Here is a 54,972-nt window from a genome sequence, read left to right as displayed (position 1 = left end):
CGAGCCGCTGGAACCCGTCGTTATCCAGCCCGAGGCCTTTACCGGCAGGCTGGCGAAGGAAAAGATCGCCTCGCTGGCGGAGACGGTCTCGGCAAAGGGCGCGGATGCCCTGTTGGTTACCGATCCGTCGTCCATCGCCTGGATTTTCAATCTTCGCGGCAACGACGTGCCGCATACGCCGCATCCGCTCGCCCGCGCCATCATCTACGCCGATGGCAGGGCGGATATTTTTCTCGACAAGCGTAAGACCGGCATCGAGACCGAGGCCTATCTGGCGCAGCTCGCGACACAATTGCCGCCGTCGAAGATCGCAGATCGTCTGCATGCCATTGCCAGCGCCAAGGGTCGGGTGATGGTCGATGCCGATCTGACCCCGGTGGCGCTGACCGGCGCAATCACGGCGGCGGGCGGCTCGCTGATAGAGGAGGCCGATCCCGTTCGCCTGCCGCGCGCGCGCAAGAACAAGGCGGAGCTGGCCGGCTCGGCAGCCGCCCATGTGCAGGATGGCGCGGCCATGGTCGAATATCTCTGCTGGCTGGATCGCCAGCAACCGGGCAGCGTCACCGAAATCGTCGCCGTCAAGGCGCTGGAGGCCGCTCGGGTCAAGGTGGGGCAGGGGTTGCAAAACCCGCTCAAGGACGTGTCTTTCGATACGATTTCAGGTGCCGGCGAACATGCCGCCATCATCCATTACCGCGTCACCACCGATACCGACCGCACACTTGCGGACGGCGAGATGTTCCTCGTCGATTCCGGCGCGCAATATGTCAACGGCACTACTGACATCACCCGTACCATCGCAATCGGCACGGTGCCGGAGGAGCAGAGGCGTTTCTTCACGCTGGTGCTGAAGGGCGTGATTGCCATCAGTGCGGCACGGTTTCCGAAGGGAACGCGCGGTTGCGACCTTGATCCACTGGCGCGCATCGCACTGTGGAAGGCGGGGGCAGATTATGCCCATGGCACCGGCCACGGTGTTGGCTCCTATCTCTCCGTGCATGAGGGGCCGCAACGTATTGCAAGGCTTTCGACGCAGGAGCTTCTGCCCGGCATGATCCTGTCGAACGAGCCGGGTTATTATCGTCCCGGCGCTTTCGGCATCCGCATCGAGAACCTGATCTATGTGCGCGAGGCGGAGGAGGTGGCCGGCGGCGATCAGCCGATGTTCTCCTTCGAAACGCTGACCTGGTGCCCCATCGACAACAGGCTCGTCATCGTGTCCCTGCTGACCGACGAGGAACTCGATTGGCTTAACGCCTACCATGCCAGCGTTCTGGAGAAGCTTTCTCCACTCATCACCGACGAAGAGGTGAAGGCTTGGCTCGTTGCGGCGACTAAGCCATTGGCACGGGCGGCTTAAAGCAGCCCGAAATGTCTGATGGCGATGACGACGGCCCAACCTATGGCTAGCATCGTCAGGCCAGGAAAGCGCAGGCAGACCAGAAGGGCGGCCACCATGCCGATCTTCACCTCGTATCCGCCTTCGAAAAAGGCGGGTGCGACGAGCGTGGTCAGAACCGCAACCGGCACGGCGTTCAGTCCGGCCTCCATGCGCGGTGGAATGGATTTCATCCGCGTCATCAGCACATAACCGCCGATGCGGGTGAGATAAGTGGCGATGGCGGCGAGTGCGATCAGCATCAGCGTATCGGCGTGCAGCATGTCGCTCATGGCGTGTCGGCCCCGCTATCAGAATTCGCCGCGCCATTCGGCTTCGGCGGATAAAGGACCGCGACGAGAATTCCGGCGACGGCGCCGAGGCTTACATGCCATGGCGAACCGACGATGTGATAGGCGACCGTTGCGCCAACCGCGCTTGCCAGCATGACAGGGTAGAAATTCTCCCGCTGGCGGAAGCTCAAGACCATGCCCATGAAATAGATCGGCAGCAGCACATCGAGACCGATGGCTTTGGGATCGCCGACCATATTGCCGAGCGATGCGCCGAGAATGGTCATGGCCAGCCACAGCACGTAGACCGGCGCTGCAAAGCCCATGTACCAGGAAAAGCCGACCGTGCCGGTATTTTCGTATTTCCTGACCGATTCGGCGAATTGCGGATCGACCAGCACGAAGAAGCCCGCGGCCTTCTGGAGGAAAGACCAGTTCGAGATCATCCGGGCAATGGCGGCCGAATAGAGGATATGGCGGAAATTGACGGCGAAGACGGATAAAACGATCAGCCAGGGGGCAACCTTCTGGCCGAACAATTCGATACCCACGAGCTGGCTCGCGCCCGCATAGACGGTTCCGCTCATGATCGTGGCCTCGGTGACGCTGAGCCCGTTATCGACTGCGACCGCGCCGAACAGCGCACCGAAGGGGGCGGCGGAGAGGGCGATCGGGAAACCGCTCTTCAATCCCTCGCGAAAATCTGCATTGAACATTTCTGGAAACTCCTTGCCCGCCGCTCTATCGCCGTCCCGCCCGGCTGGCAAACGAATTGCATGAATGGATCGATTGATTCCCTTGAAGCTTCCGTTACGGTAACGCCCCATATGGCCGGTGTCGGACGGACGGTTTCACCGCCTTCCTCCCGTATTCCTCAACAGTCAAACGTTGGAAGATCGATGCTGGAAAAGCAGGAAAAGGCCGCCCTGGCCGCACGTATCAGAGATTATCTTGCGCGGGAGACCGAAGCCGAGATCGGCCATCTGCAGGCGGAAATCTTCGTGGATTTTCTGGCCGAGGAGCTGGGGCATGTTTTTTACAATGAGGGGCTCAGGGATGCGCATGCCGCGATCCTGAGACGCCTTGAGGATGCAGCAGGCGATATCGACGTGCTGGAGAAGCCGAAGCCGCGCTAAACTAGTCCCGCAAAATGTCGCGGCTTTTGAGAATGGCCGCGCCTTTTTCCCGCATCGTCGAAATCGCGGCCTTGATGCCCTGTGGATCGATGCCGCGGCTGGCATCTTCGATGAAACGGACATTCACACCGGGCAGCATGTCGAGGGCATCGAGCACCGAAAAACTGACGCAATAATCCGTGGCAAGGCCGCAGATGTCGAGTTGCGTGACACCCTGACGGCTCAGATAATCAGCCAGTCCCGTCGTCGCACCCTGGTCATTGTCGCGAAAGGCGGAATAGCTGTCGACGGCCGGGTTTTCGCCCTTCTGCTGAATATAGTCGAAGGCGTCCGTCTTGAGGTCGGGATGAAATTCCGCATCCGGCGTGCCCTGCACGCAATGGTCCGGCCACATCATCTGCGGTTTGCCGGAGAGTTCGCCCATGTCGAAGGGTTTCTTGCCGGGATGCTGGGAGGCGAAGCTGCCGTGATTTTCCGGGTGCCAGTCCTGCGAGGCGACGATGAGATCGTAGCCGCCATTGTCGATCAGGGCATTGGCGATGGGCACGACCCTGTCGCCATCGGCAACGGCCAGGTTGCCGCCCGGGCAAAAACCGTTCTGGATATCGATGAGCAGCAGCGCCTTCATGATGTGCCTCCCTTTTCAGGGCAGGATGCCAAGCCGGCTTTAACGGATCAAGCCCCTTTCGACCTCTCCGGCAGGCACGGGTGTTTCGGGCAGGGGGCTTGCCCTGTCGCAGTGCTGCCGCAATTGCAGCAAATTTCCGGCCAAGTCGGAATTTACCTGACAATGCGGCGACGGAAATTTTTAGGCCGATGACGACCCTTTGAGGGGCATTTCCCGGGACAATGCAGTGCGGACGCACGCAGTCTCGGCGCAAGTCATTGTTTTGCCTTCGCCTTACAATGCGCAGACCTTAACGAATTATTTTTGCAGGGACTCGTAAACACTTTGGTTACCATAATTCGTCATGCTTCGAACCAGTCAGTTCCGAAACCGGCGTGGTGTTTGCCCGCCCTTCGGATGTCCCAAAATCCCTCCGGCGTCGGCCGGGTGTGCGTGAACGGTTCGAGTAACGAGTATCATGGCGTTTTCTGCTGCGGCCTATAATGGCGCCGGTCTTGCCGGTTCGTCTTCCGTCAAGAGAGGCAAATCCTTTGCGTTCGGCCGAATGTCCGCCCTTCTCGGCGGCGGTGCCTTTGCCGGCCTTTTCGCCTTGGCCGCCTTTGCCTCGCTGCACAGCATGGCCGCCGCTTCGCATGGTGTCGGGCAGTTTGAAAAGACGCTGGTGACGCGATTCGCTTCCACTGAGACGGCAATTGCCCACGCGGCTGCGCGGGATATTCACGTGCGCAAGTTTTCCCGCCTGAGCGACCACAGCCATGGCCAGCAGAAGGCGGTTCGCCTCGCCGGCATCATGCCCGAGATCGGCGCGAAGGAATTCAGTGAGCGCTTCGGCGCGGCTGCCAATGCCAAGGGGCAGGCGACCGTGAAGCAGCTTGCCGCGCTCAAGCCGTCGGCGATCGTCGATTCGGCGCTGGGTCGCACCTCCGAGGTTGCCTATCAGAGCGCCGTTCCGCAGCACCCGGCATTTGAAGTGGCGCTGGCGCGGCCGCAGATCGAGGAAGAGGCAAGCAGCCTGCTGCCCGATGATGTCCCGCTGCCGAGCTTCCGTCCCGAGGTTGCGATGGCTGAGACAGTCGAGCCGTCACCGCGTCCCGCGACATCGTCCAAGACCGAGGAACATGTTCCGGCCGTCGCTTCGGCACCGGCTTTCGATGCGCCGGTTCCCCTGAGGGCGCCTGCGCCGCCGAAGCAGAGCACCGGCGCCATGCTCGCCTTTGCAAAACCTGACAATCCGATGCGTGAGCCGAGCAAGATGGATGCGGTTCCGTGGCCGGATCGCGGTAACGGCACGGCGATCTACGATATTTCCTCCGGCGTGGTGCACATGCCGAATGGCGAGAAGCTCGAAGCGCATTCCGGCATCGGCAAGATGCGCGACAACCCCGATTACGTGCATGTGAGAATGCGCGGTTCGACGCCGCCTTCCAGCTATCGTCTGACGATGCGCGAGGCGCGGTTCCATGGCGTCGAGGCCATTCGCCTGACGCCCGAAAACGGCGTCAACCCGCACGGTCGCGACGGTCTTCTGGCGCATACGTACATGCTGGCGAAACGCGGTGAATCGAATGGCTGCGTGGTGTTCCGGGATTACCCGCGCTTCCTTGCGGCCTTCAAGCGCGGCGAAGTCAAGCGCATGGTGGTGGTGCCGAAGTTGAACGGCAACCGGCCGACACTTGCGAGCAGCGGCGGTAAAAGCGGCGGCAAGACCCTGCTCGGCATGTTTTCGCGCGGCAGCGATTCCTGAGCTTTCCGCATTTTCCTGACTGGAAATGCTCTAGCGACCGCGCCGCTGTGTCAGCACCATGCCGGCCAAGATGAGCAGGATGCCGAGTGCGCTAGCCCAGAGTTTCGGCGGATGATCGCCGAAAAGATCGAGAACCACGCCTGAAACCATCTGCCCGCTGATGACCAGAAGGGCGGTATTGACCGCACCGATGCGCGGAATGAGCCAGCTTCCCGAAGCGATGAAGACGACGCCGATCGGCCCGCCGATAAACGCAAGCCAGGGCGCGTCGGCCGCGCCCGGCGGAATGAGGCCGCCGACGATGAGGCCGATGACCGTCAGTACGGCAAAACCGACAATGTGGTTCCAGAACGATGCGATGAGCGGTGAGTTGGACAGGCTGAGGCGACCGTTGATCTGGCGGCTCAGCGCCACGAAGACGCCGCCGGTAAAGGCCATGGCGATCCAGACGATCATGCCGTTCTCCCGACAAGGATGATGAGGGCGCTGCCGCACAGGATCAGCGCCACCGCCGCCATGTCCCGCAGGTCCGGCTTTCTTCTGGGCAGGCCGAAGAGGCCGAAAAGATCCGCCAGAAGGCTGAAGATCACCTGTCCGCCAAGCCCGAGCGCAATGGTGCCGGAAAGCGCCAGCGGCGAATTGACGGCAGTGGAGGTGAGGACGACGATGGCCGCACCCACGACCCCGCCGCAATAGGCCCATAACGGCGCTCTCGGTTTTTCCGCTGCGCCCACTTCTTTCTTCGGGCGCATGATGGCGAGATAGATCAGCGCCGCCACCGTGCCGGTGCCATGCGCCGTCCAGGAGGAAAACAACGCATTGCCGTAATGGGCAAGCTGACCGTTAAAATGCACCATCAATGTCAAAAGGCAGCCGCTGGCGAAGGCGGCGGTGAGATGTAGCGGGTTGAGGCGGGGATGCGTCGTGTTTGTCATGGTCGGCCGAATTTTGTTCACGCTCGGAAGCGTTATCGCATCGGCGCCGCAAGCGAAATCGAATTCTCCATGTTTCCTGAATTCATACGGAGCGCGTCAGCTCCCCCGAGCGGATGCCTCAACGCTGCGAACCGGGATGGCGTCTGTCATCACTTCGGCGAGGAACTCTGTAATCAATGTGGAAACACGTTTCGGGTCTTCCCAATGCGGATTGTGGCCATGGCCCGGTAGCGTCACGCTGTGCGCGGTGGGAAACGCCTCGGTGAGTTGCCGCTGATGGGTTTCGTCGAACAGAGGGTCTTCAGAACCGGAAAGGCAAAGGATCGGTGCATTTATTTTGGATGCGCTGTGGTGCAGGTTCGTTTCTCCGAAGGCCTTCAAAACGCCATGCCATGTCGATGCGGGCATATTTGCCGCGTCCCGCTTCATACAGGAGATAAATTCGTCGCTGACGGGATGGCAGCAGGAATACCAGTCACTTAGGAAACCGTCGGCCGGCTTGATTGGATCGCGCAGCGCAAGAATGTCCCTGGAAAGCCTGCTTTCGGCACCGAAGTCGGGTTCCAGCGTACCCGAGATCAGAGTGAGCGCGCGGACAGAATGGGGGCGCCGGGAGGCCAGTTCGATTGACGTCATCGCACCCATGGAATGGCCAAGCAGAAAGAAGCGCGAGATGCCCATGAGCGTCAGGAAGTGATCGATCGTTTCAGCGAAGTCCGAGACGTGAAAACCATGCCCCAAGGAAGATGCGCCGTGGCCGGGCAGGTCAGGAGCAATCAGCCGGTATTCCTGGAAATACGGTTCGAGCACCGAAAAGCTGCGGCTGGTGTCGGAAAACCCGTGCAGCATCAACAGCACCGGACCGGGACCGCCGGTGTCTATAAAGGACAGTCGGCGCTTGCGCGGCAACTCTATGTAACGTTTGCGCTTTTCCCAATCGTCAAGGTAAACCGACGTCATAGGCCGAGACCTGCCTTGACGGCTGCAAGACCGTTCTGGCCATCAAAGGTGGACACGTCTTTCAGCCATGTCTCAAGCCGTTGCGGTTCCGCCCTGAGCGCCTGTACTGCCGCGTCCTCCGGTGACAGGCCGCCGTTCATGATTAAGTCCATGCCCATATTTTCGTATTCCACATCAAATTCCAGGTTTTGGAGCAGCTTGGCTACATTGGGGCATTCCTGCGGATACCCTTTGCGGACCTGGGTATCGACGGTGGCCGCACCAAAATTGGGTCCGTAAAATTTGTCGCCGCCCGTCAGATATTTCATGTCGAATTTGCTGTTCATCGGATGCGGCGCCCAGCCCTGGAAGACGATGAAAGACTTGTTGCGGCTAAAGCGCGCTACCTGGGAAAGCATGCCCTGTTCGCTGGATTCAACGACCTCCCAGTCTTTGAGGCCGAGCGACGGATCGTTGACGGCCTCCAGCATCAACTGGTTCGAACCGGGTTCGATGCCGTAGAGTTTTCTGTCGAACTTGTCGGCAAATTTCTGCAGGTCGGTGAAGTCCCTGACGCCGGCCTCCCAGGCATAGGCCGGCACGGCGAAGGTGTACTTGGCGCCCACGAGGTTGGTGCGGACTTTTTCGACCGATCCATCTTCCTTGTAGGGCTTGTAATAATTGACCATTGCCGGATCCCAGTAGCCGAGGAAAACGTCGAGGTCCCTGGCTTTCAGGCCGGTGTAGATGACGTCAATTCCGAGCAGCTGGCTTTGCGGCTCGTAGCCCAAAGCCTTCAAAAGCGTCGTGGCTATACCGGTCGTGAAGGCGAGGTCATTCCACCCTGGTTCGGCCATGCGCACGATTTTGCAGGCTTGCGGATCGGCTGCGAAAGCGGCGCTTTGTCCCGCCGCAACAAATGCCGCCGCCGAAAAAATCTCCACCCATCTTCTCATGAGGCAACCTTTTGTCTTAGCGGTTACTAAATTGACCGATGGGACAATAATTGATCTTTCCGGAAAATTTGTCAATGTGCTTTTGCAAGGAGACTGAAATGCGACTCACTAAAATAAGCGATATTCGCCGCGCCGAACTGAGACGCGCGGCGTTTGAAGTGCTGCAGAAAGAGGGGATGGCGGGGGCGACGCTCGAGAGGGTCGCAGCACAAGCCGGCGCCTCCAAAGGAATCGTGCTGCATTATTTCGCCAGCAAGCAGGAACTGTTCGAACACGCGATGCGGGAGGCCAATTTGAAGTTGGCGGAGGTCGTCGTTGCACGCCTCAAACGCGCCTCCAATCCTCGTGAAAGACTCGACGCGATTATCGAAGGCAATTTCGACGAGAGCTTTTTCCAGCCATCGATCTGCCATGCCTGGCTTTCGCTGTGCGCCGAGGTTCCCCGCGAGCCGCAGCTTGCGCGCATCCAGAAGGTGATCCATGCGCGCATGCGCTCGAATCTGCTCTCCGCACTAAGGCATCTCGTGCCGAAGCAGGACTGTGAGCCCGTCGCGCTGGGCATCACCACGCTGATCGACGGGCTATGGCTGCGGTCCGGTCTGCAATCTGGAGGGCTTTCGAGAGAGGAGGCGATGGCCCAAATGCATGACTACCTGTCACACCGATTATCAAACTCGGAATCGGCCGTCTAAGGCTCGCCGTGCCAAGGCGAGAGCTGTGATGGAACCAGCCTTCGTCTACCGCATTATTCCGGCATGAAGAAAACGACACGCAAACCATTGAACCGGATGACGATTTTCGTCATTTCGCTTTTTATTCTCGCAGCCGTGGTTGCGGCCGTCTATCTCGTCGGCTTCACGCCCGGCGAAGTGTAAGTCGGATTGGTCAGCGATCAGCCAGTGCGGTCCTGCTTTTGTCGCGTTCCATCGCAACTTTTGTTCTTGCGACAGCGAAGCGGATGCTCCGCAGCAGGAAACGGCTGGTTTCGAGAAAGGCGCGATAGGGCAAAACGGTGAAATAGCGCCAGCGCGGCAGGCGGTAGATGCGCAGATTGTTCTGGATCTGGCTTTCCCCATCCGCATCCTGCGTGGCGCAGAGCGGGTAGAGGAAGGCTGCCTTCAGCCCCGCGAGATATTCCAGATCGAATGCGATGTCATAAGCGAGCCGCATGGGGATCAGCTTCGATATCCATTTTCCGGCGCGGCGGTTGACGAGATAGGCTCCCGACCCTTTTTCCCGCGTGATGGCAATGGCGAGCGAACGACCATTGGAAAGCTGGCGGAACGGGAATTTGCGGCCATTGCTGACGGTCGTGAGCCGCAGCAAATCCCAGTCGCCGCCATTCAGCACCGCCTCGTCGATGGCGTTGAGAAAATCATCGTCGAAGACCACGTCATCCTCGAGGATGAGCGCGATATCGGCATCGCCCGCCATGAATTTACTGGCACAGGCGACATGGCTGAGATAGCAGCCGATTTCCGGCGGCGAGGTACGGCGGCCATGCATGAGCATGTAGGAAATCTCGCTGAATTCCGGGATGGGGTAATTCAGTTCCCTGCCATTGACGCCGGGGACACGCTCCGCCTTGAGCCCCATGGCATCGAGGCGCGCGGTCATATCCGCGAGGCGTTTGGTGGCGCTGTCCATATTGATCAGGAAAACGGCGAGCCTGCGCTGGCTTTTCGGTAATATATGCAAAGCTGTCCTCGCCGGTTCCACTTCCCCATTGCAACTCCTTTATTGCAACGGCATGACGTCGGCTACGGAAAAAGCAGCCTTCAGGCACTCACGGTTGTCGAATCAGACCTTTTCCACAAATCCGTCCAGCACGCGCTTCTGGCCGGCGCGGTCGAAGTCGATGGTCAACTTGTTGCCCTCGATGGCGGAAATATTGCCATTGCCGAATTTGAGGTGGAAGACGCGGTCGCCAACAAAGAATTTCGATGGCGTGTCGGCGACGGATTTCGCCACCAGTTCGCCGTCGATCGTGCGGGTGCGCGGGCCGCTTTCGCCATAACCGATGCGTTCCACCGCATGGCCGGAGCGGGTGCCCCAATTGTCACGGGTGGCGTCGCTGCGGTTCTGCTGCGCACGCTTCCAGCCGGGGGTGGAATAGTTGTTGGTGAAAGGATCGGCCTTGTCGAAACGCGACTGGCCGTAGCCGCCGCGTCCGCCATAACCGCCGTAACTGCTGTCGGATGCCGCGACATCCACATGGGCGGGCGGCAATTCATCGAGGAAACGCGAGGGCAGGGTGGATTGCCACAGCCCGTGAATGCGCCGGTTCGACACGAACCAGATATGGCAGAGCTTCTTGGCGCGGGTGATGCCAACGTAAGCGAGACGGCGTTCTTCTTCCAGACCGGAGCGCCCGCCTTCGTCCAGCGCCCGCTGGTGCGGGAACAGACCTTCTTCCCAGCCGGGCAGGAAGACGGTGTCGAATTCCAGACCCTTGGCGGAGTGCAGCGTCATGATGGAGACGGCATCGAGATTTTCGTTCTGCTCTGCATCCATGACGAGGGCGACGTGCTCGAGGAAGCCGCGCATGCTCTCGAAGGCCTCCATCGAGCGGATGAGTTCCTTCAGGTTCTCAAGCCGTCCGGGCGCTTCGGCCGTCTTGTCGGCCTGCCACATGGCGGTATAGCCGCTTTCGTCGAGAATCTGCTCGGCAAGCGTGGTGTGCTCGGTATTTTCCAAGAGGCCCTGCCAGCGGCGGAAATCTTGCACCACGTCGAACAGCGCCTTGCGCGCCTTTGGTTTCAGCTCGTCGGTCTCGATGATGTCGGCGGCCGCTGCCAGCATCGGAATATCGCGGGCGCGGGCATAGTCGTGCAGGTTACGGATCGTCGTATCGCCAAGACCGCGCTTCGGCGTATTGACGATCCGCTCAAAGGCGAGATCGTCGGCCGGCTGGCAGACGAGGCGGAAATAGGCCATGGCGTCGCGGATTTCGAGGCGCTCATAAAAGCGCGGGCCGCCGATGACGCGGTAATTGAGGCCAAGCGTCACGAAACGGTCTTCGAACTCGCGCATCTGGAAGGAGGCGCGGACGAGAATGGCCATGTCGTTCAGATTATGGTTTTTGCGCTGGAGCTGTTCGATCTCCTCGCCGACCGCACGGGCTTCCTCCTCGGAATCCCAGGCGGCATGCACCACGACCTTTTCGTCATTCGGGCTGCTGCGTTCGGTGAAGAGCGTCTTGCCGAGACGGCCCTCATTATGGGCGATCAGATGGCCGGCCGCGCCGAGAATATGTTCGGTGGAGCGGTAGTTTCGTTCGAGCTTGATGACCTTGGCGCCGGGAAAATCCTTGTCGAAGCGGAGGATATTGTCCACTTCCGCGCCGCGCCAGCCATAGATCGACTGGTCGTCGTCACCCACGCAACAGACGTTCTGCGGTTCGCCCTTGGCGCGTTGGGCAAGCAGCCTCAGCCACATATATTGCGCCGTATTGGTGTCCTGATATTCGTCCACCAGAATGTACCGGAACTTCTGGTGATACTCCTTCAGAATATCGGTGTGGCGGCGGAAGATGCTGATGGGATGCATCAGAAGGTCGCCGAAATCGCAGGCGTTCAGCGTTTTCAGGCGGTTCTGATAGGCGGTGTAAAGTTCGCGGCCCTTGCCATTGGCGAAAGCGCGGCTGTCACCCTCCGGAATGTCCGACGGCGTCAGGCCCTTGTTTTTCCAGCCGTCGATCATGCCGGCGAACTGTTTTGCCGGCCAGCGCTTGTCGTCCAGCCCTTCGGCTTGAATGAGCTGCTTGATCAGCCGCACCACGTCATCGGTATCGAGAATGGTGAAATCCGATTTCAGGCCGACGAGTTCGGCATGGCGGCGCAAAAGCTTGACGCCGATGGAGTGGAAGGTGCCGAGCCAGGGCATGCCCTCGACAGCGCCGCCGACGAGAACGCCGATACGTTCCTTCATCTCGCGGGCAGCCTTGTTGGTGAAGGTCACGGCAAGGATCTCGCGGGGGTAGGCGCGGCCGGTGGAAATGATATGAGCTATGCGGGTGGTCAGAACCCGGGTTTTGCCGGTGCCTGCGCCTGCGAGCACGAGAACGGGACCATCCAGCGTTTCCACGGCATCGCGCTGCTCGGGATTGAGGCCGGAAAGATAGTCGGGTGCAGCACGCGTCTGATCGCGCGCCGCCATGGCGCGGGCGGCAATTCCGAGCCCGCCGCCGCTTTCCACACCGGCATTGTTCGTTGCCCTGCGCGGTGCGGCGGGTTCCTCATCGAAGAACGGCATATCGTCAAAACTGTTGCTCATGCGGCCCAATGTAGTGATTCGGGATATAAAGGCCAGAACCGTGTTCTGCTTTTATTCCGGTATCAACCATCAAAACGCCCATTCCAAGGCATTTTTTCGTTTCATGTCTGCCTGTCGGCGTCGAAAGCGGCGTCAACGGGCACTTGCAACGCCACCGCAAGCTGGTTGGTCTTGGCGGCAAGCGCGATGACGCGCAGCAAATCGGCATGTTGTTCGGTGGTCATGCCCTTGGCTTTTGCTGCTGCGGTGTGGGAATGGGCGCAATAGGAGCAGCCATTGGTGACGGAAACGGCGATATAGAGCATTTCCTTCACCACGGGATCGAGCGCCGAAGGTGTCGCCATCACCGCCTTGACCTCAGCCCATGTCTTTTCAAGCAGATCGGCATCGAAGGCGAGGTAGAGCCACATATTGTTGATGAAATCCGATTTGCGGGTGGCGCGGATGTCATCGAACACCGCCTTGACGCGCGGGTCGGTTTCCGGGTTTTCGGTCTTCGTCACGGTGCTCATGGCTTCCTCCGGTTATGGCGTCTCGGTGGCGCAGATTAGCCCAATGGCGGATATTTGCGACAGGAATGCACGGATGGATTGCGGATTGGCTGCGCCGGCGGCATTTGCGCCCAAATTACAATTACGTAAGGAACGGATTTGTGCGTTGCCTTGCCTCAGCCAAGCAGGAATACTGCATCTGTCCCGGAACGCAGGTTTTCGGGAATGCTTTATGCTGCGCGGATCAACCGGAGAAATATATGCGGGTCTGGAAACAGGTGGGTGTCAGTGTTGCCGTGGTGGGAGCGGGGCTCTGTCTCTGGGGCTTCTATTCGCCCGAAGCCCGCAATGTGCTCGCCAGCATGGGGCTTGGCAAAACGCCTGCCGGCGCCGTCGAGGTTGCCGCCGCTACGCCCGGTTCGGGTCAAAACGCCGGCGGTGCGCGCCGCAATGGCAACGCCACACTGGTGGTGACGGCCCCGGTGAAGAAGGGCACGGTCAATGACCGGCTGAATGCCATCGGCAATGGCGAGGCGATCCAGTCGGTTGTCGTCATGCCGCAGGCTTCCGGCACGCTTTCCGAAATTCGCACGTCGTCCGGCGCACGTGTCGTGAAGGGGCAGGTGCTGGCGCGGCTCGACGATGAGGAGCAGGTGATCGAGCGCGACAAGGCGCAGGTGGCGCTGCGCAGCGCCGTTGAAAAATCCAACTCCTACAAGAACCTGAAATCCGTTTCCCGCCTCGATGTGCTGGATGCGCAGATTGCCGAAGAAGCCGCCAAGCTTGCGCTGAGCACCGCCGAACTCAATCTCAAGCGGCGCGATATCGTTGCGCCGATAGAGGGTGTGGCGGGTATCGTCGCCGCCAATATCGGCGATAACGTCACCACGCAGTCAACCATCGTCAGCATCGATGACCGTTCGGAAATTCTCGTCAATTTCTGGGCCCCCGAGCGGTTCGCAACCGCGATCAAGGTCGGCATGCCGGTGGAGGCCACGTCCATTTCCCGGCCGGGTGAGACCTTCAAGGGCGAGATCGAGGCCGTCGACAACCGCGTCGATGAGGCGAGCCGCACGATCCGTATCCGGGCGAAGTTCGGCAATGAGAAGGACGAGCTGAGGGCGGGCATGTCCTTCGGCGTCACCATGCGTTTTGCCGGGGAAACTTATGCCTCGGTCGATCCACTGGCCGTGCAGTGGGATGCGGAAGGCTCTTACGTCTGGCGCGTGGCCGACAATAAATCGAACAAGGTGCGGGTGCAGATCGTGCAGCGCAATCCCGATGCCGTTCTCGTCAAGGCGGAGCTGGCGGATGGCGAGCCTGTCGTGATCGAGGGCCTTCAGCGTGTCAGGGAAGGCGGCGCGGTCCGCGTTGGCAACCAGCCGAAGCCTGAAGAGGTTGCCAGCCAATGACGACGCAGCCACCCTCCGGACAGGATTCCAAGCTCGCCTTTACCGCATTGTTCGTGCGCCGGCCGATTCTGGCGGCGGTTCTCAACACGCTGCTGGTCGTTGCCGGCCTTGCGGCGCTGGTGGGCGTTGAAGTGCGCGAACTGCCTGATGTCGACCGGCCGACGATCAGCGTCAGGACCACCTATGAGGGGGCCGCACCCGAAACCATCGATCAGGAAGTGACGCAGACCATCGAAGGTGCGGTGGCGCGGGTCAGCGGCGTCAAATCCATCTCGTCCAACTCGCAATTCGGCACCAGCCGCGTGACGCTGGAATTCGGTGACAATGTCGATCTGGCCGTCGCCGCCAACGACGTGCGCGACGCCATCGGCCGCGTTACCAACCAGTTGCCTGACGATGCCGACGAGCCGCAGATCATCAAGGCGGATTCCGACAGCCAGCCGATCATGCGCCTTGCCGTCACTTCCTCCACGCTCAGCATGGAAGACCTGACCAAGCTTGTGGATGACGAGATCATCGACCGTCTGGCCGCCGTCGACGGCGTGGCCGATGTGGAGCTTTACGGCGATCAGGAAAAGGTTTTCCGGGTCGATCTCAATCAGGCGGCGCTCGCCAGCCGCGGTTTGACGGTGACCGATGTTTCGAACGCGCTTGCCAGCGCAGCCCTCGACGTGCCGGCGGGGTCGCTGAAAAGCACGACGCAGGACATCGTCGTGCGCGCTACCGCCAGCCTGACGAAGCCCGAAGACTTTTCCAACCTTCTCATCAAGAACAATATCCGCCTCAGGGACGTCGCGACCGTCATGCTGGGCGCGGATGATGAATCCACCTCGCTGCGCTCCAACGGCGTGCAGGGTGTCGGTCTCGGTGTCATCCGGCAGGCGCAGTCGAACACGCTCAGCATCTCGACCGGCGTGAAGGCGGCCGTCGACGCCATGTCGGCCAATCTGCCCGAAGGTACGCGTATCGTCGTCACCAGTGACGATGCCGTCTTCATCGAAGGCGCGCTGCATGAGGTCGAGCTGGCGCTCGGTCTCTCGGCGATCATCGTCGTCGTCGTGCTTTATCTCTTCCTGCGCGACTGGCGCGCCACCCTCATTCCGGCGATCACCATGCCGGTGGCGCTGATCGGCACCATCGTCGCCATCTATATGGTCGGCTTCTCGGTCAATATTCTGACCCTGCTTGCGATCGTTCTGGCGACTGGCCTCGTGGTCGATGACGCCATCGTGGTGCTGGAAAACATCGTGCGCCGCCGGGCGGAAGGCATGGGGCCGCGCGCCGCTGCCGTTCTCGGCACGCAGGAAGTCTTTTTCGCGGTCATCGCGACAACGGCGACGCTTGCCGCCGTCTTCATTCCGCTTTCCTTCCTGCCGGGCCAGCTTGGCGGCCTGTTCCGCGAATTCGGTTTCGTGCTGGCCTTCGCGGTGGGCTTGTCCTCCATCGTGGCCCTGACGCTCTGCCCGATGCTCGCCTCGCGTATGCTGAAAGAGGGGTTGAAGGAGCCGACGGGGCCGCTCGCATGGTTCGGCAATGTCTTTGCCTCCACCTACAAAACGACACTTTCCGCCTGCCTCAACAATCCGCTGATCGTCATCGTCGTGGCGCTGATCTTTTCCGGCCTGTCGTGGATCGCCTTCGGCATGATCCAGAACGAGCTGACGCCGCGCGAAGACCGCGCCTCGATCATGATGCGGGTCACCGCGCCGCAGGGCGTCAGCCTCGAATATACGCGTGACCAGCTGCAGCGGATCGAGGAAAACCTGCAGCCGCTGCGTGACAGTGGCGAAATCCGCAATATCTACTCCATCACCGGCATGAACGGTTCGTCCAATACCGGCTTCATGGTGCTGACGCTCGCGCCCTGGGCCGACCGTGAGCGCACGCAGAACCAGATTGCCGCCGATGTCACCTCTGCCGCCAACAGGGTGCCGGCACTGCGCGGCAATGCGATGCAGCCGAACAGCCTTAGAATTCGCGGTGCCGGCAACGGCCTGCAGATGGCGATGGTTGGCAGCAACTACGCGGCGCTGACCGAGGCGACGCAGAAATTACTGCTTTCCATGGAGGAAAGCGGCCTGTTCGATACGCCGCGTTTCGACAATGAACCCAACCAGGCGCAAATCTCCGTTTCCATCGACCGCGAGCGTGCGTCGGATCTCGGCATCGACATTACCGGCCTGTCGCGCGCCATGCAGTCGCTGCTGGAAGGCCGCTCGATTGTCGACGTCTTCGTGGATGGCGATGCGATCCCGGTCAGGCTCCTGTCCTCCACCCGGCCGATCAACGATCCGACCGACCTCGAAAACGTCTTCCTGAAAACCGGCGACGGCAAGATCGTGCCGATGTCGGTCATCGCGTCGCTCAAGGAAAATGCGGTTGCGCCGCAGCTCAACCGCGAGCAGCAGCTTCCCTCCGTCGGCTTTACCGCCAACCTCAAGGATGGCGTTTCGCTGGGTGAGGCGCTGCAAAAGGTGAACGAGCTTTCGCAGTCCGTCCTGCCACCCGGCGCTCGTCTGCTGCCGCTCGGCGAGGCCGCGACGCTGGAGGAAAATTCGAGCGGCATGTTGCTGACCTTCGGTTTCGCCATAGCCATCATCTTCCTCGTGCTGGCGGCGCAGTTCGAAAGCGTGCTGAGCTCGGTCATCATCATGACGACGGTGCCGCTCGGTCTTGCCTGCGCGGTCATCGCGCTGCTGGTCACCGGTTCAAGCCTCAACGTCTATAGCCAGATCGGGCTCGTCCTCCTCGTCGGGGTGATGGCGAAAAACGGTATTCTCATCGTGGAATTCGCCAATCATCTGCGCGATCAGGGCGCAACCGTGCGGGAAGCCATTGAAAAGGCGACGAGCATTCGCCTGCGCCCCGTGATGATGACGATGATTGCGACCATTCTCGGCGGTGTTCCGCTGGTGCTGGCGCAGGGTGCCGGCGCGGAAGCGCGCATCGCGCTCGGCTGGGTCATCGTCGGCGGCCTCGGCTTTGCGACGCTGGTGACGCTTTACATCACGCCGGTCTCCTACCTGCTGATCGCCCGCTTCGCGAAACCGCAGGCGGATGAGGAGATCCGTCTTCACCGCGAGCTTGAACTTGCCGCCCGCCGCAAGGCGCTGGAAGAGGACAAGCCGCTGCTGGCGGCGGAATAAAAACGGTTGCCTCCAAACAGTGTTTGGCGCAATCGCGATGCTGGACAAAGCGTTTACCTTATCCCATACCACCTGACGGAATTTCGTAACGGATCGAATCCGTTACGGGCAGATGTTGCGGTGGAGACGGACGATGGCGCTGAAAGACGTGGTGGCGGGAAAGCGGAACGAAGAGGGCATCGCGTCGGCGCTCGCGGTGCTGAAGCAGCAGCTCGGCGACAGGCTTCAGACCGGACAGGCGTTTCGCGAACAGCACGGCCATACCACCACCTATCTGACGCTGCAGGCGCCTGACGGTGTCGTTTTTGCCGAGAGCGCGGACGATGTGAAGGCCGTGGTGAAGGTCTGCGCGCAATATAAGGTGCCGGTCATTCCGTTCGGAACGGGCTCTTCGCTGGAAGGGCAGGTGAATGCGCCTGACGGTGGAATCTGCATCGATTTCAGCCGGATGAATCGCATCATTGAGGTGAATGCGGAAGATCTTGACGTGACGGTGGAGCCGGGTGTGACGCGCGAGGACCTGAATGTCTATCTGCGCGATACCGGCCTGTTTTTCCCCATCGATCCCGGCGCCAATGCCTCCATCGGCGGCATGGCCTCGACGCGAGCCTCCGGCACCAATGCCGTGCGTTACGGCACGATGAAGGACAATGTGCTGGCCGTTACCGCCGTCGTTGCCAATGGCGAAGAGATCCGTACCGCCCGCCGTGCCCGCAAATCGTCTGCGGGTTACGATCTGACGCGGCTTTTCGTCGGTGCAGAGGGAACGTTGGGTGTCATTACCTCCGTTACGCTGCGCTTGCAGGGTATTCCTGAAAAAATCGCCGGCGGGGTCTGCACCTTCGACAGCATCAAGGCGGCCTGCGATGCCGTCATCATGGCGATCCAGATGGGGGTTCCGGTCGCCCGCATCGAATTGCTGGACGAGGTGCAGGTGCGGGCCTGCAATGCCTATTCCGGCCTGAACTACGCCGAGAAGCCGACACTCTTCGTGGAATTCCACGGCACCGAGGAAACGGCGGCGCTGCAATCGCAGCAATTTGCCGAGATCGCCGCTGAATGCGGCGGCGTCGATTTCCGCTGGACGAGCGACGCGGCCGAGCGCAACAAGCTCTGGAAGGCGCGGCACGATGCCTATTGGGCCTCGCGCGCACTTGCACCGCATCTCGACGGGCTTTCCACCGATGTCTGCGTGCCGATTTCGCGGCTCGCGGATTGCGTGGTGGAAACGCAGCGGGATATCGAGGAAAACGGCTTTCTCGCCCCCATTGTCGGCCATGCCGGTGACGGGAACTTTCATGTGCTTATTCTGTTCGATGGCAAGGATGCCGAAAGTGTCGCGAAAACAGAGGCCTTCGTCGCCCGTCTCAACCGCCGCGCCATCGCCATGGACGGCACCTGCACCGGTGAACACGGCATCGGACAGGGCAAGATGAGTTTCCTCGCCGAAGAGGCCGGCAATGCACTGGATCTCATGCGCGCCATCAAAACGTCGCTCGATCCCGATAACATCTTCAATCCGGGCAAGTTGTTCCGGCTTGTCTGATCATTCTCATATTTGATTGGTACAAAAGGCTGCTTGCCGTTAAGGCAGAAAAGAATAGGTTTGCAGCGTTCGCGAAGGGAGATGCAGGTCAGTGCTCGGACGTATTCTGGTTTTTCTGGGCGGATTGCTGGCCGTGGTGCTGTTTTCGGCGCTGCTTATTCCCTATTTCGTCGACTGGACGGATTTCCGCCGCGATTTCGAGGATCAGGCAAGCCGTATTCTCGGCAAGAAGGTGGTGGTGCATGGCCGCGTCGAAGCCCGTATCCTGCCTTTCCCTTCGGTGACATTGCATGATGTGCGCGCCGGAACGGACGCGGATGGATCGCCGCTCATTCAGGTCGCCCGTTTTTCCATGGATGCCGAGTTGGCACCTTTCCTCTCCGGCGAAGCGCGTATCTTCGACATGCGCATCGAGGAACCCAAGGCCAAGATCCGGCTGCTGAAAGATGGCACGCTGGACTGGATGCGTGGCAGCCGGGCGGAAATTCCAGCCCGCACCGTGGTTCTGGAAAGCGTGCAGATCGAAGGCGGGCAGATCGAATTCATCGACGAGCAATCTGGCCGCAACCGCGTGGTGACGGGGCTTAACGCCGACATGTCCGCCAATTCGCTGGCCGGGCCGTGGAAGGCGGAGGGACGCGCCGCCGTCGATGGCCATCCGGGCTCCTTCTCGCTCTCCAGCAGCGAGCCGGATTATGCCGCCGGCCGCATGGGGCTGAGGGTGCGGCTGGTGCCGGACGAACACCCGGTCGAGGTCGATCTCGATGGCGCAATTGCCGCAACGGCGGGAAAGCCCGCCTATAGCGGTTCTTTCTCCTTCAGTTTCCGTGAGGACGAAAAGCAGAAACAGCAGGCCGGACAATCGCTGTTTTCCTCGCCGCGCACCCGCGGCAGCTTTGAACTCACCAATGAAAGCGTGCGTATCCCGAGCTACCGCATGGAGCTCGGCGGCAGTGAAAATCCCTATGTCGTGACCGGGGAAGCAACGCTCGATACCGGCGCCAAGCCGGAATTCCTCCTGACGGCCGATGGCCAGCAGATCGATGTCGCCCGCTTTGCGCCGCCCGTCGTGCAGACGGGCAAGACCTCGCGCCAGCCCACCGCCTCGGTGCGCCAGCGTATTGAAGCCTTTGCCGCCATGGTGGCCCGCATTCCTGTTCCGCCGGTGCCGGGCAAGGCGAGCATCAGCCTTCCGGCGCTCGTTTCCGATGATACGACCATTCGCGACATCAGGCTGGATGTGCGCCCTGAAGGCAGCGGCTGGCAGGTGGTGAACGCGGTTGCGACCCTGCCGGGCCGGACGCAGCTCGAAGCCAAGGGGTCGTTGACGCTTCTCGGCGGCCCTGCCTTCAACGGCAATCTGCTTCTCGCCTCCAACCAGCCTTCGGGTCTGGCGAACTGGCTTTCCGGTTCCGTCGATCCGGCGATCCGCCAGCTCAATGCAGCCGGTTTTTCCGCCGATGTCTCGCTGACGACGCTCAACCAGCGTTTCGACAATCTGGAGCTTGCAATCGGCGATGCGTCGCTGAAAGGTGAGCTGGAGCGGCGCTCCGATGGCAAGACCTCCAATCTTTCCATCGATCTCGCCGGTAACGAAATCGATCTCGATGCGCTGAAGGCGCTCGGCAGTCTGGCGCTTGGCGATCAGGTCGGCAGTTCCGTGCTCGACCACCGCATTACCGCGAAATTCAAGGCCGACCGGTTCAACATGGCCGGTGTGACCGCCAATCATGTCGAGACCGCCTTCACCATGGCGGGCGGTGTTCTCTCGCTGGAAAACATGACGGCCGGAGACATCGCCGGTGCGGAAGTCAGGGCAAGGGGTGAGCTGCAGGGTTCGCTGCTGAAATATGCGGGCAAGGGCACGGTGAACCTGCATGCGGCGGATATGCAGCCGCTCTTTACCATGCTGCAGCAGAAATTGCCGAACCACCCCTTCCTCAGCCGTCTGGCGGCGAGTGCCCCGTGGTACGCCAATTCCGATCTCTCCATGGATGTTTCAGTCAATAGCGAAAATGGCGGCGCCAATGTCGCCGTTTCCGGTACCGTCAATGGCAGCCGACTGTCGGCCGTGGCCAAGATGCCGGATTTCCTGTCGATCACCGATGATACCGCCATGTCGCTGGAAGCGGTTCTGAAAAACCAGTCGACGGCCATCCTGTTCGGGCAGGCGGGGCTCGATCCGCTGCCCTTTGATGCGGATGGCGAGGGCCTTTTGTCCATCAAGCTCAACGGCACGCTCGGCTCGCCCGCCCAGACGGAACTGCGCTTCTCGACGGAGCGCACGCATTTTTCGATGAACGGCTCCTTTGCCGTTTCATCCGCCAATTTCGGTGAGGGCAGCGCCGATGTGGCACTCGAAAGCGCCGACATCGAGCCCTATCTCATCATGAACGCCGTTGGCCTGCCGCAGCTTGGCGGCGGCATGGCGTTGAAGGCCAACGCGAAAGTGGCGGTGGATGGGCAGAAGATCGCGCTTTCCTCGATAGGCGGGCAGGCGGGCGGAAATCCGTTCTCGGGTAATCTGACCTTCCAGCGCGCCGCGCCCTATCCCGTCACCGGCGATCTTGCGGTCAGAACGGCCGATCTCGCCTGGCTGGGTGATGCGATCTATGGGCCTGTAATCGATCCGGAAACCGGGGCGCTCAACGCCAAGCCTCTGGCCATGGCCGCCTTCCCGCAACTCAAGGCTTCGCTTGCCTTGAAAGCGGAAAGCTTCGAGGCCGGCCCTTTCGGCACGGTCACGGGTGTTTCGGCCAAGGTCACGCATGATGCGGGCAGCCTCTCTCTCGACGAAGTTGCCGGCACCTTCATGGGCGGCAAACTCACGGGACGGCTCGCCATGTCGACGGGCGAGGGGGCGGGCATTTTCCGCACCAAGATCGCGGTCACCGACGCCAATCCGGAGCCGATCCTGTGGGCGAATGCCAATGGGCCGGTCGCGGCAGGCCGGGTCGCCATCGACCTGACGGCCGAATCGACCGGCAAGAGCGTCGGTGAAATGCTGAAATCGGCAGGCGGCTCGGGTGAAATCCGGGTCGGTGGGTTGGTGCTGAAGGGGCTCAATCCCGGCACCCTGCCACCGATCCTGCAGGCGGCGGACGGCTTGCAGCAACCGATCGACGCGCCCAAGGTGCGGCCGCTGGTGGACCAGAGCCTGTGGCAGGGTGAAATCGGCCTCGGCGATGTGGCCTTGCCGTTCTCGCTGAATGGCGGCGCGCTTCATTTCAAGAATTTGCGTGCGGGGATCGATCCGGTAACGCTGACGGCCGATGTAACGGTTGATCTTGCGGCTTCGACCGTGAATGGCGACCTCGATCTCCTGTTCAATCCCGGCACCGAAACCGTTGCGGGGGCCGAGCCTTCGGTGCGCCTGAATTATAACGGCCCGCTTGCCGCGCCGGCTTTGACGACCGACGTTTCGACGCTCAGCAATTACCTGTCGCTCCGGGCTTTCGAAAAGGAACGCCGTCGGGTGGAGGCTATGCAGGCCAGCGTTCTCGAAAAGCAGCGCCTGCGCCGGGAAGTGGCGCTTTATCGCTCTCAGGCGGCCGAGCGGCAGGCCGAGAAGAAACGGGCGGAGGCGGAAGCCAAGGCCAAGGCGGAAGAAGAGGCGCGTTTAAAGGCTGCGGCCGAAGAACGTCTGCGTCAGGAAAAGGAACAGCAGGAGCGGTTGCAGCAGCAACAGCAACAACAGGAACAGGGGCAACAGCCGACGCCCGAGCGGCAATCTGCGCCTGTTCTGGTGGTGCCTCCGACGGAAAATGCCATCCGGCAACTGGCGCCGGAAAATGCTCCCGCGACGCCGTGAGCTTGCGGGCAGGGGAGGGCTGATCGGCCTTCATATTGCGAAAGTGGGAAACCTGTCCCGGAACGTTGCATCATCCTCGAGCATGAGTCGACAATCTCACGGTAAACTCGTTCCCTAACGGCGGAAACCCGGGAACGCTTCGTGGTGGATGTGAGGGATGGCAAAGGTCTGGAAACAGTATTTGAAAGCAAGGCTACGCAATACGGGAAATGCCTTGCAGCGCAGACTAGGCCGCCAATGTTTAATGAATGCTTTCACGGCGTTACGAGTTTTTGGCAGTAATTTTTGTAGTCCGGGGGGACAAATTCGGATAGAGGCATCCACAGGCCGTGACCGATTGCGTATCTTTACTCACGCCGGAAAACCTCAGCGGGTTTTCAGCCAGTTCAGCACATAAACCCGCAGTGACGAGGACAAATTGCTGTCGGCGGAGCGGTTGTCGTCTATTTCGGCGAGCAGCGCCGCGAAACTGATCTTGCGTCTTTCCGCAATGGTTTTCAGCTCGTCCCAGAAGGCGTCCTCGAGTGAAATGCTGGTGCGGTGACCGTGCAACGTCGCGGAGTGCTTGCGGATCATCAGATCGGTCTCCGGTGAAACCGGTTGGAGGTCTCAATCATGTCTCCCCGGCAAGTCCCTGTTTTTCGATTCTTTTCGAATAGTCCCGAAATCCGCGACGGTCGGCCGGCCTGTCAGTCTTTGCCGGCCCCGTCATCGTTTTTTTCGAGCCGCCCCTGATCGAGCGCCTTTTCGGCCTTTTCGTTCAGGGCCGAGGTAAGATTTTTTTCGGTCTTGGTGCGGCCGAAGGACAGGCGGTTCTGCTCCGCCTGCTTTTCTTTTTCGCTACGGGCTTTCTGTTTGCGAAACTGGCGCAGATTGACGATATCGGCCGCCATGGGGATATGTCTCCTTGGGTTTCGTAAGCGCTGCGTAAAAGCCGTTATTGCTTCTTGCGGAAGGCATCCAGCGAAACGACCGAGCCTTCCTTCTTTTCCTCGCCGGATTTGGGCGTCTCGGAAGCGGCAGCGGGCTTTGCCTCATGGGAAACGGGATAAGCGGTGATCTCGGCGTCTTCGATTTCTTCCTCTTCGGCCAGAGGCACGTCGAATTCGAGCTCGAAATTGACAGAAGGATCGTAGAAACCGCGAATGGCGTTATAAGGGATCACCAGCTTTTCCGGCGTATCCGAGAAGGACAGGCCGATTTCGAAGCCGGTTTCGGTTACTTTCAGATCCCAGAACTGATGCTGGATAACGATGGTCATCTGCTCGGCATATTTCGCCTTGAGGTGCTGGGAAATCCGCACGCCCGGCGCGCCGGTCAGGAAGGTGATGAAAAAGTGGTGGTCGCCGGGCAGACGACCGGTTGCGGCCACTTCACCCAAAACCTTACGAATAACGCCGCGAAGGGCATCCTGTGCGAGAATGTCGTAACGGATATGATCCTGCCCCATGCGGTCCTGTCTTTCCCTTATTCGAACGTCTTTTCATGCACGGCGCGGCTTGCGCGCCAAGGACGCTGTAACACTTTGAATCTTCGCGTAATCCTTGAGCCGGGATCATTTCCGATCCTGACGCTCACGCGTTGGCCAAGTATACGCAATGTCCTGAACGGCAGCAACGGAAAAGCCAATGCCGATTGCGAGTCAGCTATCATATAACCAATTCAGGCAAAATGGAGAAGGTGGAGGTTTCTGTTGCCAGGTACCTCCGAACCCCGCCTCACGGGGCTAACCGTGAGGACTTTAGAGCGGAATTCCCGCACCGCCATTAGGCAGCGAGAGCATATTCCTTAGCGTTGTTGTCGTTTGCAACTACACTTGTGACCCGATAACGGCGGTATCATGCCGAGCAAAAGTTCGATCTTTACGCCCTTGTCGATCCTATTTCGCCCCCATCAAAAGCCGGCCTTCGTCTCATGAAAGTCCGCCGGTTTTTGGTGGAGGCGCCGGGTACCGCCCCCGGGTCCAATAGGTTTATTACACCGACCGTTTATCGCCATAGCCGGGTTGCCCCGGCAAGGCTCATATAGGCGTTTCGACCGCCTGAGAAAAGGGGGGTGATGACAATTCCATGAAAAGGTTTCGTGATTGCGGCCCGCACTTTAGACAATTCTTGACGACGAGGGATTGCTGTCCCATTGTCCATGCAACCGGTCACCAGAAGCAACACCGGGCCGGGGACACACGAAGGAGTGGACATGACTGACTATCTCGCAGATGTGAAGAAATACGACGCAGCAGCCGACGAAGCGGTGGTCGGCAAGATCGTCAAGCATCTCGGCATCGCCCTGCGCAACCGGGATTCCTCGCTGGTGTCCGCTTCCGATCCGGAAGAGCTTGCGCGTGTGAAGGCGAGCTGGTGCGGCAAGAAGCTCGGCGTGACCGACGGTACGGCCGATCAGGCAATCGATGCCGTTGCCAAGGCCATGGCTGCGGACCGCTCCAAATCGCGCGTGACCTTTTATTATCTGGTCGCCAAGGAACTGGGCAAACTCCAGTCGCTTTGATTTAACGGGGATAAGCCCGCATTAGATGATTGGTTCTGCCGCCCTGTGCTATTATATTCCCCTGATATCAGGGAATCGGCGGCAGAACGCATGAAACAATATCTCGATCTTCTCCGGCATGTGATGGAAACCGGCTCCGACCGCGGAGACCGCACCGGCACGGGCACGCGCTCGGTGTTCGGTTACCAGATGCGTTTCGACCTTTCCGAAGGTTTTCCGGTTCTCACCACCAAGAAGCTGCATCTGCGCTCCATCATTCATGAACTGCTGTGGTTCCTGAAGGGCGATACCAATATCGCCTATCTCAAGGAAAACGGCGTTTCCATCTGGGATGAGTGGGCCGACGAGAACGGCGATCTCGGTCCGGTCTATGGTGCGCAGTGGCGCTCGTGGCCCGCACCGGACGGTCGCCATGTCGACCAGATCGCGCTTTTGATCGAGGGCCTGAAAACCAATCCGAACTCCCGCCGTCATATCGTTTCGGCCTGGAACCCGGCGCTTGTGGATGAAATGGCGCTGCCGCCCTGTCATTGCCTGTTCCAGTTCTATGTTTCCGATGGAAAGCTGTCCTGCCAGCTCTATCAGCGCTCGGCCGACATTTTCCTCGGCGTGCCGTTCAACATCGCCTCCTATGCGCTTCTGACGCTGATGGTGGCGCAGGTCACCGGCCTGAAGCCGGGCGATTTCGTCCATACGCTCGGCGATGCGCATATCTATGCCAATCATTTCGAACAGGCGAAGCTGCAGATGACGCGCACGCCCAAGGCCCTGCCGACGATGCGCCTCAACCCGGATGTGAAGGATCTTTTCGCCTTTAAGTTCGAAGACTTTACGCTGGAAAACTACGAGGCCGATTCAAGCATCAAGGCGCCGATCGCGGTATGAGCGAGCCACGCGTCACCATCATCGTCGCGGTGTCCGAAAACGGCGTCATCGGCCGCGACCTCGACATGCCGTGGAAACTCTCTACCGACCTCAAGCGCTTCAAGGCGATGACGATGGGCAAGCCGCTCATCATGGGCCGCAAGACATTTTTATCCGTCGGCGAGCGTCCATTGCCGGGCCGCCCGCATATCATCGTCAGCCGCAATGCCGATTACCGGCCGCAAGGCGTGGATGTCGTCTCCTCGCTGGAGGAGGCTTTGAAGCTCGCGGGAAGCAAGGCTGCGGAACTGGGTGTGGATGAGGTCTTCGTAGCCGGTGGCGGTGAGATTTACCGTCAGGCCATGCCCTTCGCCGATCAACTTTCCGTCACCCATGTCGCGGTAAAACTCGATGGCGACACTTTTTTTCCGGAAATCGATCCTGCCGTTTTTGAGAAAACCGAGGAAATCCCTGCTCCCGCAGGGGAAAAGGACAATTATCCGGTTCTGTTTACCACTTATGTGCGAAGAGCCGCGTCAAAGTGAACTATTTACCCTGATTGGGTATTTAGTTACCACCTCTGCGTTGAAACGGACGCTTCTCCTTCCTATAACGGGTCGATATTCCCGCCGCACGCGAGCAATCGCTTTCGAACGGAACCGGGAGAGGCTTTTATAAAGAGGTATTGATGCCCTGGAGCAATCAGAATGGCGGCGGCGGCCCTTGGGGCGGCGGCGGTGGAGGAAACAACCAGGGCGGCGGTGGCGGCCCATGGGGGCAGGGGCCTAACCGGCCTCGCGGCGGTGGCGGCGGCAATGGCGGCCCGCCCGATCTGGAAGAGATCATCCGGCGCAGCCAGGACCGTTTCAAGAATGTGCTGCCCGGCGGCTTCAACGGCGGCGCGGTTGCCATCGTGGTTCTCGTCGTGCTGGTTTTCCTCGGCATTCAGTCCATCTATACCGTCCAGCCGGACGAGCGCGGCGTGGAACTGCGTTTCGGCCGCCCGAAGGACGAAATCTCGATGCCCGGTCTGCATTTCCATCTGTGGCCGATCGAGACGGTTGAAATCGTCAAGGTTACCGAGCAGCAGCAGAATATCGGTTCGCGCGCTTCGTCGTCTTCTTCGAGCGGCGTGATGCTGACCGGCGACCAGAACATCGTCAACGTGCAGTTCTCGGTGCTCTATACGGTTTCCGATCCGAAATCCTATCTCTTCAACGTCGACAGCCCGGCCGAAACCCTGCAGCAGGTTTCCGAAAGCGCCATGCGCGAAGTCGTCGGCCGCCGTCCGGCACAGGACATTTTCCGCGATAACCGTCAGGCGATTGCGGCGGATGTGCGCACCATCATCCAGTCCACCATGGACGGTTATGGCGCCGGCATTTCCATCAATGCCGTGGCCATCGAAGATGCGGCGCCGCCGCGCGAAGTGGCCGATGCCTTCGATGAAGTGCAGCGTGCCGAACAGGACGAAGACCGCTTCGTTCAGGAAGCCAACCAGTACGCCAACCAGAAGCTCGGCGCCGCTCGCGGTCAGGCCGCGCAGATCCTCGAAGAAGCGAATGCGTACAAGTCGCGCGTCGTCAACGAGGCGCAGGGTGAGGCGCAGCGTTTCGTCTCCATCTATGACCAGTATCGCACCGCGCCGGACGTGACCCGCCAGCGCATGTTCCTGGAAACGATGGAGCAGGTCCTGAAGGGTTCCAACAAGATCATCATCGACGAGAAACAGGGCGTGGTGCCTTATCTGCCTCTGAACGAGATCATGCGCAACAATCCGGGCGCAGCACAGCAGGGAGGCAACTGATATGGGTAACCGTCTTTCTGCCATTCTCGTCGGTCTCGCCGTCGTGCTTTTCCTCGGTTACTCGTCGATCTTCGTCGTCAACGAGCGCCAGCAGGCCATCGTCGTCCGCTTCGGTGAAATCCAGGATGTGAAAACCGCGCCGGGCCTCTATTTCAAGCTGCCCTTCGCCTTCATGGATGCCGACCGGGTGCAATATATCGAGAACCGGGCGCTGCGCTTCGATCACGACAATATCCGTGTTCAGGTTTCCGGCGGCAAGTTCTACGAGGTCGATGCCTTCGTGGTCTATCGCATCACGGATGCGCGCCGCTTCCGGCAGACGGTCTCGGGTGACCAGATGTCGGCGGAATCACGCCTGCGTACCCGTCTCGACGCATCGCTGCGCCGGGTCTACGGTCTGCGCGGCTTCGAATCGGCGCTCTCGGATGCCCGTGCATCGATGATGCAGGAAGTGCGGGACGATCTGCGTCCCGATGCGGAATCGCTCGGCATCAGCATCGTCGATGTCCGCATCCGCCGTACCGACCTGACGCAGGAAGTCTCGCAGCAGACCTTCGAGCGTATGAAGTCGGAACGTCTGGCCGAGGCCGAACTGATCCGCGCCCGCGGTAACGAAGAGGCGCAGCGCCGCCGCGCCATCGCCGACCGTCAGGTCGTCGAGCTGGAATCCGACGCCCGCCGTCAGTCCGAAGTTCTGCGCGGTGAAGGCGATGCGGAGCGCAACAAGGTGTTCGGCGAGGCTTTCCAGCGCGATCCGAACTTCTTCGAGTTCTATCGCTCCATGTCGGCCTATGCCAATGCGCTGAACGGCAACGGCACGACGCTGGTTCTGTCCCCGGACTCGACCTTCTTCCGTTATTTCAACAATATCGACGGTGCGGCCCCTGCCGCTCCGGCTGCCCCTGCGCCAGCGCCGGCGAACTGATAGCGGAAAAAATGATTTTGGAGGGGCCGGTTTTACCGGCCCTTTCTTTTTAGTCCGTTTTCGTGCCAATGCTGTGGCTAAGGGCAAGGCGTCCCCCGCCTGTTCACGAAAAGGTATTTTTACACTTCATCATTCCGCCTTATGCTTTGCCGATATATGCAGGGCAAGACTATTTGAAACGCGAGGACGCTTATGGCCGTGACCCTTCTTTCGCCTTTTCGCAGCAGCATCGCCGCAGTCGCGGGCATCGCGCTTGTGGCAGGTAGCCTGACGGCACCGGTTGCTGCGAGAGCGCAGAGCCATGGGCCGGAATCGGTGGCCGATCTCGCCGAGCCGCTTCTCGATGCGGTGGTGAATATTTCCACGTCGCAGAACGTCAAGACCGAGGGCAAGGGCCCGGTTCCGCCGCGTCTGCCGGAGGGCTCGCCCTTTCAGGAATTCTTCAAGGATTATTTCGACAGCCAGAAGCCCGAGGGTGGCGAAAAGGTGAGTTCGCTGGGCTCGGGTTTCGTCATCGATCCTGCCGGCTACGTTGTCACCAACAACCACGTCATCGAGGGTGCCGACGCTATCGAGGTGATTTTCCCGAACGGCTCGAAGCTCAAGGCAACGCTGGTCGGCACCGATACCAAGACCGACCTTTCGGTGTTGAAGGTGGAGCCGAAAACGCCGCTGAAGGCCGTCAAGTTCGGCGATTCGCGCAGCATGCGCATCGGCGACTGGGTGATGGCCGTCGGCAATCCCTTTGGGCTTGGCGGATCGCTGACCGTGGGCGTCATTTCCGCGCGCGGCCGCAATATCAATGCCGGCCCCTATGACAATTTTATCCAGACGGATGCGGCCATCAACAAGGGCAATTCCGGCGGTCCGCTCTTCAACATGAAGGGTGAAGTGATCGGCATCAATACCGCGATCATTTCGCCGAGTGGTGGTTCCATCGGTATCGGTTTCGCCGTGCCGACGGAGCTTGCCCAGAATATCGTGCAGCAGCTCATCGAATTCGGCGAGACCCGCCGCGGCTGGCTCGGCGTTCGCGTTCAGCCTGTTACTGATGACGTAGCAGCGAGCCTCGGTATGGACAGCGCCAAGGGGGCGCTTATTTCCGGTGTCGCCAAGGGCGGACCGGTGGAGAACGGCCCGATCCAGGCCGGCGATGTCGTGCTGAAATTCGATGGCAAGGATATTCATGAAATGCGCGACCTCTTGCGGATCGTGGCGGAAAGCCCGGTCGGCAAGGAGGTCGATGTGGTGATCCTGCGTGACGGCAAGGAGGAAACCGTCAAGGTCAAGCTCGGGCAATTGCAGGATACGACCGACGAAAAGGCCTCGGCCGAAGATCAGCAGAGTGAAGACGGCGATGGCGGTGTGGTTGCACCGGAAGATGATGGCGGCGCCGACGATCAGGCGCAGGACCAGACGCCGGAAGTGCGCGAGGCGCCGCAGAGCGTGCTCGGCATGAATCTCGTGGTGCTGAGCAACGAACTGCGCACCGAAAAGGGCATTGCCGAAAGCGTCGAAGGCGTGCTGGTGGCGAGCGTCGATCCGGGCTCGCCCGCCGAGCAGAAGGGCATGAAGGCCGGCGATATCATCGTCGAGGTCGGGCAGGACTTCATGGAAGTTCCGGGCGATGTGCTGGTGCGCGTCAACGGCCTGAAATCCGAGGGCCGCAAGAACGCGCATATGATGGTGGCTGATGCGCAGGGTAATCTGCGCGTCGTGGCGCTGCCGCTCGAATAAGGCGTTTTCCGCCCGGTCAGGCAGGAATCGGGTGGTTGTGATCCCGGCCGCTCTCTAATTCTTGGTCTCCATCGAACGGAGGCCAAGAATATGAAATTACTCGAAAACAAGGTTGCCATCATCACCGGCGCGTCATCCGGCATCGGCCGGGCGACGGCGATGCTGTTTGCCGCCGAAGGTGCGGCCGTTGTCATCAATGCGCGCGGCGAAAAGGCCCTGCATGAGGTTGCCGCAGACATTCGTGAGGCCGGCGGCCGGGTCCACACGGTTGCCGGCGATGCCGGTGTTGCCGAAACCCATGCCCGGCTGGCGGATGCGGCCATAAGCGTCTTCGGTGGCCTCGATATCGCCGTCAACAATGCCGGAGCGGTGGGAGCCATGAAACCGCTGGCGGAGATTTCGCCTGCGGAATGGGATCATGCGCTCAATGTCAATCTCACCTCCGCCTTTCTGGGTGCGCGTTACCAGATTCCGCCGATGTTGATGCGGGGTGGCGGTTCCATCGTCTTCACCTCGAGCTTTGTCGGCACCAGCGCCGGCATACCGGGCATGGCGGCTTATGGCGCGGCCAAGGCGGGGTTGATGGGGTTGGTGAAAGGCATCACCGCCGATTATGCGGTCAAAGGCATTCGCGCCAATGCGCTGCTGCCCGGCGGGGTCGATACACCTGCTGCGGGAGACGACGCGCAGAAGGAATGGGCCGCCGGCCTGCACGCGATGAAACGTATCGCTGAGCCGCCGGAAATTGCGCGGGCAGCGCTTTTCCTCGCGAGCCCCATGGCGAGCTTCGTCGCCGGTGCCGCTCTGTTCGCCGATGGCGGCAATGCCGCCGTAAAATGACCTTGGGAACTGGCGGGCAGGTGTCTTATCGCGCCCGCCATTCCTCCAGCGTCAGCGCATAGGTGACGTGCGGCCGCAGATGCGGATGTGTGTCTTCCGGCACGCGCGGATGGTCGAAGTCACGGGAAGGATCGCGCTTCAGGCCGATGCGCTCCATCACCGCCGTCGAACGGTGGTTGTTGTGGACGGCGAAGGAGACGATTTCCGGCGTTTCCTTTTCATCGAAGGCCATGACGAGCAGCGACTGCGCCGCTTCCGTGACATAGCCGTGGCCCCAGAAGCGGGTGGCGAGCCGCCAGCCGATCTCCATGGTGCCGACCGGGAAGGGCGGATCGAGGTTCATGACGGGGGAGATGCCGCAGAAGCCCATGACCTCGCCGGTTTCACGCAGTTCCATGGCATAAAAGCCATAGCCGCTGCCGCGGATCATGCCGTTGATGGTTTCCAGCACGGCGTCCGCTTCCGCATGGCTGCGGCGGAAGGGGAAAAACTCCATGACCTTTTCGTCGGCGTTGATTTCGCGGAACAGGTCACGGTCGCTCTCCTTCCACTCGCGCAGAATGAGTCTTGGCGTCTCTCGGATGATCATGGAGTGACAAAATCCGTCTTGCGGTAGCCCTGGATGTAGAGAAGCGCCGTCAGGTCGCCATGGTCGATGCGCATCTGCGCCTCGGCGGCCACGGCGGGCTTGGCGTGCAGGGCAACGCCTGCGCCGGCCAGATGCAGCATACCGAGATCGTTGGCGCCATCGCCGACCGCCATCGCCTCTTCCGGCGAGATGCCGAGCCTTGCGGCAATATCGTTCAGCGCATCCACCTTGGCCTGCTTGCCGAGGATCGGTTCGGCCACGGTGCCGTCAAGTTCGCCATTGGCTTCGCCGAGCAGATTGGCGCGGTCCTCATCGAAACCCAGCATGGCGGCGACGCGGCCGGTGAAGACGGTGAAGCCGCCGGAAACGAGGGCGGTGTAATAGCCCTTGGCCTTCATGGTGGCGATCAGCTCCCTGCCGCCGGGGGTAAGCGTGACGCGCTTTTCGATGACATCGTCGATAACCGAGACAGGCAGGCCCTTCAGCAGCGCCACACGTTCCCGCAGTGCGGGTTCGAAGGCGATCTCGCCATTCATGGCGCGGGCGGTAATGGCGGAAACTTTTTCCTTCAGCCCGACTTCGGCGGCCAGCTCATCAATGCATTCTTGGCCGATCATGGTCGAATCCATATCGGCGATCAGCAGTTTCTTGCGGCGCTGATCCTGTTCCTGGATGACGATATCGATCGGTTTTCCGACAAGCGTGGCTGCAATAGCACTGCGAGCCTGTTCGGCTGCGGTGCCGGAAGGCAGGGCGATATCGCAGGCAATGCCATCGGCCAGCCAATAAAGGCCCGATGCGTTGACGGCCTTTGCGGCCGCCTCGCCGAGGGCCGATGTCAGAACAGGATTTGACGGATTGGCGATAAGCGTGGCAACGAGAGCCATGATGAAAAACCTTGATGAGAATTTTGATGCGATCCTGATAACCGGCCCGACGGCAAGCGGCAAGTCCGCGCTTGCGCTTCGTCTGGCGCGGGAGCGGGACGGCGTCGTCATCAATGCCGACAGTATGCAGGTTTACGATACGCTGCGGGTGCTGACCGCGCGGCTGTCCGAAGACGAGATGGAAGGCGTGCCGCATCTTCTCTACGGCCATGTGCCGGCGAGCAGCCTCTATTCAACCGGCGAATGGCTGCGGGAGATTTCCGCCCTGCTTGCGGATTTGCGCGGGCAGGGGCGTTTGCCCGTCATCGTCGGCGGTACGGGGCTTTATTTCAAGGCGCTGACGGGCGGGCTTTCCGATATGCCCGCCATTCCGGATGACATCCGCGATGGGCTGCGTGCCCGGCTGATCGGGGAGGGGGCGGCTGCGCTCCATGCCGAACTCGCACGGCACGATCCGGCCATGGCGGATATGCTGCAGCCGGGAGACGGCCAGCGTATCGTCCGGGCGCTGGAGGTGCTCAAGGCGACCGGAAAGTCGATCCGGGATTTTCAGCGCGCCAGCGGCCCGATGATCGTCGATCCCGACCGGGCGCAAAAATTCGTCGTCCTGCCGGAAAGGCCGGTGCTGCATGACCGCATCAACCGGCGTTTCGAGATGATGATGAATAGCGGGGCGGTGGAGGAGGTGCAGGCGCTTCTCGCGCTCAACCTCGCATCCGATGCCACCGCAATGAAGGCGATCGGCGTTGCCCAGATTGCCGATATGCTGGCCGGGCGCATCGGCGAGGCGGAGGTGATCGAAAAATCGGCGGCCGCGACCCGTCAATATGCCAAACGGCAGATGACCTGGTTTCGCAACCAGATGGGGGGCGACTGGACACGTATCCAGCCGTGAGAGCGCCCATCAGTCTTTCCGGTAGAGACTGCCGAGCGGTTTCTTCAGCAGGCTTTCCCGGAGCGAAGGACGTGCATCGCCGGACGGTGGACCATTCTGTGCCTGCATCTGGAAACTCGCCTTGCGCAATTCGTTGACGGCGCCGGAGGCGGCATCGGGTGCCGCCGGATTTGGCGATGGGGAGAGCGGGCGGCCGGGCAGCATGTCCGGGCGATAGGGCTCGTATCCCTCCGGTGCGGCCGTTCCCAGTTCCCGCTTCCAGCGGTCGATGTCGTCCGCCTCCCGTGGTGCGCCTGCCGGCTCCGGCAGATCGGAAAAGGCTGCTTCGACGCTTTGCTGGAAACCGGTGATAACAGGCTTGGCCGTGGCGCGCATGCGGGTGACGATGTTGTTCAGATCGACCGTGTCAGGGGTTTCATGGTTCGTATGGCTGATGGTGCCGCTCGCCTTCGGCAATTTGGCCGTGGCCACGCGGTCGAAACGCATGCGCATCGGCACATTGACGGCCTCGCCAAAGGCGATGGCCTCGCCATTGCCGATGGAAGACAGAAAGCTGGTGGTCGAGGTCGATGCGTTCGGTACGGCGGAGAGAATGATCTTCTGGTCGATCTCGTTCGACAGCCGCATGGCGAAAACGGTCGAACACTGCGACAGGATGGTCTGGTCCAGCTCGCTTGGCCGCTGGCTGATGACGCCGAGCGAAATGCCGTATTTACGGCCTTCCTTGGCGATCTGGGCAATGGATTGCCGGGTGGGGAAAAAGCCGCGCTCGGGATCGGCAGGCACATAACGGTGCGCTTCCTCGCAGACGACAAGCATATGCAGCGAGCCGCGTGCCAGCACCGCCAGTTCGAAGGACATGCGGCAGAGGACGGAGACCACCGAATTCACCACTTCGGAGGGGATGCCCGAGAGCTGGAACACCGAAATCGGCTTGCCTTCCCCGGGAATGCGGAAAATATGCGCGACCGTCTCCAGAATGGTGTCGCTGATCGTATTGCTGGAGAACATGAAATTGTAGCGTGTGTCGTTGATGGCCGAGAGAATGCGGCCTTTCAGCGAGCGCAGCGCGGGTTTTTCGCCACGCCCTTCCAGCCGGCCGATACGCTCGTCGATGAGGGCGAGGAGATCGGCCATGCGATAGGGCACCGGCGTATCCGGCGTGATCGCGCTCTTGTCGGACGTGCGGCGCACGGCGGAACCATCGGTGCCGCGAAATGCCTTTTTCGCTTCCGGAACGAGGTCGCGAAGGACGTCCATTTCTTCCGGCACGGGTTTGCGGCCGCGGAAAATCACTTCCGCAAATTCCTCAAGGCGCATCAGCCAGAAGGGAAGATCCAGCGTATCGGTGTCGATGACGACCGAATGATCGGGAAAGGCAGCCGCGAATTCATTATGCGGATCGAGAATGAGGACACGCAGCTTCGGGTCGGTCTCGATCGCCTTGTTCAGAAGCAGCGAGACGGCGGTGGTCTTGCCCACGCCCGTCGAGCCGACGACGGCGAAATGTTTGGCGAGCATCTGGGGAATGCTGATGGTGGCGTTGATCGTGTCGTCCTGCGTCAGCCTGCCGATCGTGCAGGCGTCGCGCTTGCCGCTGTCGTAAATCTTGGCAAGATCGCTGGTGCGGATGCGATGCGCCACCGCACCCAGATAGGGGTAACGGGAGATGCCGGTGGAAAAGCGCTCGCTGCCGTCCTCGGTGCGATAGACTTCGCCAACCAGTTCAACCTCGACCAGCAGCCTGTTCGGCCTGTCCGCCGCCCAGTAGTCCTCGCCGGTTCGCATGGAAAAAACCAGCGCTGCGACACGGCTCGTACCCATCTCGATGGAGATCAGGCGTCCGACGGACCAGAGCTGCGAGACATCGGTGGTGCCGGGTTCCGTTTCGGCGGCGATGGTGGCATGCGCACCGTTACAGGCGATGACGCGGCCCAGCATGCGGTTCGCCGGCTGCTGGCCGGATCGCCGTTCGTTTTCGTCCATGCGGGACGCACTATGAAACGTGTCGTTACTCACATTTTTTCCCGGTACATGCGGATGATCGCGGTGGTTCGGGCAGTATCTGCGTTCTCGATATTAAAAGATTATGCTTAACAACATGTGTATCGGCTGCGTTCGAAAATTTCGCGCAAGCAGCCTTTCCGGTAATAAAAGAAGGTGGCGGCGATTTTTTCCTGCAATATGCGTTGACGGCTGGGGCTTTTGTGGCTAACACTCCGGCCCATGAAAAATCTTAACGTACTTATCGTGGTGGGACGGCGCATGGGCAGGATGGTGTAACCATCCGGCGAAAGCACCCATGCGCTGAACGAGGCTCCTCTAGGGGCCTTTTTTTATGTCTTCAAACAGCCCTCGGGCTCCTCGATATCCAAAGCCAAAGCGGGATGGAAACAGGCAATGACGGATAAGGACAATACGGAAAACAGCAATCGCATGACAGGTGCGGAGATCGTTCTGCAGGCGCTGAAGGACAATGGCGTCGAGCACATCTTCGGTTATCCTGGCGGTGCCGTGCTTCCGATCTATGACGAGATTTTCCAGCAGGAAGACATCCAGCATATCCTCGTGCGTCACGAGCAGGGCGCCGGCCATGCCGCCGAAGGTTATGCCCGTTCCACCGGCAAGGTCGGCGTCATGCTCGTCACCTCCGGCCCCGGCGCCACCAATGCGGTCACGCCGCTGCAGGATGCGCTGATGGATTCCATTCCGCTCGTCTGCCTGTCCGGCCAGGTTCCCACCACGCTGATCGGTTCCGATGCGTTTCAGGAATGTGATACCGTCGGTATCACGCGCCCCTGCACCAAGCACAACTGGCTGGTCAAGGACGTCAACGAGCTGGCGGGCATCATCCATGAAGCCTTCCGTATCGCGCAGACGGGTCGTCCCGGTCCTGTCGTCGTCGATATTCCGAAGGACATCCAGTTCGCCACCGGCACCTACACGCCGCCCTCCGCCGCCACCCAGCACGAGAGCTACAAGCCGAAGGTTCAGGGCGATCTGAACGCCATTCATGCCGCCATCGACCTGATGTCGAAGGCGAAGAAGCCGGTTTTCTATACCGGCGGCGGCGTCATCAATTCCGGCCCCGAGGCAACCCGGCTGCTGCGCGAACTGGTCGAGCTGACCGGCTTCCCGATCACCTCGACGCTGATGGGTCTCGGCGCCTATCCGGCTTCCGGCAAGAACTGGCTCGGTATGCTGGGCATGCACGGTTCCTACGAAGCCAACATGACGATGCATGATTGCGACGTTCTGGTCTGCGTCGGTGCGCGTTTCGACGACCGAATTACCGGCCGCATCAATGCGTTCTCGCCGAATTCGAAGAAGATCCATATCGATATCGATCCGTCCTCGATCAACAAGACGGTTCGCGTCGACGTGCCGATCATCGGCGATGTCAGCCATGTTCTGGAAGATATGGTTCGCCTGTGGCGCGCTCTGCCGAAGAAGGTTGAGAAGGCGCAGACGGCCGACTGGTGGGCGCAGATCGAGCGCTGGCGCGCACGCAATTCCTTCGCCTACAAGAACTCCAACGATGTCATCATGCCGCAATATGCCTTGCAGCGGCTCTATGAGGCTTCGAAGGGCCGCGACACCTATATCACCACCGAAGTCGGCCAGCATCAGATGTGGGCGGCGCAGTTCTTCGGTTTCGAGGAGCCGAACCATTGGATGACCTCGGGCGGTCTCGGCACCATGGGCTACGGCCTGCCGGCGGCCATCGGCGTTCAGGTCGCCCATCCGGACGCGCTGGTCATCGATATTGCCGGTGACGCCTCGATCCAGATGTGCATTCAGGAAATGTCCTGCGCCATCCAGTACGGTCTGCCGGTGAAGATCTTCATCCTCAACAACCAGTATATGGGCATGGTGCGCCAATGGCAGCAGCTGCTGCACGGCAACCGCCTGTCCAACTCCTATACGGAAGCCATGCCCGATTTCGTCAAGCTGGCGGAAGCCTATGGCGCGGTCGGCATGTATTGCGACGATCCGAAGGAGCTGGACGACAAGATTGCAGAAATGATCGCGGTCAAGAAGCCGGTCATTTTCGATTGCCGCGTCGCCAATCTTGCCAATTGCTTCCCGATGATCCCGTCTGGTAAAGCCCATAATGAGATGCTGTTGCCGGATGAGGCGACGGATGAAGCGGTTGCCAACGCCATCGACGCCAAGGGCCGTCAGCTAGTCTGAGCCGGGAGAGGAAAAGGACATGAACGCACACCTACAACCCACCGGCTCGGCCTATTTCATCCAGAAGGAAACGGCTGCCGTCGAAAATCACACGCTGTCGGTTCTCGTCAGCAATGAGCCGGGCGTTCTCGCCCGGGTCATCGGCCTGTTTTCCGGCCGGGGCTACAACATCGAAAGCCTGACGGTTTCGGAAACGGAACATGAGGCGCATCTGTCGCGCATCACCATCGTCACGCGCGGCACGCCCATCGTGCTGGAGCAGATCAAGGCGCAGCTTGAGCGCATCGTGCCGGTGCACCGGGTTCTCGATCTCACCGTTCGCGCCCGCGAACTCGGGCAGGAGCGGCCTATCGAGCGCGAAGTGGCGCTCATCAAGGTCGCCGGTTCCGGCGAGGACCGTGCCGAGACGCTGCGCCTTGCCGATGCGTTTCAGGCCAAGGTGGTGGATGCGACGGTGGAGCATTTCATCTTCGAGATCACCGGCAAGTCGTCGAAGATCGACCAGTTCGTGGCGATCATCAAGCCGCTCGGCCTGATCGAGATTTGCCGCACCGGTATCGCGGCGATGAATCGCGGCCCGCAGGGGATGTAACCTCCATATCCGCAGCATATGCTGGAATATAAGCCCGCGGTTTGCCGCGGGTTTTTTTATGGCTTCGCCCGGATCGCCATATATTCAACCATATGGTTGACTTTCCGGGTCGACCGTCTATATTCAACAACATGGTTGAATTATCCGCTTCACATCTCGACACTGTCTTTCATGCCCTCGGCGACGCCACGCGGCGCACGATGCTGCGCGATCTTTCCCTTGGTGAGCGAACGGTGAGCCAGTTGGCCCGGCCGTTCGACATATCGCTCGCCGCCGCCTCGAAACATATCAAGGCGCTGGAGAACGCGGGGCTTATTCGCCGCGAGGTGAGGGGGCGCATCCATGTCTGCCGCCTTGCGCCGGAACCGTTGGCAGAGGCGCATGAATGGCTCGATTTCTACCGACAGTTCTGGGGCAGCCGCCTCGATATTCTTGAGCAGATGCTCAGGGAGGATGATCAGGGAAAAATCCCTGCAGATGGAGGAAATGACAATGGCTGATATTGCAATGCCTGACGCCTATGGCCGTCTTGTCGAACCGACGACCCTGAAGATCGAACGGCTGCTGCCGGGGCCGATCGAGCGGGTATGGGCCTATCTCACACAAAGCGAGCTTCGCCGTCGCTGGCTGGCGTCCGGCGAAATGCGGCTTGCGCCCGATGCGCCGTTCGAACTCGTCTGGCGCAACGATGAGCTTTCCGATCCGCCGGGCCGGCGCCCGGAAGGCTTTTCCGAAGAAGACCGTATGGCTTCCCGCATCATTACCGTGGTCCCACCGCACCGTCTCGTCTTCAGTTGGGGCGAAGGTGGCGAGGTGTCGATCGAGCTTCAGGCTCTTGGCAAGGATGTGCTGCTGACGCTGGTTCATCGCCGGCTGGCCGACAGGAAGACGAGGCTTGACGTCAGCGCTGGCTGGCATGTGCATCTCGACATTCTCGCCGCCCGTCTTCAGGAGAAGAAGCCGGGGCCGTTCTGGGATACATGGCTGGGACTGAAAGAAGAATATGAGCGGCGCATACCGTAACGGAGCGGTGCTTTTCTGGACACAACGGCGCGGTTTTCCGCGCCGTTTTTCAAGTGCCGCCTGCCGTGGCGCTGGCACAATTGCTTTGCTCACATTCCGATTCAACTGCCTGTTAGAGAGATTCCGGACAGTGTCTTAAAGCACTGTTATATCAAAGCATTTCCAGCGAGGTCTTGCGCGTTGGCGGCGGGAAGACGGCATCCAGAGCGGCCCAGTCTTCCTCGGTTATTTCAAGATCGGTCGCGCCGCGATTTTCCTCGACACGGGAAACGCTGGCGGATTTCGGGATGGCGATGACGCCGTCCCTCTCCAGAAGAAAGGCGAGCGCCAGTTGCGCCGGTGTCGCCTGATAGGCCTTGGCGATGCGGATGAGTTCGTGGTTCTTCAAGATGCGGCCCTGCTCGATGGGGGAATAGGCCATCAGCGGCACGCCGCGCTCCTGGCACCAGGGCAGCAGCGAAAACTCCGGCCCACGCCGGGACAGATTGTAGAGCACCTGATTGGCGGCGCAGTTCTTGCCGCCTGGAACCGCGAAAAGCTCCTCCATGTCGTCGGTGTCGAAATTGGAGACGCCCCAGTCGCCGATCTTGCCGTCGCTCTTCAGCCTTTCGAAAGCCGCTACGGTTTCTGCCAGCGGATGCTCGCCGCGCCAGTGCAGCAGATAGAGGTCGATATGGTCGGTGCCGAGCCTTGCAAGGCTGCGCTCGCAGGCCTCAGCCGTGCCTCTTTCGCTGGCGTTCCAGGGGTAGACCTTGCTGACCAGAAACACGTCCTGTCGACGACCGGCGATGGCCGCGCCGACCACCTCTTCCGATCTGCCATCCGCATACATTTCCGCCGTGTCGATCAGCGTCATGCCGATATCGATCGCCTTGCGGATGCTTTCGACCTCCTGCGGCGCGGATGACCTGGTCTCCCCCATGTTCCAGGTGCCGAGGCCAAGGGCGGGAACCTCTTTTCCGGAGGGCAGGGTGACGGAAGGAATATCGTCATTCATGGGTTCGCTCCAGCGGTTGATGATCGGACAATAGAACTTTGTTCCGACTTCTCAAAGCCGGGATGGAGAGGATCGATCCATCAAAAAAATTGACCTCGGCCATCGATCCGGCGGGGTGGCCTGATGTTGGCCCGGCGGATAGGATTTCGGCTCAAGGAGAAATCATGACTGTCGAAACTCTTGTCGCGCTGGTGCTGTTTGCCTTCACCACATCCATCACGCCCGGCCCGAACAATATGATGCTTTTTGCCTCCGGCGTGAATTTCGGATTCCGCCGCACCATCCCGCATATGCTGGGCATCGGGGCGGGCTTCCTGTCGCTACTGATCGGGGTCGGCTTCGGTCTCGGCGCGTTGCTGCATGCGGTGCCCGTGCTTTACACCGGGCTGAAATTCGCAGGCGGGCTCTATCTCGTCTGGATTGCGTGGAAGATCGGCACCTCCCGCAGCCTGAGCGAAGGTTCGGCCGCATCGGAGCCGATGAGTTTCCTTGCCGCGGCCGCCTTTCAGTGGGTCAATCCCAAGGCGTGGGTGATGGCGGTGACGGCGATGGCGACCTATACGGATGAGCGGCAATATTTCCTCACCGTGCTTGTCGTCGGCGTGGCCTTCGCCGCGGTCAATCTTCCAAGCGTTTCCACCTGGGCCGGTTTCGGCTCGGCATTGCGGGAATGGTTGGCTGTGCCGGTCCGGCTCAAATGGTTCAATATCACCATGGCCGTGCTTCTCGTCATCAGCCTCTGGCCGATGTTGAAATAACGGTCTTCACGTCGGGAACTGCCGGTAACATTCCTCGGCGATTGCCTGCACCTCGTCGCGCGTCAGCTCGGCGGACACGGCGTAACCCAGTTCATTGTCGATCCAATAGAAAGTCTCGATGCCGTCGGCGCTGGCCATGCGGAAGCTGGTGGTGCGGTTTTCCTCGTTGTGGCCGATCAGCACCGTCACCCTACGGCCGGTCTTGTCCTGATACATCAGCATCGCGCCCGGTTTGCCGCTGACGGGGATAAGACGCCCGCCGACGAGGTCGTATCCGATCTTTGAGAGGTCGGGGATGGTGAAGGGGTAACCGAGCCGCTTGCCGAGCCATGTGGCGAGATGCTGCTGTTCTCCCGCGCCGACTTCGACGGGATGGCGCACCTCGCTCGCATAGATGAGATAGGCGGATTTCGCCTGCGCCGGGATATCCGTCGTCAGCGACGCCAGTGTCACGTCCTGCGGTGTGGAAAAAGATGGCGGCAGAAGCCTGCCTGCCGCAGCACCCGCCACGAAGATCAAAAGGGCGGCCGCTGTTTGCAGGAGAACCGGTTTTGCCCGCCATGCGCGGTCCCTCTTTTGCGGGCTGAGCATCGATGCGTCATGCGGATGCGCGGCGGCATAGGAGGCGAAGGCATTGCGCAGAATATCGGCCTGTTTTCTCCATTCCTCCACACGGGCCTGCTCCTCCGGACTTTCCGCCAGCCAGGCCTCGACAGCCGCGCGGTCATCGTCGGAAAGAAGTCCGTCGACATAGGCGTGCAGATCGTCTTCGGTTATGGCCTCTAGCCGTTTCATCTTGGTCTCCGCAGGGGAATGATATTATCCGCCGCCAGATGCTGGCGAAGGGTCTCGCGGGCGCGGGACAGTCTGGACATGACGGTGCCGAGCGGGATCGCCAATGTCTCGGCCGCCTCCTGATAGCTGTAGCCTTCCACCGTCACCAGCATCAGCACGGCGCGCATGTCCGGCGAAAGAAGGGCGAGTGCGCCGTGCAGCCGGTCGTTCTCCAGCGTGTCGGAGAGCGTCTCCGCGCCGGCGATGCTCTCATGGCCGTCCAGGCTCTCGGACGGGTGGCGTTTCTCGGCGCGGTGGCGGTTACGATAAAGATTCGTCATTATCGTGTAAGCCCATGATTTCAAACCCGTTCCGCGCCATTGCCTTTTATTGGCCAGCGCCTTTTCCACGCAGTCCTGCAAGAGGTCTTCGCCATCGGCATCGGAACGGGAAAGGCTGCGGGAATAACGGCGCAGCATGGGCATCAGCGCCAGCATTTCGGTTTCGAAACTGCCGGCTGCGGGGGAATGGTTCCCCCGCTTTTCATCCGTCATGCCATCAGGGTTTTGCGGCATCCCATACACCGTTCATACCGTCGCCGGTGGCGTCGCCTTTTTTTGTGTCCTTGACCCAGTAATAAAGCGGCATGCCATCCTTCGCCCATTGCATCTTGCCGTCCTTGCGCTTCACGAGGGAATAGGCGCCCTCGGCCTTGTCGCTGGCGGCTGCGAAAAACGGCGGCCAGTTCACCGCGCATTTGTCATAACAATTGGATACGCCCTTCTTGTCGTTCTTGAAAGTGTAGAGCGTCATGCCTTTTTCTCCCGCCAGCACATCGCCCTTGGCGGTCTTGACGGTTTCGACCATAGGGGCGGCATAGGCCGTTCCGGCAAAAGCCAGAACGAGGGCGGGAACGATAAAGCGGATCTTCATGGACATATCCTCCTTGGTTCGGGCGGCCTCTGCCGCCAGCACATCAAGAGACACCGCAGCCCGACGGATTATTCCCTGCGGCAACGAATTTTTGCGATTTTTAAAAACTTATCCATTGAGCTAACTATTTCGATGTGATAGTTAGCCTTATGGAAAACTATTCAGACGCGCTCAACGATATCTTCCAGTCTCTTGCCGATCCCACCCGCAGGGCGGTGATCCTGCGGCTGGGCGGCGGGGAGGCGAGCATCGGAACGCTGGCCGAGCCCTTCGACATGGCCCTGCCATCCTTCATGAAACATATCCGCCAGCTGGAAGAGGCGGGGCTGATCGTGACGCGCAAGCAGGGGCGTGTCCGGTTCTGCGCGCTGGAGAAACAGCGGTTTTCCATGCTCGATGGCTGGCTTTCGCAGCAGCGCGCCATCTGGGAGGGCCGCACCGACCGGCTCGAGCAATTCGTCATGGCGCAACAGGACAGGATGTCCAGCAAAGGGGAGAATGACCAATGACCGAGACTTTCAATCCCGATCTCGACCTGAAGATTTCACGCATCATCAGGGCGCCGCGCCGGCTCGTCTGGAATGCCTGGACGGACAAGGCCAGCCTCGAACAATGGTGGGTGCCGCATCCCGGCCAATGCCGCGTCGACCGCATGGAGCTTTATCCCGGCGGCGCTTTCGAGACACGCTACAGCGAGGATGGGGCGGCATTCGGTCCGCATGTCAAAGGATGTTTCCTGGCGGTGGATCATGAGCAGCGTCTGGTTTTCACCGATGCGCTGACGGCGGGTTTTCGCCCCTCCGCCGAGCCGTTCCTCACCGCCGTGATGACGTTTCGCGATCACCCCGACGGCATGGAATATGTGGCCTATGCCATGCACAACAACCCAGAGGATCGCGACAGGCACGCGGAGATGGGCTTCTTCGACGGATGGAATACGGTTGCGGAGCAGCTGGCGCAGCTTGTCGAGCGACAGGCGGTCAATTGAGCCTTCATATTGGCGAGATGATTCATCTTTCGTTCTTTTTCTGTTGCGCACCACGCTCGAATCCTGCGATGAGGGCGCATGTTATTTTCACCGCAACAGGACGAAGCGCTGAAGGCTGTTTCCCGCTGGCTGAAGGAAGGCCGGACGCCGGTTTTCCGGCTGTTCGGTTATGCCGGAACGGGCAAGACGACGCTTGCCAAGCATTTCGCGGAAAATGTCGATGGCGAGGTGCTGTTTGCGGCCTTCACCGGCAAGGCGGCGCAGGTGCTGCGCTCACGCGGGGCGACCAATGCCCGCACCATCCATTCGCTGATCTATCGCCCGCGCGGCGAAGAAACCGTGGAAGACGAGGAAACCGGCAAGACTTCGATTGCGCCGATGTTCTCCATCAACCGCCAGAGCCCGCTCGCCAAGGCGGCGCTCATCATCATCGATGAATGTTCGATGGTGGATGAGCAGCTCGGCAGGGACCTGATGAGCTTCGGCACGCCGATCCTCGTGCTCGGCGATCCCGGCCAGCTGCCGCCGGTTTCGGGCGGCGGCTTCTTCACCGAGCAGGAGCCGGATTATCTGCTGTCGGAAATCCATCGCCAGGCCAAGGACAATCCCATCATCCATCTCGCCATGGACGTGCGGGAGGGCCGGGAGATCATGCGCGGCGATTACGGGACGGCGCAGGTGATTTCCAAGTCCGAAGTGACGCAGTCGCTCGTGCTTGAGGCCGATCAGGTGCTCGTCGGCACCAACCGCACCCGCCGCCGCTACAATCAGCGGCTTCGCGAGCTGAAGGGTTTTACCGCCGATTACCCGCAATCCGGCGACAAGCTGGTCTGCCTCCGGAACGACCCGGCCAAGGGGCTGCTCAACGGTTCGCTCTGGCAGGTGATGAGTTCATCGCGCGAGACGGTGAAGCCCGGCATCAACCTGATGATCCGGCCTGAAGACGACGATATGGATCGTGGTGCTGCCAAGATCAAATTGCTGAAGGCGGCCTTCGAGGATGTGGAGACGGAAATTCCGTGGTCCACGCGCAAGCGTTACGACGAGTTCGATTTCGGCTATGCGCTGACCGTGCACAAGGCACAGGGTTCGCAGTGGAACAACGTGGTTCTCTTCGACGAGAGCTATGCTTTCCGGGACTCGCGCGAGAGGTGGCTTTACACCGCCATTACCCGTGCGGCGGAGACGCTGACAATCGTTCGTTGATCGTGACTATGCACGGATGACGCCGAGCAGAACCGCCTTGGCGACCGCCTGAAAGCGGTTGCTGGCATTGAACTTGCCGATGATCTTCGCCTCGAGAACATTGAGATCGCTGCCGGAAAGACCAAGGGCGCGGGCGAGCCTCACCGGGGCGTAACCCTCCGCCATCAGTTCCAGACATTTTCGTTCGGTGTCGGTGAGGGCGATGTCCTTGGCGGGCGCCCGTTCCGCGCCATCCAAGCCGTCCGCATCCGTGTCGGCGACCAGCAGTTCCTCGATCTGCTGGGCCTGGCGCTGAAGGGTGGAAAGCTCGGCCGTCAATTCCCGCTTCCGCTGCCGCAGCGCGGCGTGGAATATATCGTCCGCCTCGCTTTGCGAGAGCGAGCGGACGAATTTCTCCATGATCTCAGTAATGGCGGCGACGGAAATGCCCACTTCGCGGCAGACGTTGATGACGGCCATGCGCTGGACATTGCGGTGGGTATAGACCCGCATCTGGCCGATGCGCTTCGAGGTCAGCAGCGCCTTTTCTTCGTAAAAATGCAGCGTCCGGTGGGTCACCCCGAAGATATTGGCCATGTCGGCGATGGGCACGGGTTCCGCGGGCAGGGAGGAGGGCAGGCTTATATCCGGTAGAAAGCTGCTGATCCTTAGATTGGGTTTGTCCTCGTCGCCGTGACTTTCGAACGGCATCCGGCCATCCTGCATTGTCTCCCCCTTCGCGCTCTTTGACAGTGTGCCTGCCTTTTTAAAGGTGTCCGTTGCTTGTTCCCCCAAGACGGACATATTTTCCGATCAAGACCTCATACCAAACGCTACATCAGAACCGTAACGTGTATTGCCTGTTTTTGTTCCCGCAATAATAAAAAATTCGCTGGCCTTCTTGCGATTGGCCTCAACCTGCGTGAAACAGGATGTCAATTCCGAACCGGAGCCCCGATGCCATGCCCGCAAAACTTTCTGTCAATCTGAACGCAATTGCCATGTTACGCAACCGCCGCGATCTTCCATGGCCGGATGTCGCGCATTTCGGGCATATTGCACTGGCGGCGGGGGCAAGCGGGCTGACTGTACACCCGCGGCCGGATCAGCGCCATATCCGCTTTTCCGATCTGCCGGTGCTGCGCGCCCTGATCGATGACAGTTTTCCCGGCGCGGAATTCAACATCGAAGGTTATCCGACCGAGGATTTCCTCGTTCTTTGCGAAAAGACCCAACCGGAGCAGGTGACGCTGGTACCTGACGATCCGTCGCAGGCAACCTCCGACCATGGCTGGGATTTCCGTAAGCACGGCGTTTTCCTGAAAGACGTGGTGGGACGCCTGAAGGCTGGCGGCATGCGCGTCTCGCTTTTTGCCGATGGCGATGGCGAACGCGAGCCGGTGGAACTGGCCGCTGAAACGGGCGCGGCGCGTATCGAACTTTACACCGGCCCCTATGGCGGCTGTTTTGACGATCCGCAAAAGGGTGAGGCGCTTCTCGAAAAGCTCGGGCAGACGGCGGATCATGCCAGAGCGCTCGGACTTGCCGTCAATGCCGGCCATGACCTCACTGTCGCAAACTTGCCCAAGCTGATGAAACGTATCCCTTATCTGGCCGAGGTTTCCATCGGCCACGGGCTGACGGCGGATGCGCTGGAATATGGCATGGCTGAAACAGTCCGGCGTTTTTGTCACGCCTGCGGTCAGGCTATTTCATAACCAAAGTCAATTTTTTTGCCTATAGTTTGCCGGCGCATGCTCCGTGCGCGAGCTTATGAAGGCAGAAGACATATGCAAGAACATCATGTTGTCGTCGTGGGTGGAGGCTTCGGCGGTTTGCAACTGGTACACGGGCTGGAGGGGGCCCCTGTCCGCATTACATTGATAGATCGTCGCAATCACCACCTGTTCCAGCCATTGCTTTATCAGGTTGCGACGACGGCTCTCGCGACATCCGAGATCGCCTGGCCGATCCGCCATCTCTATCGCGACCGCAAGGAGGTCACGACTCTGCTTGCGGAGGTGAACGGCATAGACCGGGCGGCGCGGACCGTGCATCTGAGTTCGGGTCAGGTCATTGGCTTCGATACGCTGGTGCTGGCCACCGGCGCCCGCCACGCCTATTTCGGCCGCGACGAGTGGGAGCGCTCCGCCCCCGGTCTCAAGACGCTTGAAGATGCGACGACAATCCGTCGCCGTCTGCTTCTGGCTTTCGAACGGGCCGAACTCGCCACCAGTGAAGAAGAACGGCAGGCGCTGCTGACCTTCGTCATTATCGGCGCAGGCCCGACGGGCGTGGAAATGGCAGGCATGATCGCCGAACTGGCGCACAAGGCGCTGCCGGCGGAATTCCGCAATGTGGATACCAGAAAAACCCGGGTGCTGCTCGTCGAGGCCGGGCCTCGCGTTCTGCCGGTCTTCACGGAAGATCTTTCGGCCTATGCGAAGGAAGCGCTCGAAAAACTCGGCGTCGAGGTTCTGCTCGGCACGCCGGTGACGGCGTGCAGCGATGAGGGCGTGACGGTGGGCGAGACCTATTACCCCTGCCGCACCGTGGTCTGGGCCGCCGGCGTGCAGGCGTCGCCTGCCGCGAAATGGCTCAACGCCGCCGCCGACCGGGCAGGGCGGGCCATCGTCGGACCTCATCTCAATCTGGAAGACGATCCGAATATCTTCGTCATCGGCGATACGGCCGCTGTCAATCAGGAAAACGGCAAGCCGGTGCCGGGCATCGCACCCGCGGCTAAGCAGCAGGGCGCCTATGTCGCGAAAGTCATCAAGGCGCGGCTGGCCGGCCAGCCGTCACCATCGCCGTTCCGCTACAGCCATCAAGGCAATCTGGCGACCATCGGCAAACGCGCGGCGGTGATCGATTTCGGCAGGTTCAAGCTCAAGGGCGTGCTGGCGTGGTGGATATGGGGGCTTGCCCATATCTACTTCCTGATCGGAACGCGTTCGCGGCTGGCCGTGGCGTGGAGCTGGCTTTGGATTTACCTGAGCGGCCAGCACAGCGCGCGGCTGATTACCCAGAAAGAGACGCTGAAGGACGAGGCGTGAGGCAAGCGACAAAGAAACGGCGGGAAGCATGGCTTCCCGCCGTTCCCTGTTTCGCCGTTTCCGGACGCATCAAGCGTCGAGCGACGCCATGTCGATGACGAAGCGGTAACGTACGTCGCTCTTCAGCACGCGCTCATAAGCCTCGTTGACGTCCTTGATGTCGATCTTTTCGATTTCGGACACGATGTCGTGCTTGCCGCAGAAATCCAGCATCTCCTGGGTTTCCTTGATAGAGCCGATCATAGAGCCAGCCAGAGAACGACGGCCGGGGATGACCGAGAAGGCGTGCACGGGGATCGCATGTTCAGGCACACCGAGAAGCACCATGGTGCCATTGACCTTCAGCAGGCCGAGATAGGCATTCCAGTCGATTTCCGCCGAAACGGTGCAGAGGATCAGGTCGAAGGTGCCGGCGAGTTTTTCGAAGGTCGAGGCATCGCTGGTGGCATAATATTCCTTCGCGCCAAGCTTAAGGCCGTCTTCCTTCTTGGAGAGTGTCTGCGAAAGCACGGTGATATCCGCGCCCATGGCTGAACCGATCTTCACGCCCATATGGCCAAGACCGCCCATGCCGACGATAGCCACCTTCTTGCCCGGGCCGGCATTCCAGTGCTGAAGCGGCGAATAAAGCGTGATACCAGCGCAGAGCAGGGGAGCGGAGGCGTCGAGCGGCAGGTTTTCCGGAATGGAGAGGACGTAATCTTCCCGCACGACGATATGGTCGGAATATCCGCCCTGCGTGGCGGTCTTGCCGTCGCGTTCGACGGAGTTGTAGGTCTGCACGAGACCCGGCATGTACTGTTCATTGTCGAGATCGCGGGTGGCGCAGCCGACGCAGGAATCGACAAAGCAGCCGACGCCGACATGGTCTCCGACCTTGAACTTCGTGACCTTGGAACCGACGGCTTTCACGACGCCGGCGATCTCATGGCCCGGAACGATCGGGTAGACGGCGTTCTTCCATTCGTTGCGGACGGTATGGATGTCGGAATGGCAGATGCCGGCATATTTGATATCGATGACGACGTCGTCATCGTTCGGCTCGCGGCGTTCGAAGGTGAACGGGGTAAGCGGCTTCGACGCATCTGTCGCAGCGTAACCTCTAGCAATAGCCATCTGAATATCCTTTCGGGAGTTGGGGACGACGGAATATGCGATGGAAGCGCGGGGCGGCGTTAGAGCGATCCTCCGAGCTTTTTGCACGATCCTGCAAAAATATGGTGGCGCACTCTTTGCGCGGGCCGCGCGGCTTTCTAGATAAAAGACATCCGACGCATCTCTTCCTTCAGTTACGGGATTTCCCCTATGTCCTTGCCGTTCAATGTCTATCAGGAGATCGCCTCCATTGCCGCGCGGCATGCTACCCAGGACGGCGAGGTGCAGACGGCAATCGACTCCCTCGGCATCAGCAGGCGCACGACGCCGAGCGCCCCATGCCACGGCAGCTATCGTCCTTGTCTCGCGATGGTTATCCAGGGCGCGAAATGCGTGCAACTGGGGACGGACACCATCTATTATGGGGCGGGGGATTATCTCCTGACCTCGCTTGATCTGCCGGTTGCATGGCGGGTGGTGGAGGCGAGCAGGGAGGTGCCGCATTTCTGCATTTCGCTTGCTATCGACAGCGAAAAGCTGCTCGATCTCATGCGGCGTGTACCTATCGATCCGCCTGCGGAGCCGGCGAATGCGCAGCGCGGCATCGTCGTCAATACGGCCACGCCGGAACTTCTTGATGCGGCTATCCGCCTGTTGCGCCTGCTCGACCGTCCGGCAGACATTGCCGCCATGGCGCCGCTGATCGAGCAGGAAATCCTCTATCGCATTCTGACCGGACCGGCGGGCGGGCAGCTTATGAACATCATCGCGGCCGGCAGCCATGGCAACCGCATCGCCCGCGCCATCGCCTGGCTGCGCGAGAATTTCGCACGCCAGCTGCGTATCGAGGATCTGGCCGATCATATCGGCATGAGCGTCTCGTCCTTCCACCATCATTTCAAGACGATCACGGCCATGACGCCGGTTCAGTACCAGAAGCAGCTGCGGTTGCATGAGGCGCGGCGGCTGATGCTGCTGGAGCGGCTGGATGCAGGCACCGCCGGCCACCGTGTCGGTTATCAGAGCCCGTCGCAGTTCAGTCGTGAATATAGCCGTTTCTACGGATTGTCGCCGTCACGGGATATCGACGCCTCGCGGGAGATCAGCGCGGCTGGGTAGATTGGTTCTTTGGGAAGGTTTTCCATTGCCTGAGGAGCGCGGCGTTACCCCCCTCTGCCCTGCCGGGCATCTCCCCCTCAAGGGGGGAGATCGATCTGCGGCAAGGTCTCGCCCATCTCGAAGCTTGGAATGAAGCGACAAAAGGGACCCTTGCCGATCTCCCCCCCTTGAGGGGGAGATGTCCGGCAGGACAGAGGGGGGTAAGGCTCCACGCACCTTCGGTCCGCTACCAACGCAAAACCTCCTAGAGGTTCACCTCAAGCTTGCCGTGATACTCCGCCGCACCGCGTCAATTCTCATCCTCCCCTGAAGAATCCGCTTGACCCCAACGCAGCCTCCGCTTAAATGGCGCTCGAACCGTACCGTACGGTACATTAATCGAGCCCCTGGAGTGGAAAAGACTTGGCTTCCGACCCGATCACAGCGCAGGAGTTTTCGCCGCGCCAGAACGCCGTTCTGGACCAGGCATTGCGTCTATTGGTCGAGGGCGGCGAGAAAGCGCTCACCACATCGGGGCTGGCGCGTGCCGCCAACTGTTCCAAGGAAAGCCTGTACAAGTGGTTCGGCGACCGGGACGGCCTGCTGGCGGCGATGATCACCTTTCAGCAGAGCAAGGTCCGCACCTTCGAAAAGGCAGGTGACCGCGTCTCCGCACCGCAGCTTGCCGATCACCTCGAGGTTTTCGCGCATGATCTGCTGGATGTGCTGGCGGGCGATGTGTCGCTGGCGCTCAACCGTCTGGCGATAGGGCAGGCGAGCCGCGACGGCTCGAAGCTCGGCGATCTGCTGCTGGAACGCGGCCGTCGCCAGATCGACCGCCGCGCCCGTGGGTTGATCGAGGCGGGTCGCCGTTCCGGCTATCTGCGTTTCGATGATGCCGAGGAGGCATATCGCAGTTTTTACGGCCTAATCGTTTCGGATCTGCATGTGCGCATGCTGCTGGGCGAGGCGCCGGACAAGGATTTTTCCGCCCGGGCGAAGAAGGCGGTCGTCGCCTTTCTGACCCTCTACGGCACGGAAAAGGTACATTCGGAACTCAGCGGCAAACCCGCCTGAGATTCCGGTTCAGACAACTGAGAGACAAGCATTAGGGAAGGACCATAAAATGCGCGTTTATTATGATCGTGATGCCGATCTCAATCTCATCAAGTCCAAGAATGTCGTCATCGTCGGTTACGGCTCCCAGGGCCGCGCCCATGCGCTGAACCTCAAGGATTCCGGCGCCAAGAACGTCGTCATCGCTCTCAAAGCCGGTTCGCCGACCGTCAAGAAGGCCGAAGCCGACGGCTTCAAGGTCATGACCGTTGCCGAAGCCGCCAAGTGGGGCGACCTCCTGATGATGGCGACGCCGGACGAACTCCAGGCCGACATCTACAAGGCCGACATCGCCGGCAACATCCGTGATGGCGCAGCAATCGCTTTCGCACACGGCCTCAACGTTCACTTCGGCCTCATCGAGCCGAAGGCATCGCTCGACGTCGTCATGATCGCGCCGAAGGGCCCCGGCCACACGGTTCGCGGCGAATACCAGAAGGGCGGCGGCGTTCCCTGCCTCGTTGCCGTTCACCAGAACGCTTCCGGCAACGCGCTTGAACTCGCTCTCTCCTACGCCTGCGGCGTTGGCGGCGGCCGTTCGGGCATCATCGAAACCAACTTCAAGGAAGAGTGCGAAACCGACCTCTTCGGCGAACAGGTCGTTCTGTGCGGCGGTCTCGTCGAACTGATCCGCGCCGGTTTCGAAACCCTGGTCGAAGCCGGTTACGCACCGGAAATGGCCTATTTCGAGTGCCTGCACGAAGTGAAGCTGATCGTCGACCTGATCTATGAAGGCGGCATCGCCAACATGAACTACTCGATCTCCAACACGGCAGAGTGGGGCGAATACGTCACCGGCCCGCGCATCATCACCGCCGACACCAAGGCTGAAATGAAGCGCGTTCTGCACGACATCCAGACTGGCAAGTTCACCTCCGAGTGGATGCAGGAATGGAAGGCCGGCGGCGCCCGCTTCAAGGGCATTCGTCGCAACAACGACGCCCACCAGATCGAAGAAGTCGGCGCCAAGCTGCGCGGCATGATGCCCTGGATCGGCAAGAACAAGCTGGTCGACAAGGCCGTCAACTAAGCTTCATTGCTTGTTGGGAAAATATGGAGGCCGGAGCGAAAGCTCCGGCCTTTTTGTTTTCGATGTGCTATCAAACGATGGTATCGTCTTCCTCGATAACCACCGAAACAGGGAAGTGATCGGAGAACCCACCGAGATTGACGTTTTTGACCGCATCGCCTTTCGACAGGCCGAAGCGGATTGGCCCCTCATTCTTGCTGTGGCTGACCATGGCGGCAATGGCTTCTATTTTTGCCGTCTCCTCACGCGCTTTGAAGCCGCTGCTACCGGTTAAAAGCGATCGGGAAACGAGGATTTGATCGAAGATATTGGCGTCGCCGTTGAAGTAGAGCGTGCCGTAGATCGTTCTTGCCGTGCCGACGGAATCGACCACCGGCTGGCGCAGGTAATTCCAGGTGAGATTGTAGAACATGGCCGATTGCGAGTTTTCGACATCGTCGCGCTCGCGGGTGGAATTGGCGTGGTACCGCAGTGAGGCATCGGAAGGGTCGTCGTTGAAGTCGCCGAAGGCGATGACAGCGATGTCGTTTCCTTTTTCTTCCCTGATGCGCTGGTGCCAATAGCCCAGCGTTTCACCGGCCGTCATGCGAAAACCGGCGCTCTCCACCGCGCCGCCAGAGCGCGACGGCCAGTGATTGGAGAGCGCGATAAGCTGGCGGCCGCCCTTGGTGATGAAGGTGCATTGGGTAATGTCGCGCGTGCCGGTGCGGCGCATCACGAAATGGCTGAAAATCTCGTTCTCGTTGATCAGCAGCTTTTTGCTGTCATAGATGAAGGCGGTATCGATGCCGCGCTGGTCCTTGCTGGAATCGGCATGCACGACCCGGTAGGAGCGCGCGGGCATGAGGTCGTTCAGATGTTCCGCAAGCGTCTCCAGAACGAAACGGTTCTCGACTTCGCACACACCGAGCAGATCCGGTCCCGCGCCGCCGATCTGGCTTATGATCAGACCGAGCTGTTTGACCTTGGTTTTGAACAGGTCCTCGGTCCAGCCTTTCAGATCGTTCTTCAGCCGCTCGGCAATCCACGGCTCTCGCGCCGGATAACCCTCCGGCGCAAACAGGTTTTCGACATTCCAGAACGCCAGGACATATTGGGTCATGATCCGCACACCTCCGGTTGGTTTTTCAAGCCTAGTGGAAGTTTTTGCCATAACAACTTGAAATTGTCATGAAGGCGGGCGGCCGGCGCAATTTTCCCGTTTTTGGCTTTACGTGGCCGGCGGGATGACACCCTTCGTCAGAAGGAAGCAGCCATAAAATCGGGTTTCGCCCGTGGTGATGACGCAATAGGCTTTTTTTGCCTGTTCGTAGAACGCGAAGCGCTCGATGCCGTACATGGGAGCGGATTTTCCTTCCGCCGCGTCGATTTCCTTCTGCACTTCCACCTGCACCGGCTCCAGCTGATCCGGTGCGCCCATCACTTCCATGCGGCCGACGGAAGGCTGCAGCGGCGTGTCGAGCGGCAGGACGGAGAGGATCGCCTTTATGGCGCGGGCTGCGGAGACGTTGTCGATATGCAGCACCTTGCCGACAGTCGTGTGGCGGGCAACCGAATCGGAGGGGAAGTTGGTGTCGGAGATTACCAGCGTATCGCCATGCCCCATGGCACGCAGCGCGTGCAGGACATCGGCATTCAGCGCCGGGTCGATATTTTTCAGCATGTCGTCAAACTCCCATGATGCTTTCGCCGTGTTACGGCGCGCGCGCAATCCAGCCGGAAAACCATGCCGCGTCAATCGCAAAGGTGTGATTGTGAAGCTTTGCGCAAGGGTGTATTTGGCTTTGTCCGCAAAATCGGGTCTTAAGGCAGGTCGGTTGCGGACAATGTGCAGGGAGGCAGAAATAATTCGAAAAACTGATAAGTCAGTATTGCTGACGTATCGACATTTCTGTAAAGATGCACGCATAAAAACGACACAAGAGGAAACGTACCCATGCTTAATTGGGAACAAATTTTCGCCACGCGCTCTTCGCGCATGAAAGCGTCTGAAATCCGTGAGCTGCTGAAGCTGCTCGAGCAGCCCGATATCATCTCCTTTGCCGGCGGTATTCCGGACCCGGCTCTTTTCCCCGCAGAGGAGTTCCAGCAGGCTTATGCGGAAATTTTTTCGGGTTCGCAGGTAAACTCGGCGCTGCAATATTCAGTGAGCGAAGGTTACAAGCCGCTGCGCGAATGGCTGGCGGGCGAAATGGCCGAAATCGGCATCGACTGCACCGCCGATAACGTCTTCATCGTTTCCGGTTCGCAGCAGGGTCTCGATTATCTCGGCAAGCTGTTCCTGTCGCCGAAGGATACGGCGCTGGTCACCTGGCCGACCTATCTCGGCGCGCTTTCCGCCTTCAACGCCTATGAGCCGAATTACGACCAGCTGAACCCCGGCGGCAACCGTAC

The 54,972-nt window shown here is 60.3% G+C and carries 54 protein-coding genes and 1 other RNA gene (2 of these 55 cut by a window edge); 30 read left to right on the top strand and 25 right to left on the bottom strand.

The genetic code is table 11. From position 1 onward, the window contains the following. Positions 1-1,360, top strand: partial view of an aminopeptidase P family protein gene (locus tag F3H58_RS01545; RefSeq protein WP_149740977.1) — the 3' portion only. It extends 482 nt beyond the left edge of the window; the window shows 1,360 of its 1,842 coding nt (coding positions 483-1,842); the start codon falls outside the window, past its left edge; its stop codon occupies positions 1,358-1,360. Here the strand turns inward: F3H58_RS01545 and F3H58_RS01540 are convergent. Further along, positions 1,357-1,671, bottom strand: a complete 315-nt coding sequence (locus F3H58_RS01540) for an AzlD family protein (protein WP_149740976.1) — start codon at positions 1,669-1,671, stop codon at positions 1,357-1,359. The genes F3H58_RS01545 and F3H58_RS01540 overlap by 4 nt on opposite strands. Then, positions 1,668-2,387: an AzlC family ABC transporter permease gene (locus F3H58_RS01535; protein ID WP_149740975.1), complete on the bottom strand. Its 720-nt coding sequence runs from the start codon at positions 2,385-2,387 to the stop codon at positions 1,668-1,670. The genes F3H58_RS01540 and F3H58_RS01535 overlap by 4 nt, the downstream gene beginning before the upstream one ends. A 183-nt stretch (positions 2,388-2,570) precedes the next feature. On the opposite strand from F3H58_RS01535, the gene F3H58_RS01530 reads away from it, so the two are divergent. After that, on the top strand, positions 2,571-2,807 hold the full coding sequence (locus F3H58_RS01530) for a DUF2164 domain-containing protein (protein WP_003522348.1): 237 nt from the start codon (positions 2,571-2,573) through the stop codon (positions 2,805-2,807). 1 nt (position 2,808) lies between these two features. On the opposite strand, the gene pncA is transcribed toward F3H58_RS01530, so the two are convergent. Continuing rightward, positions 2,809-3,435 (bottom strand): bifunctional nicotinamidase/pyrazinamidase, encoded by a 627-nt coding sequence (gene pncA / locus F3H58_RS01525; RefSeq protein WP_149740974.1) that lies wholly within the window; start codon positions 3,433-3,435, stop codon positions 2,809-2,811. Between the two features lie 457 nt (positions 3,436-3,892). On the opposite strand from pncA, the gene F3H58_RS01520 reads away from it, so the two are divergent. Then, positions 3,893-5,179, top strand: coding sequence for a DUF2778 domain-containing protein (locus tag F3H58_RS01520; protein WP_149740973.1), 1,287 nt, complete (start codon positions 3,893-3,895; stop codon positions 5,177-5,179). A 30-nt stretch (positions 5,180-5,209) separates the two neighbouring features. On the opposite strand, the gene F3H58_RS01515 is transcribed toward F3H58_RS01520, so the two are convergent. From F3H58_RS01515 to F3H58_RS01500, 4 genes are all read right to left on the bottom strand, one after another. After that, positions 5,210-5,635 (bottom strand): DMT family transporter, encoded by a 426-nt coding sequence (locus F3H58_RS01515; protein ID WP_078051864.1) that lies wholly within the window; start codon positions 5,633-5,635, stop codon positions 5,210-5,212. Continuing rightward, positions 5,632-6,114: a DMT family transporter gene (locus F3H58_RS01510; RefSeq protein ID WP_149740972.1), complete on the bottom strand. Its 483-nt coding sequence runs from the start codon at positions 6,112-6,114 to the stop codon at positions 5,632-5,634. The genes F3H58_RS01515 and F3H58_RS01510 overlap by 4 nt, the downstream gene beginning before the upstream one ends. Positions 6,115-6,210: 96 nt before the next feature. Further along, complete coding sequence (locus F3H58_RS01505) at positions 6,211-7,074, bottom strand: alpha/beta fold hydrolase (RefSeq protein WP_149740971.1); 864 nt, start codon at positions 7,072-7,074, stop codon at positions 6,211-6,213. Beyond that, positions 7,071-8,009 (bottom strand): choline ABC transporter substrate-binding protein, encoded by a 939-nt coding sequence (locus F3H58_RS01500; RefSeq protein WP_188128730.1) that lies wholly within the window; start codon positions 8,007-8,009, stop codon positions 7,071-7,073. The genes F3H58_RS01505 and F3H58_RS01500 overlap by 4 nt, the downstream gene beginning before the upstream one ends. Positions 8,010-8,107: 98 nt before the next feature. Here F3H58_RS01500 and betI point away from each other — a divergent pair, with 98 nt between their 5' ends. Further along, complete coding sequence (gene betI / locus F3H58_RS01495) at positions 8,108-8,701, top strand: choline-binding transcriptional repressor BetI (RefSeq protein ID WP_149740969.1); 594 nt, start codon at positions 8,108-8,110, stop codon at positions 8,699-8,701. Between the two features lie 193 nt (positions 8,702-8,894). Here the strand turns inward: betI and F3H58_RS01490 are convergent, their stop codons facing one another. The 3 genes from F3H58_RS01490 to F3H58_RS01480 form a co-directional block, all read right to left on the bottom strand. After that, positions 8,895-9,707, bottom strand: coding sequence for a glycosyltransferase family 25 protein (locus tag F3H58_RS01490; RefSeq protein WP_149740968.1), 813 nt, complete (start codon positions 9,705-9,707; stop codon positions 8,895-8,897). 102 nt (positions 9,708-9,809) lie between these two features. Beyond that, entirely contained in the window at positions 9,810-12,284 is a 2,475-nt protein-coding gene (locus F3H58_RS01485; RefSeq protein WP_149740967.1) for an ATP-dependent helicase, read from the bottom strand. 101 nt (positions 12,285-12,385) lie between these two features. Further along, positions 12,386-12,796, bottom strand: a complete 411-nt coding sequence (locus tag F3H58_RS01480) for a carboxymuconolactone decarboxylase family protein (protein WP_149740966.1) — start codon at positions 12,794-12,796, stop codon at positions 12,386-12,388. A gap of 239 nt (positions 12,797-13,035) precedes the next feature. Between F3H58_RS01480 and F3H58_RS01475 the strand changes: the two genes are divergently transcribed. The 4 genes from F3H58_RS01475 (at position 13,036) to F3H58_RS01460 (ending at position 22,690) form a co-directional block, all read left to right on the top strand. Then, a complete protein-coding gene (locus tag F3H58_RS01475) occupies positions 13,036-14,187 on the top strand; it encodes an efflux RND transporter periplasmic adaptor subunit (RefSeq protein ID WP_149740965.1) in 1,152 nt (383 codons plus the stop codon). Next, positions 14,184-17,333, top strand: a complete 3,150-nt coding sequence (locus F3H58_RS01470; protein ID WP_149740964.1) for an efflux RND transporter permease subunit — start codon at positions 14,184-14,186, stop codon at positions 17,331-17,333. The genes F3H58_RS01475 and F3H58_RS01470 overlap by 4 nt, the downstream gene beginning before the upstream one ends. Before the next feature lie 133 nt (positions 17,334-17,466). After that, positions 17,467-18,879 carry an FAD-binding oxidoreductase gene (locus tag F3H58_RS01465; protein ID WP_149740963.1) on the top strand — a complete coding sequence of 471 codons (1,413 nt, stop codon included), beginning with the start codon at positions 17,467-17,469 and terminating at the stop codon, positions 18,877-18,879. Between the two features lie 91 nt (positions 18,880-18,970). Further along, positions 18,971-22,690 carry an AsmA family protein gene (locus tag F3H58_RS01460; protein ID WP_149740962.1) on the top strand — a complete coding sequence of 1,240 codons (3,720 nt, stop codon included), beginning with the start codon at positions 18,971-18,973 and terminating at the stop codon, positions 22,688-22,690. A 366-nt stretch (positions 22,691-23,056) separates the two neighbouring features. Here the strand turns inward: F3H58_RS01460 and F3H58_RS01455 are convergent, their stop codons facing one another. The 4 genes from F3H58_RS01455 to ssrA form a co-directional block, all read right to left on the bottom strand. Continuing rightward, a complete protein-coding gene (locus F3H58_RS01455) occupies positions 23,057-23,266 on the bottom strand; it encodes a ribbon-helix-helix domain-containing protein (protein WP_003522362.1) in 210 nt (69 codons plus the stop codon). Between the two features lie 113 nt (positions 23,267-23,379). Further along, on the bottom strand, positions 23,380-23,583 hold the full coding sequence (locus F3H58_RS01450; RefSeq protein WP_065655837.1) for a DUF4169 family protein: 204 nt from the start codon (positions 23,581-23,583) through the stop codon (positions 23,380-23,382). Between the two features lie 44 nt (positions 23,584-23,627). Further along, positions 23,628-24,140, bottom strand: coding sequence for an SspB family protein (locus F3H58_RS01445; protein WP_020812051.1), 513 nt, complete (start codon positions 24,138-24,140; stop codon positions 23,628-23,630). 229 nt (positions 24,141-24,369) lie between these two features. Beyond that, positions 24,370-24,744: a transfer-messenger RNA gene (ssrA, locus tag F3H58_RS01440) on the bottom strand. Between the two features lie 142 nt (positions 24,745-24,886). Here ssrA and F3H58_RS01435 point away from each other — a divergent pair. The 7 genes from F3H58_RS01435 to F3H58_RS01405 all read left to right on the top strand — a co-directional run bounded on the left by F3H58_RS01435 (position 24,887) and on the right by F3H58_RS01405 (position 31,368). Continuing rightward, positions 24,887-25,195 carry a DUF2853 family protein gene (locus F3H58_RS01435; RefSeq protein ID WP_003522365.1) on the top strand — a complete coding sequence of 103 codons (309 nt, stop codon included), beginning with the start codon at positions 24,887-24,889 and terminating at the stop codon, positions 25,193-25,195. A gap of 90 nt (positions 25,196-25,285) precedes the next feature. After that, entirely contained in the window at positions 25,286-26,080 is a 795-nt protein-coding gene (locus F3H58_RS01430; RefSeq protein WP_059756713.1) for a thymidylate synthase, read from the top strand. Beyond that, positions 26,077-26,604 carry a dihydrofolate reductase gene (locus F3H58_RS01425; RefSeq protein ID WP_149740961.1) on the top strand — a complete coding sequence of 176 codons (528 nt, stop codon included), beginning with the start codon at positions 26,077-26,079 and terminating at the stop codon, positions 26,602-26,604. Before F3H58_RS01430 ends, F3H58_RS01425 begins: the two co-directional genes overlap by 4 nt. A gap of 143 nt (positions 26,605-26,747) precedes the next feature. Further along, entirely contained in the window at positions 26,748-27,866 is a 1,119-nt protein-coding gene (gene hflK, locus F3H58_RS01420) for an FtsH protease activity modulator HflK (RefSeq protein ID WP_003522368.1), read from the top strand. Between the two features lies 1 nt (position 27,867). Beyond that, positions 27,868-28,791: a protease modulator HflC gene (hflC, locus tag F3H58_RS01415; protein ID WP_020812048.1), complete on the top strand. Its 924-nt coding sequence runs from the start codon at positions 27,868-27,870 to the stop codon at positions 28,789-28,791. 192 nt (positions 28,792-28,983) lie between these two features. After that, entirely contained in the window at positions 28,984-30,528 is a 1,545-nt protein-coding gene (locus tag F3H58_RS01410) for a Do family serine endopeptidase (RefSeq protein WP_149740960.1), read from the top strand. 90 nt (positions 30,529-30,618) lie between these two features. Then, entirely contained in the window at positions 30,619-31,368 is a 750-nt protein-coding gene (locus tag F3H58_RS01405; protein WP_149740959.1) for an SDR family oxidoreductase, read from the top strand. A 25-nt stretch (positions 31,369-31,393) separates the two neighbouring features. On the opposite strand, the gene F3H58_RS01400 is transcribed toward F3H58_RS01405, so the two are convergent. Together F3H58_RS01400 and serB are read right to left on the bottom strand one after the other, a co-directional pair. After that, positions 31,394-31,957, bottom strand: coding sequence for a GNAT family N-acetyltransferase (locus F3H58_RS01400; protein ID WP_059756722.1), 564 nt, complete (start codon positions 31,955-31,957; stop codon positions 31,394-31,396). After that, positions 31,954-32,844: a phosphoserine phosphatase SerB gene (serB, locus tag F3H58_RS01395; RefSeq protein ID WP_149740958.1), complete on the bottom strand. Its 891-nt coding sequence runs from the start codon at positions 32,842-32,844 to the stop codon at positions 31,954-31,956. The genes F3H58_RS01400 and serB overlap by 4 nt, the downstream gene beginning before the upstream one ends. Between serB and miaA the strand changes: the two genes are divergently transcribed. Further along, on the top strand, positions 32,843-33,739 hold the full coding sequence (miaA, locus tag F3H58_RS01390) for a tRNA (adenosine(37)-N6)-dimethylallyltransferase MiaA (protein WP_149740957.1): 897 nt from the start codon (positions 32,843-32,845) through the stop codon (positions 33,737-33,739). The genes serB and miaA overlap by 2 nt on opposite strands. A gap of 9 nt (positions 33,740-33,748) precedes the next feature. Here the strand turns inward: miaA and F3H58_RS01385 are convergent, their stop codons facing one another. After that, positions 33,749-35,758 (bottom strand): ATP-binding protein, encoded by a 2,010-nt coding sequence (locus F3H58_RS01385; protein WP_149740956.1) that lies wholly within the window; start codon positions 35,756-35,758, stop codon positions 33,749-33,751. 381 nt (positions 35,759-36,139) lie between these two features. Between F3H58_RS01385 and F3H58_RS01375 the strand changes: the two genes are divergently transcribed. From F3H58_RS01375 to F3H58_RS01360, 4 genes are all read left to right on the top strand, one after another. Then, positions 36,140-37,933, top strand: a complete 1,794-nt coding sequence (locus F3H58_RS01375; RefSeq protein ID WP_035239227.1) for an acetolactate synthase 3 large subunit — start codon at positions 36,140-36,142, stop codon at positions 37,931-37,933. Between the two features lie 19 nt (positions 37,934-37,952). Continuing rightward, on the top strand, positions 37,953-38,525 hold the full coding sequence (gene ilvN, locus F3H58_RS01370; protein WP_003522378.1) for an acetolactate synthase small subunit: 573 nt from the start codon (positions 37,953-37,955) through the stop codon (positions 38,523-38,525). A gap of 131 nt (positions 38,526-38,656) precedes the next feature. Beyond that, the gene (locus F3H58_RS01365; protein WP_031233868.1) at positions 38,657-39,025 is read left to right on the top strand and encodes an ArsR/SmtB family transcription factor; all 369 of its coding nucleotides are present in this window, start codon (positions 38,657-38,659) and stop codon (positions 39,023-39,025) included. After that, positions 39,018-39,548: an SRPBCC family protein gene (locus tag F3H58_RS01360; RefSeq protein WP_149740955.1), complete on the top strand. Its 531-nt coding sequence runs from the start codon at positions 39,018-39,020 to the stop codon at positions 39,546-39,548. Before F3H58_RS01365 ends, F3H58_RS01360 begins: the two co-directional genes overlap by 8 nt. A 151-nt stretch (positions 39,549-39,699) precedes the next feature. On the opposite strand, the gene F3H58_RS01355 is transcribed toward F3H58_RS01360, so the two are convergent. Then, the gene (locus tag F3H58_RS01355) at positions 39,700-40,545 is read right to left on the bottom strand and encodes an aldo/keto reductase (RefSeq protein WP_149740954.1); all 846 of its coding nucleotides are present in this window, start codon (positions 40,543-40,545) and stop codon (positions 39,700-39,702) included. 164 nt (positions 40,546-40,709) lie between these two features. Here F3H58_RS01355 and F3H58_RS01350 point away from each other — a divergent pair, with 164 nt between their 5' ends. Further along, complete coding sequence (locus tag F3H58_RS01350) at positions 40,710-41,303, top strand: LysE family translocator (protein WP_149740953.1); 594 nt, start codon at positions 40,710-40,712, stop codon at positions 41,301-41,303. A gap of 6 nt (positions 41,304-41,309) precedes the next feature. Here F3H58_RS01350 and F3H58_RS01345 read toward each other — a convergent pair whose 3' ends face one another. From F3H58_RS01345 to F3H58_RS01335, 3 genes are read right to left on the bottom strand one after another with little or no spacing between them, the layout of a single operon-like run. Continuing rightward, on the bottom strand, positions 41,310-42,098 hold the full coding sequence (locus F3H58_RS01345) for an anti-sigma factor family protein (protein WP_149740952.1): 789 nt from the start codon (positions 42,096-42,098) through the stop codon (positions 41,310-41,312). Further along, positions 42,095-42,652, bottom strand: a complete 558-nt coding sequence (locus F3H58_RS01340) for an RNA polymerase sigma factor (RefSeq protein WP_065655851.1) — start codon at positions 42,650-42,652, stop codon at positions 42,095-42,097. The genes F3H58_RS01345 and F3H58_RS01340 overlap by 4 nt, the downstream gene beginning before the upstream one ends. Beyond that, on the bottom strand, positions 42,636-43,016 hold the full coding sequence (locus F3H58_RS01335) for a COG4315 family predicted lipoprotein (protein ID WP_078051963.1): 381 nt from the start codon (positions 43,014-43,016) through the stop codon (positions 42,636-42,638). The genes F3H58_RS01340 and F3H58_RS01335 overlap by 17 nt, the downstream gene beginning before the upstream one ends. Before the next feature lie 143 nt (positions 43,017-43,159). Here F3H58_RS01335 and F3H58_RS01330 point away from each other — a divergent pair, with 143 nt between their 5' ends. The 3 genes from F3H58_RS01330 (at position 43,160) to F3H58_RS01320 (ending at position 45,204) form a co-directional block, all read left to right on the top strand. Beyond that, positions 43,160-43,519, top strand: a complete 360-nt coding sequence (locus F3H58_RS01330; RefSeq protein WP_188128729.1) for an ArsR/SmtB family transcription factor — start codon at positions 43,160-43,162, stop codon at positions 43,517-43,519. After that, positions 43,516-43,998 carry an SRPBCC family protein gene (locus F3H58_RS01325; protein ID WP_149740950.1) on the top strand — a complete coding sequence of 161 codons (483 nt, stop codon included), beginning with the start codon at positions 43,516-43,518 and terminating at the stop codon, positions 43,996-43,998. The genes F3H58_RS01330 and F3H58_RS01325 overlap by 4 nt, the downstream gene beginning before the upstream one ends. Positions 43,999-44,076: 78 nt before the next feature. Further along, complete coding sequence (locus F3H58_RS01320; protein WP_127757230.1) at positions 44,077-45,204, top strand: ATP-dependent DNA helicase; 1,128 nt, start codon at positions 44,077-44,079, stop codon at positions 45,202-45,204. Positions 45,205-45,210: 6 nt separating this feature from the next. On the opposite strand, the gene F3H58_RS01315 is transcribed toward F3H58_RS01320, so the two are convergent. Further along, positions 45,211-45,909 (bottom strand): MerR family transcriptional regulator, encoded by a 699-nt coding sequence (locus F3H58_RS01315; RefSeq protein ID WP_149740949.1) that lies wholly within the window; start codon positions 45,907-45,909, stop codon positions 45,211-45,213. A gap of 236 nt (positions 45,910-46,145) precedes the next feature. Here F3H58_RS01315 and F3H58_RS01310 point away from each other — a divergent pair, with 236 nt between their 5' ends. Together F3H58_RS01310 and F3H58_RS01305 are read left to right on the top strand one after the other, a co-directional pair. Beyond that, positions 46,146-46,901, top strand: a complete 756-nt coding sequence (locus tag F3H58_RS01310; protein WP_059756769.1) for a pyridoxine 5'-phosphate synthase — start codon at positions 46,146-46,148, stop codon at positions 46,899-46,901. 72 nt (positions 46,902-46,973) lie between these two features. Beyond that, positions 46,974-48,239 (top strand): NAD(P)/FAD-dependent oxidoreductase, encoded by a 1,266-nt coding sequence (locus F3H58_RS01305; RefSeq protein ID WP_137453003.1) that lies wholly within the window; start codon positions 46,974-46,976, stop codon positions 48,237-48,239. Positions 48,240-48,308: 69 nt separating this feature from the next. Here F3H58_RS01305 and F3H58_RS01300 read toward each other — a convergent pair whose 3' ends face one another. Beyond that, a complete protein-coding gene (locus F3H58_RS01300) occupies positions 48,309-49,355 on the bottom strand; it encodes an NAD(P)-dependent alcohol dehydrogenase (RefSeq protein ID WP_065655856.1) in 1,047 nt (348 codons plus the stop codon). A gap of 189 nt (positions 49,356-49,544) precedes the next feature. Between F3H58_RS01300 and F3H58_RS01295 the strand changes: the two genes are divergently transcribed. The 3 genes from F3H58_RS01295 (at position 49,545) to ilvC (ending at position 52,578) form a co-directional block, all read left to right on the top strand. Continuing rightward, positions 49,545-50,453 (top strand): AraC family transcriptional regulator, encoded by a 909-nt coding sequence (locus F3H58_RS01295; protein WP_149740948.1) that lies wholly within the window; start codon positions 49,545-49,547, stop codon positions 50,451-50,453. A gap of 402 nt (positions 50,454-50,855) precedes the next feature. Then, the gene (locus tag F3H58_RS01285) at positions 50,856-51,509 is read left to right on the top strand and encodes a TetR/AcrR family transcriptional regulator (protein ID WP_003507581.1); all 654 of its coding nucleotides are present in this window, start codon (positions 50,856-50,858) and stop codon (positions 51,507-51,509) included. Positions 51,510-51,558: 49 nt separating this feature from the next. Next, entirely contained in the window at positions 51,559-52,578 is a 1,020-nt protein-coding gene (ilvC, locus tag F3H58_RS01280; RefSeq protein WP_046798127.1) for a ketol-acid reductoisomerase, read from the top strand. A 70-nt stretch (positions 52,579-52,648) separates the two neighbouring features. Here ilvC and F3H58_RS01275 read toward each other — a convergent pair whose 3' ends face one another. Beyond that, positions 52,649-53,680, bottom strand: a complete 1,032-nt coding sequence (locus F3H58_RS01275; protein WP_149740947.1) for an endonuclease/exonuclease/phosphatase family protein — start codon at positions 53,678-53,680, stop codon at positions 52,649-52,651. Positions 53,681-53,788: 108 nt separating this feature from the next. Then, a complete protein-coding gene (locus F3H58_RS01270) occupies positions 53,789-54,241 on the bottom strand; it encodes an RbsD/FucU family protein (protein WP_149740946.1) in 453 nt (150 codons plus the stop codon). Between the two features lie 273 nt (positions 54,242-54,514). On the opposite strand from F3H58_RS01270, the gene F3H58_RS01265 reads away from it, so the two are divergent. Beyond that, a protein-coding gene (locus F3H58_RS01265) for an aminotransferase-like domain-containing protein (RefSeq protein ID WP_003522401.1) crosses the window boundary here: on the top strand, positions 54,515-54,972 show its 5' end (the start). It continues 787 nt past the right edge of the window; only the first 458 of its 1,245 coding nucleotides appear in the window; the start codon lies at positions 54,515-54,517; its stop codon lies beyond the right edge, outside the window.

This window comes from Rhizobium sp. NFACC06-2 (genome assembly GCF_900101425.1).
Classification (GTDB): domain Bacteria; phylum Pseudomonadota; class Alphaproteobacteria; order Rhizobiales; family Rhizobiaceae; genus Agrobacterium; species Agrobacterium leguminum.
This window is presented reverse-complemented; position numbering and strand designations above follow the sequence as displayed.

Bases quoted from the DNA above. Each gene is read 5' to 3' on its own strand.
- miaA (WP_149740957.1), top strand. From the start codon at position 32,843: ATGATGAAAAACCTTGATGAGAATTTTGATGCGATCCTGATAACCGGC.
- F3H58_RS01435 (WP_003522365.1), top strand. From the start codon at position 24,887: ATGACTGACTATCTCGCAGATGTGAAGAAATACGACGCAGCAGCCGAC.
- F3H58_RS01445 (WP_020812051.1), bottom strand. From the start codon at position 24,140: ATGGGGCAGGATCATATCCGTTACGACATTCTCGCACAGGATGCCCTT.
- F3H58_RS01425 (WP_149740961.1), top strand. From the start codon at position 26,077: ATGAGCGAGCCACGCGTCACCATCATCGTCGCGGTGTCCGAAAACGGC.
- F3H58_RS01350 (WP_149740953.1), top strand. From the start codon at position 40,710: ATGACTGTCGAAACTCTTGTCGCGCTGGTGCTGTTTGCCTTCACCACA.
- F3H58_RS01465 (WP_149740963.1), top strand. From the start codon at position 17,467: ATGGCGCTGAAAGACGTGGTGGCGGGAAAGCGGAACGAAGAGGGCATC.
- F3H58_RS01540 (WP_149740976.1), bottom strand. From the start codon at position 1,671: ATGAGCGACATGCTGCACGCCGATACGCTGATGCTGATCGCACTCGCC.
- betI (WP_149740969.1), top strand. From the start codon at position 8,108: ATGCGACTCACTAAAATAAGCGATATTCGCCGCGCCGAACTGAGACGC.
- F3H58_RS01530 (WP_003522348.1), top strand. From the start codon at position 2,571: ATGCTGGAAAAGCAGGAAAAGGCCGCCCTGGCCGCACGTATCAGAGAT.
- F3H58_RS01400 (WP_059756722.1), bottom strand. From the start codon at position 31,957: ATGATCATCCGAGAGACGCCAAGACTCATTCTGCGCGAGTGGAAGGAG.
- F3H58_RS01405 (WP_149740959.1), top strand. From the start codon at position 30,619: ATGAAATTACTCGAAAACAAGGTTGCCATCATCACCGGCGCGTCATCC.
- F3H58_RS01430 (WP_059756713.1), top strand. From the start codon at position 25,286: ATGAAACAATATCTCGATCTTCTCCGGCATGTGATGGAAACCGGCTCC.
- F3H58_RS01270 (WP_149740946.1), bottom strand. From the start codon at position 54,241: ATGCTGAAAAATATCGACCCGGCGCTGAATGCCGATGTCCTGCACGCG.
- F3H58_RS01515 (WP_078051864.1), bottom strand. From the start codon at position 5,635: ATGATCGTCTGGATCGCCATGGCCTTTACCGGCGGCGTCTTCGTGGCG.
- F3H58_RS01335 (WP_078051963.1), bottom strand. From the start codon at position 43,016: ATGTCCATGAAGATCCGCTTTATCGTTCCCGCCCTCGTTCTGGCTTTT.
- F3H58_RS01355 (WP_149740954.1), bottom strand. From the start codon at position 40,545: ATGAATGACGATATTCCTTCCGTCACCCTGCCCTCCGGAAAAGAGGTT.
- F3H58_RS01455 (WP_003522362.1), bottom strand. From the start codon at position 23,266: ATGATCCGCAAGCACTCCGCGACGTTGCACGGTCACCGCACCAGCATT.
- hflC (WP_020812048.1), top strand. From the start codon at position 27,868: ATGGGTAACCGTCTTTCTGCCATTCTCGTCGGTCTCGCCGTCGTGCTT.
- F3H58_RS01375 (WP_035239227.1), top strand. From the start codon at position 36,140: ATGACGGATAAGGACAATACGGAAAACAGCAATCGCATGACAGGTGCG.
- F3H58_RS01410 (WP_149740960.1), top strand. From the start codon at position 28,984: ATGGCCGTGACCCTTCTTTCGCCTTTTCGCAGCAGCATCGCCGCAGTC.
- F3H58_RS01500 (WP_188128730.1), bottom strand. From the start codon at position 8,009: ATGAGAAGATGGGTGGAGATTTTTTCGGCGGCGGCATTTGTTGCGGCG.
- F3H58_RS01320 (WP_127757230.1), top strand. From the start codon at position 44,077: ATGTTATTTTCACCGCAACAGGACGAAGCGCTGAAGGCTGTTTCCCGC.
- F3H58_RS01295 (WP_149740948.1), top strand. From the start codon at position 49,545: ATGTCCTTGCCGTTCAATGTCTATCAGGAGATCGCCTCCATTGCCGCG.
- F3H58_RS01365 (WP_031233868.1), top strand. From the start codon at position 38,657: ATGGTTGAATTATCCGCTTCACATCTCGACACTGTCTTTCATGCCCTC.
- F3H58_RS01300 (WP_065655856.1), bottom strand. From the start codon at position 49,355: ATGGCTATTGCTAGAGGTTACGCTGCGACAGATGCGTCGAAGCCGCTT.
- pncA (WP_149740974.1), bottom strand. From the start codon at position 3,435: ATGAAGGCGCTGCTGCTCATCGATATCCAGAACGGTTTTTGCCCGGGC.
- F3H58_RS01505 (WP_149740971.1), bottom strand. From the start codon at position 7,074: ATGACGTCGGTTTACCTTGACGATTGGGAAAAGCGCAAACGTTACATA.
- F3H58_RS01275 (WP_149740947.1), bottom strand. From the start codon at position 53,680: ATGACCCAATATGTCCTGGCGTTCTGGAATGTCGAAAACCTGTTTGCG.
- F3H58_RS01510 (WP_149740972.1), bottom strand. From the start codon at position 6,114: ATGACAAACACGACGCATCCCCGCCTCAACCCGCTACATCTCACCGCC.
- F3H58_RS01310 (WP_059756769.1), top strand. From the start codon at position 46,146: ATGCCCGCAAAACTTTCTGTCAATCTGAACGCAATTGCCATGTTACGC.
- serB (WP_149740958.1), bottom strand. From the start codon at position 32,844: ATGGCTCTCGTTGCCACGCTTATCGCCAATCCGTCAAATCCTGTTCTG.
- F3H58_RS01360 (WP_149740955.1), top strand. From the start codon at position 39,018: ATGGCTGATATTGCAATGCCTGACGCCTATGGCCGTCTTGTCGAACCG.
- F3H58_RS01305 (WP_137453003.1), top strand. From the start codon at position 46,974: ATGCAAGAACATCATGTTGTCGTCGTGGGTGGAGGCTTCGGCGGTTTG.
- F3H58_RS01480 (WP_149740966.1), bottom strand. From the start codon at position 12,796: ATGAGCACCGTGACGAAGACCGAAAACCCGGAAACCGACCCGCGCGTC.
- F3H58_RS01330 (WP_188128729.1), top strand. From the start codon at position 43,160: ATGGAAAACTATTCAGACGCGCTCAACGATATCTTCCAGTCTCTTGCC.
- F3H58_RS01535 (WP_149740975.1), bottom strand. From the start codon at position 2,387: ATGTTCAATGCAGATTTTCGCGAGGGATTGAAGAGCGGTTTCCCGATC.
- ilvN (WP_003522378.1), top strand. From the start codon at position 37,953: ATGAACGCACACCTACAACCCACCGGCTCGGCCTATTTCATCCAGAAG.
- F3H58_RS01470 (WP_149740964.1), top strand. From the start codon at position 14,184: ATGACGACGCAGCCACCCTCCGGACAGGATTCCAAGCTCGCCTTTACC.
- F3H58_RS01325 (WP_149740950.1), top strand. From the start codon at position 43,516: ATGACCGAGACTTTCAATCCCGATCTCGACCTGAAGATTTCACGCATC.
- F3H58_RS01475 (WP_149740965.1), top strand. From the start codon at position 13,036: ATGCGGGTCTGGAAACAGGTGGGTGTCAGTGTTGCCGTGGTGGGAGCG.
- F3H58_RS01520 (WP_149740973.1), top strand. From the start codon at position 3,893: ATGGCGTTTTCTGCTGCGGCCTATAATGGCGCCGGTCTTGCCGGTTCG.
- hflK (WP_003522368.1), top strand. From the start codon at position 26,748: ATGCCCTGGAGCAATCAGAATGGCGGCGGCGGCCCTTGGGGCGGCGGC.
- F3H58_RS01315 (WP_149740949.1), bottom strand. From the start codon at position 45,909: ATGCAGGATGGCCGGATGCCGTTCGAAAGTCACGGCGACGAGGACAAA.
- F3H58_RS01485 (WP_149740967.1), bottom strand. From the start codon at position 12,284: ATGAGCAACAGTTTTGACGATATGCCGTTCTTCGATGAGGAACCCGCC.
- F3H58_RS01450 (WP_065655837.1), bottom strand. From the start codon at position 23,583: ATGGCGGCCGATATCGTCAATCTGCGCCAGTTTCGCAAACAGAAAGCC.
- F3H58_RS01345 (WP_149740952.1), bottom strand. From the start codon at position 42,098: ATGAAACGGCTAGAGGCCATAACCGAAGACGATCTGCACGCCTATGTC.
- ilvC (WP_046798127.1), top strand. From the start codon at position 51,559: ATGCGCGTTTATTATGATCGTGATGCCGATCTCAATCTCATCAAGTCC.
- F3H58_RS01340 (WP_065655851.1), bottom strand. From the start codon at position 42,652: ATGCCGCAAAACCCTGATGGCATGACGGATGAAAAGCGGGGGAACCAT.